The organism is Actinoallomurus sp. NPDC052308, assembly GCF_040679195.1.
In the GTDB taxonomy this organism is placed as follows: Bacteria; Actinomycetota; Actinomycetes; order Streptosporangiales; family Streptosporangiaceae; genus Actinoallomurus; species Actinoallomurus liliacearum.
Genome location: NZ_JBFAUM010000008.1, coordinates 171,090 through 227,505, shown reverse-complemented (window position 1 = coordinate 227,505; position 56,416 = coordinate 171,090). Strand labels below are relative to the sequence as shown.

Here is a 56,416-nt window from a genome sequence, read left to right as displayed (position 1 = left end):
AGGGGCGGCGCGCCGGATCGAGGCCGGTGAGAACCCCCACAAAAACGCCGTCTCACGCTTGCGTAAGGCGCCGTGCGGCGCACAGTGACTCTTTGACGTCGTACCGACGGGTGCGGCGTGACGAGAAGACAAGAACAGGAGCTTCGTCATGGGAGCGATTTCCGCCTCTGAAGCAGCGCCCCGTCCGAAGGTGTGCGATCACCGGTCGGTCGGCATCGACATCGTCGGCCCGAGCGGGGAGCGCCTGATGCTGCAGCGCGTCAAGCCTCCCGTGGGCAGGGCGCCCGGGGCCGGTCACGTCGACGACCACGGCTCCCCGGAGGACGCGGCGCGGGCCGAGACCTTCGAGGAACTGGGACTGACCGTCATCCGCCTGCGACGGCTGGCGGGCGGCTGGAAGCCCAACCGGTGCCGCCGCGAGGTCAGGTCCGGCTGCGCCGTCGGCCACCTGTGGATCATCTACCGCGCGGACGTCACCGGGGACATCAACCCCGGCGCCGACGAGGCCCGCAACGTCGCCTGGCACTCTCCGGACCAGGTGCGGGACCTCGCCCGCCGTACGATCCACCGCGCCCGCGGCTGGATCAAGGACGAGGAGTTCGCTCGTGATCCGGGCCTGGAACCGGTCTGGGTGGACTGGTACACCCAGCTGGGCGTCATCAACGGGGTCGCCGAGGCCGACCTGAACCGCGTCAGGGCCCTGTACGCCTGAGCCTGACGCAACCCTGGCAGGGCCCCGGCCGCACATGGTCGGGGCTCTCCTTTTCGTGCCGGCCGGTCACAGGTCGATGGTCTGCCCCGCTCTGAAGACCCTGATGTCGGCGCCGGACCGCTCGGCCTCGACCTCGAGCCACGAGGCCACGACCTCCATGCCGAGCTCCGAGACGTAGGCGTCGTGGATCGAGTACGCCCGGGCCGGGGCGACCTCCCGGAGGTAGGCGACCATCTCCGCCCCCTTGAGCCACGGCGCGTCGCACGGCGTCAGCAGGGTCGGCACGGGCTGCGCCGGAACGGTGAGCGAGTCGCCCGGGTGGAAGACCTCGCCGTCCACCAGGAAACCGCTGTTGGCGACCGGCGGGACGTCCGGGTGGCCCGCGGCGTGCAGATCCCCGTACACCTGGACGTCGAATCCGGCCACGGAGAACCGGTCCTCGTGCCCGACCTCCTGGATCTTGAGATCGGGGAACTGCTCGGCGACCGCTCGGTTGGCGAAGATCCGCAGCCCGGAGTGTTCCGCCTGCGCCCGGCGGAGGCGGTCGGCGTCGAGGTGGTCGGGGTGCTCGTGCGTGATGAGGATCGCGTCGGCGCCGTCGAGCGCGTCGGCCTCCGGGGTGTACACGCCGGGATCTATCACGATCGCCCGGTCGTCCTTCCGCAGGCGCACGCACGCGTGGCCCAGCTTCGTCAGCTTCACGGCGCCGATCCTTCCATGATCTTCCTGCTTGCCCGCAGCACGGCGACCTCGGTAGAGGTGAGGGGTGAACGACATCCAGAGCGGTCGGCGTACGGGCGCGGCGGAGCCCGAGGACGTGCTGACGCGGCGCTCCTCACCGCCGGACGCGACAGTGGCCTACGGAGAGCTGCCGGACCAGGTCGCCGACGTGCGGTTCCCCCGAGACGGCGCGGGGACGGCCGCGCCGCTCGTCGTCATCGTGCACGGCGGCTTCTGGCGCGCCCGGTACGACCGGGCGCACACCGGTCCGATGGCCGACGACCTGGCCGCGCGCGGCTTCGCCACCGCCTCGGTCGAGTACCGCCGCGTCGGGCAGGACGGCGGCGGCTGGCCGGGCACCTTCGACGACGTGGCCCGGGCCGTCGACGCCGTTCCCGCGCTCGCGGACCGGCTCGTTCCGGGCGGGATCGGGGACGTGGTGCTGCTCGGTCACTCGGCGGGCGGGCACCTCGCGCTGTGGGCCGCCTCCCGGACGCGCCTCCCCGCCTCCGCGCCCTGGCGGCTGGCGGCGCCGCCGCCGCTGCGCGGAGTGGTCGCGCTCGCGCCGGTGGCCGCGCTCGAACTCGCGTCGCGCCAGGGGCTCAGCGACGGCGCCGCCGACGACCTGCTGGGCGGGCCCGCCGGCGACCTGCCCGAGCGCACCGCGCTCGCCGACCCCCTGACACTGCTCCCCTCCTCGGTGCCGTCCGTGCTGGTACACGGGACGGCGGACGAGGACGTGCCGGTCGAGCAGTCGCGCCGGTACGCCCGGGCGGCCCGGGCGGCCGGAGACGACTGCACGCTGACCGAGCTGACCGGCACCGGCCATTTCCCGGTGATCGATCCCCTCTCCCGCGCCTGGCCCGCCGTCCTCGGCGCGCTGAAGGCCCTGCTCGAACGCTGACCTCCGGCGCGACCGGCGTCACGGACGAACCACACGTTCAAGGCCGTCACCGGTATGTTCCGGGCGCAGACGGGTAGGCGGTGTGCCATGCCTACCGTGGTGCCGAGAGTGGTCGGGGAATGTAGGAACTCCATCGGGTTCCATCGAGGGCGCCTCTTCGAGGTCGTGCCTTGTCCGAGGCCAGCGGGATTGTCCGACCGTTGAGATGGATTTCGTTGTTCCGTCGAGATTCCCGACGGAACGCTGATATCTATGTTTCATGGTCGCGATAGCTGATCTGGGTGATGCCGTTGGCGAGGGCCGGCAGTGACGCTCGCGGCGGTGCGGTCCTTGGCCTCGCCGCGTCGGCTGGTCGGTGCTCAGCAGGTCGAGGACTTTGAGCAGGAGCTCGTCGATCAGTATCTGCTCGCGAGCGTCGGTGCCGGCATGGCGGACTGCACTGTCGCCGATGACCGTGCAGTGATCTTCGAGTTCGTGCGGTTCCTCGGGCGGCCGGTCTGGACGACGCAGCCGGAGGACGCCGATCGGTTCCTGGCACACCTGCGTCGAGACCGCAAGCTGGCCGGTTCCACCGTCCAGAAGAAGGCATGGACGCTGGCCCAGTTCTTCGACTTCCTGATCGCCCGCTACCAGGGCGATATCCACGCGCTGACCGAGTACGTGGTCTGCCAGCCGATCGACGACTTCAACCGGCCCGCGAAGACCGAGTACGGCGCTCCTCGAGTCCCGCCGGCGGATGCCGAGATCGAGGCGTTGTTCGGCGCGTGGCGCGATTCGCTGCCGGACGCCCGCAAGTACCTCATCGCCGCCCGGGACTACTTCGCGGCGTCGCTGTGGCGCCGGGTGAGACTGCGGATCACCGAGTCGGTCCGGCTCGACATCCGGGACTGGCGGCCGGACCTGGGCGAGTACGGCAAGCTGCACATCCGCTTCGGCAAGGGCAGCCGCGGCCGCGGGCCCAAGACCCGGCTCGTGCCGGCCATCAACTCCGTGGACGCGTTGATCACCTGGTGGCTGACCGACGTGCGCCACCAGTTCGGCGACGACTGGTCCGACCCCGATGCGCCGCTGATGCCGAGCGAACGCCACGACCCGCAGGGCCGATGCCGGCGGGTCGGCGACAATGCGCTCCGGCGAGGCCTCGCCGGAGCGGTCGAGAAGTACCTTCCGACCTGGTCGGGCAGGCTCACCCCGCATGGCCTGCGGCACTACTGCGCCTCGTCGCTGTATGCCCGGGGCATGGACCTGAAGGCCATCCAAGAGGTCCTCGGGCACGATTGGCTTTCGACGACGACCCGGTACGTCCACGTTCACGCCGACCACATCGAGAACTCCTGGGCCGCGGCCAACCAGCGCGTTTCCGCCCGGCTCGGCCAAGCCAAGGGATGAGAGCATGCGCTGGAATCTGAGGTTGAAGGCCGCCGAGCGCGGTATCTGGAAGTCCACCGAGATGCGGCGGCGTCTTGCCGAGGCCGGGCTGGAGATCAGCGCGGGGAAGATGTCGGCGCTGTGGACCACCACCCCCACCACGATCCGGCTCGATGACCTGGACGTGATCTGCGCCGTACTCGAGTGCGAGCCGACCGACTTGTTGATCCGCGAACCGGACAAGGTCGAGGCACGCAAGCCCCGCCAGGCTGAGCAGGCGTCCGGTCCGGCTGTGACTCCGCGGTTGGGCCGCAACCGGACGCTCCCACCAGCGTGAAGAGCCCGCGGATATGCCCGGCGTGCCGCCGGAAGCCGGTGAGCACCTACTCGGCCAAGTACTGCTTCGACTGCCGCCCGGTCCATCGGCGTCCACCACCGCCCTGCCGCAAGTGCGGGTCCTTGGACTATTACTCCGCCGGGCTGTGTCAACGCTGCCATCCCGGCGCCCCGGAGCTGCCGGAGTCCTGCCCGGACTGCCACGCCTGGGGGCTGCTTCGCAGCTACGGCAGGATCTGCATCGCCTGCCGCCACTGGCGCAAGAACAAGCCGGTCGGAGCATGTGAGGTCTGCGGCCACCAGGCCCACCTTCGCGACGGCGCCTGCCGCCTGTGCTGGAAACAGGCCGGGATGGTCCGTCAAGCCCACAAGGGCGTCACGCTCACCGAGGCGAACCGGCACGGCCAGCAACTGTTCCTCGCCAACATGGAACAGCGGATCAGCCTGATCACCCCGAAACAATCCCGCCGCCGTCCACCGGCAGCCGCCCCGGCCCCACACTGGGCGCTGATCACCCCCGCCCAGCACCGGCAGCTGACGCTCATCGACCCGCCCCGTCACCTGACGCCGGGCTTCCGCTGGGCACGCGCCCTGCCCGACCCGGCACTGGCGGCCGCGCTGGAACAGGTCGCCCAGGATTACGCCGAACAGTACGGGTGGGGCGGGCCGAAGTTCCGCCGAGCCCGGTCGGGTCTGCGCGTCATGCTCGGCACCCAAGACACCATCGGCGCACCGATCAAGGCCAGCGACGTCGCGTTACTCCTCGACGCCGACCTCCCGGCCGGACCGGTGATGGAAATCCTCGCGGCAGCGGGCCTGCTGGAAGACGACCGCGTGCCCCGGGTCGTCGCCTGGATGAACCGCAAGGTCACAGAACTACCCCAGCAGATGGCCAGCGAGATCCTGGCCTGGTTCGATGTCATGCACTACGGGAGCACCACTGCGCCGCGACGCCGCCCTCGCCCCGAGGCCACGATCCGAGCCCACCTCAACGGGTGCTTGCCGGCGTTGAAGGCCCTCGCGCGAACGCATGAATCGCTGCGCGAGATCAGCCGGCAAGACGTCCTCGATGTCCTGCCCGTCAGCGGGACCCCTCGCGCCGCTTGCCTTCGCGGACTGCGGTCGATCTTCCAGACGCTCAAGGGCAAAAAGCTCGTCTTCACCGATCCCACCGCCCGGATCGTCTCCGGCGCGCCCGACACGAACGTACCCATGCCGGTCGACGTTGACCGGCTCCGGTCGGCGCTGGATGCCGATCACCCTGCCGCGGCCGCCATGTCCGCGCTGTTCATCTTCCACGCGCTCCGGGCCGGCGAGCTTCGCAGCCTGCAGCTCACCGACGTGCGGGACGGCCGCCTGCATGTCGACGACCGGATCGTGCCGCTGGCTGATGAGGTGCAGATCCGGATAGCCGTCTGGCTCGACCATCGGCGCGAGCGCTGGCCCAACACCGCCAACGCCCACCTGTTCATCAACCAGTACACCGCCACCCGCCTCGGGCCGGTCAGCCACTACTGGTTCGCCAGCCTGCTCGGCATCTCGCCCCAGAAGATCCGCGAGGACCGAATCCTTGATGAGGCACAGGCCACCGGCGGGGACGCCCGCCGGGTCTGCGACCTGTTCGGCCTCACCGTCGGCGGCGCCATCCGCTACACCGGCACCGTCGACCACCCCGGTGTCGTAGAGTGCCGACTGCGCACCGCCAAGAAGCCATCCGGTTCGTGAACCTGGAGTCCGGATCGGTGGTGCTGCCGATCCGGTTATCCGACCGCTGGCGCACCGCGTGTCGTGATCATCACCAGTGTTGTCGTCACGGTGCTGTACGGCGGTGACCGATAGAGCGAGCGTGTCTTCCGGCTGTTTCGGGCGGCTTGGTGATCGCTGCTGCGCTGGTGGTGGCCGGGTGAGGCCATGGGATGGCGATTTTTACGGTGGTCTTCTTCTGAGGCTGGTGGGGTGGCAGAACGAATGTGATCTGGGTCGAGTCTTGGGCGCTTCGACCCGGACCTGCGGTTTCGCGCCGAGGCGGAGAAGGCGGTGCGGTCTCTGCCTAGCCGTGGCCGGGTGCGGAACCGAGACGTAATGGGGCGTCCCCAATGGAAATGTGGTGTTCACCCTGTTCGTTTCGGTCTGACCTCACGTTTTGTGCTCATTGTGAGTGCTGTCGGTGATCTCTTAACGTCAGCGGCGTGGGCCCGCCAGGGCCCGGCGGGAGGCACAAAGATGGGGCGGTTCGTACGGGCGGAGGTCACGGGGTTCACGGCGATCATTCCGGCGCAGGTCGATCCGTGGGAAGCGTTGTTCCTGCGGGGTGACCGGGTTGCGAAGATCAACTTCGAGAGGCTGATCTCGGAGGGGCGGCTGCTGGAGGCCTACGACAAGCAGCTGGCCGGGATACCTGAGCCGTTCGCCAGCAAAAGCGACGCGGCGTTCGACGTCCGGGGTGCCGCAGGCGCTCGGCGGACGATATTCATCGCCGGGGATCAGTGTCTGGACTGGGAGTGGGGCGGCGTCGCGCCCAGGTATCAGGGGCCGATCATCGATCTGCCGGACTTCGGGCGCCATATCCCGGAGGGGTATCGCAGCGACCTCGATACCGTCATGGGGCTGCCGGACGGCAGCACCATGCTGTTCAAGGGGAACCAGTGCGCGATCATCGAGTGGGGGGCCGCGGGCGGCTGCTCCTACAACGGATCCCTGCTCGGCATGCCCAAATGGAAGCAGTGGCAGTATTCGCCCCCGGACATGAGCGGCGACTTCGACCATGCCGTGATGATCAAAGCACCGGACCTTTCGCAAGAAGAGACCCTGTTCATCAAGGGCGACAAGGCGATGATCTTCAACTGGATCCTGGGTTACCGGGTCATCGGCACCTACGCCGACGTGGCGGCCGGGCTCGGCGCCCTGCCCAGCGCCTACCGGGTACGTCAGGTTAATGGGCCAGGAGGAGGCACAGGCAGGCCGCCGTCGCAGTCGCCCCAAAAGGTGCCGCCGCCGTACATCAACACCACCACGCCCACCGTGGTCAAGGGCGCGCCCCTGACGGTGCGCTACGGCAGCGCGACGAGCGCCACTGTCAGCGACAAGAACTGGATCGGCCTCTACCCCGATGGCCCGTCCGTGCCGCCGCAGGAGTCCTTCGTCTGGACGTACACACCCGGCGGCAGCGGCAGCGCCACCTTGGACACCGGCAGGCTGCCCGGGCCGGGCCGTTACGCGGCCTGGTACTTCTACAACGACGGCTACACCACCCTGGCCGGCCCGCTCACCTTCACCGTGACCTGAGCCCGCGACCGCGCGGGGGCCCCGGCGACCGCTCACCGGGGCCCCTGCGCCGTGTGGGGGCCGCCGCCCGCAAGAGGGCCCTCCACTCGGGTCCGTGGCGCCGGGGGAAGGCCGAGAGATCGGCGGGCTTAGCCTCCGGGGTGGTGCAATGAATGCTCCCAGCAGGGCGGCACGGCCTGGTGGTCACGTGCGTCGTGGACGGTGACGTCGGCGGCACGCAGGCGGTACCACTCGGCGGCGCCGGCATAGCGGACATCGACGGTCACAACCCTGCCTGGGACGTGGCGGGTGCGCAGGCTCCAACTCGCCGGTGATGACGCCGACCTCGTCGGTCATCACCCCGCCCGGCCCGGCCGTGAAATCACCATGCGTTACATCTGTGGAGGGAGCACCACATCGACACATCGTCCTTGCCTGCGTCCGTCACGGAGGCGCGAGGAACGGCGGGTTGACGGTACCGGCCGGTGAGTACGCGGCCGTAGTACCACTGACGGTTTCGACGTCCCTCGACCAAAGATCGACTCATCAGTTCTGGACCCGAACCTGAGCCCTCACCAGACGCCATTTGGGCGACCACCCCTTGGGTTCCGCTCCGTGACCGCTTCGGAATTCACGAACCCGTAAGGCATCGTTATCGGTTGTGTGAGCTGCTGGCCGCCGGAGGCGTCGGAGAGGTCTGGCGGGCCGAGGACACCGAGCTCGACCGGACCGTGGCCGTCAAGCTGCTGCGGCCGGAGCACGCCGACAGCGAGGAGTACCGCGAGCGGCTCCGGCTCGAGGGCCGGCACCTGGCGGCCCTGTCCCATCCGCGCCTCGCGGAGGTCCACGACTACGGGGACGGCCGGGAGGACGAACGGCCGTACCTCGTCATGGAGCTCATCGACGGAGAGCCGCTGTCGGCCGTGCTCGCCCGGGAGCGCACGCTGCCGCCCCGTCGCGTCGTCGACATCGTGGCACAGGCCGCCGACGGTCTGGCGTGCGTGCACGCGGCGGCGCTGGTGCATCGCGACATGAAGCCGGCGAACCTGCTCGTCCGCCCGGACGGCAGCGTGAAGATCACCGATTTCGGCATCGCGCGCGGACCGGAGACCCTCCGGCTCACCCGCACCGGTCAGGTGATCGGCACGCCGCTCTACCTGGCGCCCGAGCAGGCGGCCGGGTACGCCGTGACGCCCGCCGGCGACCTTTACAGCCTGGGCGTGATCGCGTGGGAGTGCCTGGCCGGACGGCCGCCGTTCCAGGGCGACGACGTGCTGGCGGTCGCCATCGCGCACCGCGACCGCCCCGTCCCGCCGCTCCCCGACAGCGTCCCCGAGCCCGTACGGCTCCTCGTGCGGGCGCTCACCGCCAAGGACCCGGCGGTACGCCGGACGCCGTGACCGTGGCCGAGTGGGCCCGGCGGCTCCACGACGACCCGGCGGTGGCCGCCGCGCCGTCCGGGCCGGTCGTCGTGGCCGAGGAGGAGCGGCCGCCCACCGTGGCCACGTCCCCGGACGTGCCCGCCGCCCCGGCGCCGGGGAGCCGGCGGTCCCTCGTGCTCGGCGTCGGAGCGGTGGCCGTCGCGGCGCTCACCGGAGCGAGCGGGTGGGCGCTGGGCAGCCCGTCCGACGTACGGTCCGCGCGCGACCAGGCCACCAGCGTGTCGGCGGCCCCGGCCCGCCGGACGGTCGCCATCGATCCCACCGCCTACTACGGGCACCGCCTGACCTCCGTCGTCACGGCGCTGCGCCGGGAGGGCCTGCGCGTCGACGTCCGGCACCAGGTCGTTCCCGGGCGGACCGCCGGCACCGTCGTCGGGCTCACGCCGTCCGGACAGGTTTCGGTCGGCACGACGGTGACGGTCTACGCGGTCCGTCCCCCCGCGTCCCCGTCTTCGGCGCCGCGCCGTACCACGCGTCCCGTGGCCCGTACCGCCGGATCGGCCGACCGGGCGCGAGCCGGCGAGCGGCCCGATAGCGGTAAGGCGCCCGGCAAGGCGAAGGGAAAGGGCAAAGGCAAGGGCGAGAAGCACGGTGGCAAGCACTGACCGGCCCGCGCTCACCGCGAGTGGACGCGTCAGCGTACGGCGCGCGGCCTGCCGCGGCGGCGGCCGAGCAAGATCCCGCCGAGCACCATGTCGGCCAGGAAGACCACGATCCCGATGATCAACAGAAAGAAGAGGCCTTTCACCACCCATCCGGCGACGCCGAGGGCGATCGCCACGAGGATGATGGCCAGAAACAGCGACATGTCACGCCTCCTTCCGGAATTCCCTGCTCACGGCCATACCCGCCGAAAGACGTCCGTACGACCCAAACGCGTTACTCCGCCCCGGTGCCGGGTAGCGCTCGGGGAAAACACGTGAGGAGACGGCGAATGGCAGAGGACGAATCGGTGTCCGAGCTGCTGGAGGACGTTACGGCGCAGACGGTCCGCCTGGTCCGGGACGAGATGGCGGTCGTCCGTCAGGAGATGGTGGAGAACGCGGCGCGGGCCAGAAGCGGAATGGTGCTGCTCGGCGGCGCCGGCGCGCTGATGGCGTACGGCACCGGCGCAGTGGTGGCGGGTACGGTCGCGGGGCTGTCCCGAAGGCTTCCGACGTGGGCCGCCGCCCTGACGGTCGGCGGCGGATTGATCTCCGCCGGAGGCGCCCTGGCGGCGGTCGGCCGGCGTGAGCTGCGACAGGCGTTGCCGCTGGTGTCCAAGGAGTCGACCACGAGGATCAAGGAGGACGCCCTGGACATCGTCGACCGCGCCCTCCCCTAAGGGCGTGTCGCACTGTCCCGCCCGGCGAAGCACATGCGCGAGACCGAGCGGCCGCCCGTCGAGGAGGAGTTGCGCTCCGACCCCGGCGAGCGGCCTCGCCGGCGCCGCCCGCACGCGAGCGGCGTCAGCTCTTGACCTCCCGCAGCCGGCCGGTCTCGACCTCGTAGACGAACCCGCGGACCTGATCGGTGTACGGGATGAACGGGTCGGACCTGATCCGGCCGATGGACTGCCGGAGGTCTTCGTCCAGGTCGCCGAACGCCTCGGCCGACCAGTCGGGTTTGACGCCGGTCTCCGCCTGGATCGTGGCCTTGAAGTCATCGTCGGTGAAGGTCAGCATGCCGCAGTCGGTGTGGTGAATGAGAATGATCTCGCGCGTGCCCAGCAGCCGCTGGCTGATCGCGAGGCTGCGCCGCTCGTCCGCGGTGATCACGCCTCCGGCGTTGCGGATGACGTGCGCGTCTCCTTCGGACAGGCCCAGGAGCCCGTACGGGTTCAGCCGCGCGTCCATGCACGCGACCACGGCGACGCCCTTGGCGGGCGGCAGGGGCAGTCCCCCCTTGTCGAACGTCGCGGCGTAGCGCTCGGCGTTGGCGAGTAGTTCGTCCGTCACGCTCATGGCGTCTCCTGTCCCGTGCAGTGGCGGAACGACGCGGGAGGCCTCCGGTCGCGCCGCCCCGCGTCAGGGCATGTACGAACAGTGACGGAATGTTGGCCACTTAGTCAACCGGATAGGTAGGGAAATCTACTTTCGGCGTCAGGCGAGCCATGACGATCGCCGGACCTCGGGCACCCGGCGCCGGGAGCGGGGCCGCCGGATCGGCGTTCGGCCCCACTCCCGGGCCGGGCGGACGCGCCCTCAGCTCACCTGCAGGTCCACGCAGGAGTAGAAGGCGTTCGCGGTGTCGGCGATGTTCCAGATCGCCAGCACCTTCACGCGACCGGAGACGTTGCCGAGGTTGATGGTGTGCGACACGGTGGCGGGCGGCTGCGCGTTGTTGCCGCTGACCGTACCGACGAGCGTGTTGCCGATGTAGTACTCCCAGTCGGTCGTACGGTGGCGGGCCGTGAACGTCCAGTTGAAGGTGACCGTCCGGCCGACGCTGGTGGCACGCCAGCCCTTGCTGTCGTCGTCGAGGTCCGCGAACCGGGCGTTTCCGCCGCTGCAACTGCGCAGGCCCTTGGGCCCCTCGACGCTCTGCGGCTCGTACTTGATGTCGCCGCACTGGACGATGCCCTGGGCACACTGCGCCTGACGGCTGGGCGGGGAGTTGATGTACCCGTGGGCGCTCGCGGCGGTGGCGAGCCCCACGATGAGCGCGGGGGTGAGAGCGACGCCGCTGCCGGCGGCGACGAGCCTTCTGTTCATGTGAGCTCCTCATGGTCGACGGCCGCCCGGGCGCGGCCGTTGCGGGGACGTACCTGGGCTCGAAGCGGGCGGGGCGGGGCACGAGCCGCCATGACGGTCTCCAGCGTCGCCGACTATTAGGAAACTTTCCTGTTTGCCGCAGTCTGACTCCGTGATGACCGCCTGTCAATACCAGGGCGGGGCGGATACGGCCGGCGTGAGTGTCGGCCGGAGCAGGGCGTCAACCAGAGGTGTACGGCGGAATGTCACCGGCGGATGGATGAATCCGGGGTGCGGGCCACGTAGTTTTTCAAGCGAACGACGAAGACGACCACGACGGCCCACGCGGACCCCGCTGGATTGGGGGGTTCACCGGGGAGACACCGCGAGGGCCGGTTTTCCAGAAGCCTGGAGTCGCATCCGGGCCGATGATGGTGAACGTCCGCGAGCGTGCCTTTTGGGGGAAGGGGCAGGCCCGCGGACGTTCGCTTTCCGGCAAGGGGGCGGTCGGCCGGACGGGAACGGCGCCGGGAGACGACGCGAACCGCCTCAGGACGCCGGACGGAAGCTTCCGGCGAACACGTCGAAGTACCGGCGGCTGCGGGACCACTGGGAGGCCGGCGTCGACCAGTACAGCGCGTACGCCCGATGCCCGTTCACCAGGATGTTCCGGTTCAGCACGTGGGTCCTCTCGCCGCCCGAGGAATGCAGGAACTCCAGGTCGGCGGCCTTCTTGAAGTAGCCGGGCACGGATTCCAGCTTGATCCGGGTGTACCCGTCGTCGCTACCGCGACGGTAGGCGTCCTGCTGCCGCCAGTCGGCGAGCGGATCGCTCTTCGGGTGCGTCGTCTGGTCGATCAGCAGGTACCGGGACGAGCCGGGATCGCGCACGTAGACGTATCCGCCGCCGTGGCTGACCTTCCAGCCGCGCGGCACGCCGATGGAGAAGCCGGAGTCGTCCTCGTACCGGCGGAAGTCGGCGGGCAGCGCGATGCCGCCCGGGGACGTGGTGCCGCCGGAGGACGGGGCAGGGCTCGCCGTCTCCCGCCGCCCCGGTGGGCTCGCCGAGGCGCTGGACCGGGCCGACGGAGTCGTGGACGACGGGGTGCTCCGGCCCGCGTTCCCGCTCGCCCCGGACAGGCCCGCGCGGTGCTGGTCCCGGTTCAAGACGACGGCGAGGATCCCCGCCGCCCCGAGCAGGAGGACGATCGAGACGACGGCGACGGCCCATCCCCGCCGGTGCGCGGGACGCGTCCGCGCGGGCCGGTCCTCGCCGGGTGGCGCCGTGCCGAGCGTCCCGCCCTCGGACCGCTCCCGTACGGGCGCCGGATCGCGAGGGACCGGCCCGGTGTCGGTAGGGCGCCCGACCGGCATCTTGTAGAGGCCCGCCGGCGATTCCGTCGCGTGGGCGGCGGCGTCCGGGTGCGCTCGGGTCGCCGCGCTCGTCTCCCCCTGGGCCGCCACCTCGGTGAGCGCCTGGGCGAGGGCGACGGCGTCGACGCGGTCGGCCGGGTCCTTGCGGAGCAGGCTCTCGATCACGGGCCACAGCGGCCCGGCGAGCGTGGGCGGGTTGGGCGGATCGGTGATGATGGCGGTGAGGGTGGCCATCACGTTGTCGCGGTGGAACGGCGTCTCACCCTCCACGGCGGTGTAGAGCGTGGCGCCGAGCGACCACAGGTCGGAGGCGGGGGTGAGCGGCCTGCCCCGCGCCTGTTCCGGCGACAGGTAGGCGGGCGAGCCGATCAGCACGCCGGACCGGGTCAGCGTCGGCTCCCCCTCGGCGACCGCGATCCCGAAGTCGCCGAGCACGGTGCGGTGGTCCGGGGCGATCAGGATGTTGGACGGCTTGACGTCCCGGTGCAGGACGCCCGCGGCGTGCGCGACCGACAGCGCCGCCAGCACCTCCAGCCCGATCCGGGCCGCCTCCGCGGGGGCGATGGGGCCGTCCTCGTGGAGAATCTCGCTCAGCGAACGGGCCGACGGGATCAGTTCCATGACGATCCACGGCCGCTCTTCGGCCTCGACGACGTCGAAGATCCGAACGACTCCCGGATGGCTGAGCCGGGCCGCGGTGCGCGCCTCCCGCATCATGCGGCCACGCATGACCTCCTTGTCATGGGTGCTCAGGTTGGGCGGGAAGACCAGTTCCTTGACGGCGACGTCCCGGCCGAGCAATTCGTCGCGGGCCCGCCACACCGCACCCATGCCACCGTGTCCCAGGGATTCGGCGACCCGATATCTCTCGCCGAGAAGAGTGCCGCTCGCGGAGGACATGCCGCCGGAGATACCCGCACAAAAATCGAGTAATCACCCGGCAAAGGCGGCGTCGCGTGAACGCCATCCGGCCGCGGCGCCGCTTGAGCGACGGAACGCCGTCCTCGCCGATGAACGGGTCGGCGCCGCCTTCATACCCACTGTCCGGCGCGGCGGCCGGGTCCAGGTGCGCGGGTCAGCGGCCGGCGCAGGCGATGCAGGTCCGCGCGGCGGGACGCGCGACCAGGCGCTCGGGGGCGATCGGGCCGCCGCAGTTCTCACAGGTGCCGTAGGTCCCGTCACGGAGGCGTTCGACCGCCTGGTCGAGATCGGCGAGGCGGCGGCGCGCCTGGTCCAGCAGGGATTCGACCTGGGCCCGTTCGAAGGCGATCGTCGCGCCCTCCGGGTCGTGCTCGTCGTCGACGGCCCCCATCTGGGTGGAGGACTCGACGATCCCCTCCCAGTCGCGGGTCAGGGCCTCGATCTGCTCGAGCGTGCTCGCCCGCTCGGCGCGCAGCGCCTCGGCGGGTGAGGACGCGTCCGGAAACGACTCGGTCATCACTCACCACAACCTCGCGGCGTTCATCCGGATTCCCGGCCCTCTTACTTACTGCAAGGAATGCAAGTGATTTGCGGGACTTGCGGTATTCTTGCGGCATGTCACGACGACTTGCTGATGTCGCCCGGAAGGCCGGGGTGAGCGAGGCCACCGTCAGCCGGGTGCTCAACGGCAAACCCGGAGTCTCCGCCGCCACCCGCGACAACGTGCTGACCGCGCTGGACGTGCTCGGGTACGAGCGGCCGACCCAGTTGCGGGGCGACCGGGCGCGCCTGGTGGGCCTGGTGCTGCCGGAGTTGCAGAACCCGATCTTCCCCGCGCTGGCCGAGGTGGTCAGCGGAGCCCTGGTGCAGCTCGGTTTCACGCCGGTCCTGTGCAACCGTACGGCGGGCGGCCTGTCGGAGCCCGAGTACGTCAACCTCCTGCTCGATCAGCAGGCGTCCGGGGTGATCTTCGCGGGCGGGATGTGCGCGGAGGCGGACGCCTCGCACGACCACTACCGGCTGCTCCGCAAGCGCGGCATGCCCGTCGTGCTCGTCAACGCGGCGGTCGCCGACCTCGGCTTCCCCGCTGTGGCGACCGACGACGCCGTCGCGGTCGAGCAGGCGTACGGGCATCTGCGCTCGCTCGGCCACGAGCGGATCGGTTTGGTCGTCGGGCCGGCGGACCACATGCCGTCCCGCCGGAAGGTCGCGACCTTCGAGCGGCTCGCCGGCGCGGCCGCCGACGGCGAGTTCGTCGAGCGCACGCTGTTCTCCCTGGAAGGCGGGCAGGCGGCGACGTCGCGCCTGCTGCGCCGCGGGGTCACGGGCGTGATCTGCGGCAGCGACCCGCTCGCGCTGGGCGCGGTCAAGGCGGTCCGGCGGCAGGGCAAGCGCGTGCCCGAGGACGTCTCGGTGGTCGGCTTCGACGACTCGGCGTTCATGAGCTGCGCCGACCCGCCGCTGACCACTGTGCGGCAGCCCATCGACGCGATGGGGCGGGCGGTGGTGACCCTCCTCGCCGCCCAGATCGACGGCTCCCAGGCGGCCGACGACGAGCTGCTGTTCGAGCCGGAGCTCGTCGTCCGCGGCTCCACCGGCCCGGCCCGGTGACGCGGTAGGGAGAGCCCGCGCCGCCACGGGATGGCCACTTCCTGTCGATTTTTTTCGATCCTCAGTACATCTATTGCAGTGGCCTGTTGGTCTCTATATCGTGCTCGCACCGGATCCTGCAGCCCGGTCCTCGGTCCGCGGCCTCCCCCGAGGCCAGTCCAGGAGGGAGTCGACGATGAGACCCCGAAGGTTCGTGATCCTGCTGGCGGCAGGGCTCGCCCTGACCGGAACGGCGTGCGGGGGAGGTGACAAATCCAAGGACGCCGCGGGCGGCAAGGTGACCATCACGGTCGGCTGCATGCCCGCCAAGAGCCAGCCGATCGAGCGCCGGGAGTGGACGGAGGACGTCGCCGCGTTCGAGAAACTGCACCCGGACATCACCGTGGTCGGCAAGGACGCCTTCCCCTGCGCCGACCCGAAGACGTTCACGGCCAAGCTCGCGGGCGGCCAGATGGAGGACGTCTTCTACGCCTACTTCACCGACATCCAGAGCGTCATCAAGTCGGGGCAGGCCGCCGACATCAGCAAGTACCTCGGCGGCGTCAAGCAGTTCCCCGACATCCAGCCGTCCGTCAAGAAGGTCTTCACCGGCCCCGACGGCAAGGTCTACGGCCTGCCTCGGCAGAACTACTCGATGGGCCTGCTGTACAACCGCAACCTGTTCAAGCAGGCCGGGCTCGACCCCGACCGGCCGCCCGCGACGTGGGCGGAGCTGCGCGCGGACGCGAAGAAGATCGCGGGCCTGGGCAAGGGCGTCGTCGGCTACGCCGACTACAGCGCCGGCAACCAGGGCGGCTGGCACTTCACCACGGAGCTGTACGGCCAGGGCGGCGACGTCGTCACGCCCGACGGTAAGAAGGCCGCGTTCAACAGCCCGCAGGGCCGCGCCGTGCTGCAGAACCTCCAGCAGATGCGCTGGACGGACGACAGCATGGGCTCCAAGCAACTGCTGCAGCTCGCCGACGTGCAGCAGATGATGGCGGCCGGCCGGCTCGGCATGTACCTGTCGGCCCCGGACAACATCACCGCGCTGGTCGACCAGTTCCAGGGCAAGTACAAGGACTACGGCCTGGCTCCGATCCCCGAGGCGAAGGGCACCCTCCTCGGTGGCGACGGCTACCTGTTCAACGTGAAGGCGTCCCCGGCCAAGATCAGGGCCGGTCTCCTCTGGCTGGAGTACTACGTCCTCACGCCGGGCCAGGGCCAGCTGAACTACCAGCGGGCCGCGAAGTACGGACGCGCCGTCGGCCTCCCGCAGCCGAACTTCTACACCGGCCAGACCGCGACCACCGACCGCTCGCTGCGCACCGGCGCCGCCAACGTCCCGGTCGCGAACTACAAGCCGTACGAGGACGCGGTCGACCGCATCCCGGGCCGGCTCGAACCCGCGAACGCCCAGCAGATCTACGCCGTCCTCGACTCGGTGATGTCCGGGGTGCTGACCGACCGCAACATCAACATCGACCAGCTCCTCGCGACCGCCCAGAAGAAGGTCGACGGCATCCTCGCCCGATCCAACTGAGCGGGCCACGGCCGGGTGACGACGCGAGGGAGAGACCGGTGACCACGACGATCCTGAGGAAGGCCGCCCCGCGGCGTTCCTCGTCCCACCCGGCCGGGCCGCGCCGATCCGCGTCCCGGCGGTCCGTCCGGCGCGGCCTGTCCGCGTACGGGTTCCTCTGCGGGGCGCTGATCTGCTTCGCGGTGTTCTCCTGGTACCCGATCGTGCGGGAGGCGCTGCTCGGGTTCCAGAAGACGAACTTCGTCGGGCGGTCCGAGTGGGTCGGCCTCGACAACTTCCGCCGGGTGGCCGACGACCCGGCGTTCGGCAGTGCCTGGCTGAACACCCTGGAGTTCACCGGGCTGGCGCTGCTCTGCGGCTACGTCCTGCCGTTCGTCACCGCGATCGTGCTGAACGAACTGCGCCACGCGCGCGCCTACCTCAGGTTCGTGGTGTACCTGCCGGTCATGCTCCCGCCGGCGGTCGCGGTGCTGCTCTTCAAGTGGTTCTACGACCCCGGCCCCGGCCTGTTCAACCAGGTGCTGCACCTGGCCCATCTCCCGGGCCTCGACTGGCTGGACTCCACGAGCACCGCGCTGCTGTCCCTGGTCATCGTCTCCACGTGGATGAACATGGGCAGCGGCACGCTCATCTACCTCGCCGCCCTGCAGAGCGTGCGGAGCGAGCTGTACGAGGCGGCGGAGCTGGACGGTGCGGGGCTGTTCCGCCGGATCTGGCACGTCACGATCCCGCAGACCCGGCTGATCCTGCTCGTCATGCTCCTGCTCCAGGTGATCGCCACCATGCAGGTGTTCGTCGAGCCGTACCTGCTCACCGGCGGCGGACCGCAGGACGCCACGGTCAGCGTCGTCTACCTGATGTACCTGTACGCGTTCCGCTTCAACAGCTACGGCGGGGGCAGCGCCCTCGGGCTGATGCTGATGCTCGTCCTGATGGTGTTCTCCGCGGTGTACCTGCGCGTCACCCGGGACGGCGGGCGATGAGACGAGGAGGCCGGAGTTGACCGAGCCCGCGATCAGGGCGGCCGTCACGGCCGCCCCGCGCCCGCGGCGACGCCGCAAGCGCGCGGCGGACCAGGTGTCCGCCCCGCGGACCCTGATCTCGGCCCGCGCGCTGAACACGCCGCGCGGCCGGGTGATCTATTGGACCGTTCTCATCGCCGTGATCGTGCTGTTCACCGCGGTGTTCCTGTTCCCGCTGTACTGGATGGCGACCGGGGCGATGAAGTCCTCCGGCGAGCTGGCCCGGACTCCCCCGACGCTGTTCCCACGGCACCCGCACCCCGGCGTGTACCGGGACGCGTGGCGGCGGCTCTACCTGGGCAGGTTCCTCCTGAACACGCTCGAGTACGCGGCGGGGGCCTGGCTGCTGCGGCTGGCGGTGTGCGTCCCGGCGGCGTACGCGCTGTCCAAGCTGCGGCCTCTGCTCGGCAGAGCGGTCCTCGGACTGATGCTGGCCACGCTGATGATCCCGTCCACCGTCCTCTTGGTCCCGCTCTACCTCACCGTGCGGGACGTGCCGCTCCTGCACGTCAACCTGCTGAACACGCCTTTCGCGATCTGGTTCCCGGCCGCGGCCAACGCGTTCTGCATCTTCCTGCTCAAGCGGTTCTTCGACTCCATCCCCGGCGAGCTGCTGGAGGCCGCAGCGATCGACGGCGCGTCGTCCTCACGCATCCTCTGGTCGATCGTCCTGCCGATCTCGCGGCCGATCATCGCGGTGGTGTCGATCTTCGCGGTGGTGGACGTCTGGAAGGACTTCGTGTGGCCGCTGCTCGTGCTGCCCGACAGCAACAAGATGACGGTGAGCGTGGCGATCTCCTCACTGTCGGAGCAGACGCCGCAGAACATCCTCATCGCCGCCCTCGTGATCGCCAGTGTCCCGGCCGTGGCGGTCTTCCTGGTGTTCCAGCGCCACATCATGGCCGGTCTGACCGCCGGCGGGCTGAAGGGGTGAGACGGCGCGGATCGAGTTCCACGGCCGGGCCGGCCACCGCACGGTCCGCGGCGAGAGCCACGCCTCCCCGTACCCGCGCCGACCACGAACGTCTGAGGAGAAGATGACCGGCATGGCCGAACAAGTTCCCCCTGGAATCGCTCCGGGCTCCACCGGCTGGTGGCGGGGAGCCGCGATCTACCAGGTCTACCTGCGCAGTTTCGCGGACGGCAACGGGGACGGCATCGGTGACCTGGCGGGCCTGCGGGGGCGGCTCCGCCATCTCGCCGACCTGGGCGTGGACGCCCTGTGGCTGAACCCGTGGTACCCGTCGCCGATGGTCGACGGCGGTTACGACGTCGCCGACTACCGGGACATCGACCCGGCCTTCGGCACGCTCGCCGAGGCGGAGAAGCTCATCGAGGAGGCGCACGGGCTGGGGATCCGGGTCATCGTCGACATCGTCCCGAACCACTGCTCCGACCGGCACGCCTGGTTCCAGGAGGCGCTGCGGTCCGAGCCGGGTTCCGCGGCGCGGGCGCGGTTCTGGTTCCGGCCCGGGCGCGGCGACGCGCCGCCGAACGACTGGAACTCCATCTTCGGCGGTCCGGCGTGGACCCGGGTGCCGGACGGCGAGTGGTACCTCCACCTGTTCGCGCCCGAGCAGCCGGACTTCAACTGGACCGATCCCGAGGTGCGCGCGGAGTTCCTCGACGTCCTGCGGTTCTGGTTCGACCGGGGCGTGGACGGCATCCGCATCGACTCCGCCGCCGTGCTGGTCAAGGACCCCGACGCGGAGCCGGACGGGCTCGACCCGTACACCGACCGGGACGGCGTGCACGACATCTACCGCGCCTGGCGCCGGACGTCCGACGGGTACGGCGACCGCGCGTTGATCGGCGAGCTGTGGCTGCCCGACCAGAACCGCTTCGCGGCGTACCTGGCCCCCGACGAGCTGCACACGGCCTTCAACTTCGACTTCCTGGGCTGTCCGTGGGACGCCGCGGCCCTGCGCCGGGTGATCGACACGACGCTGGAGACGCACACGCCGCTCGGCGCCCCGCCGACCTGGGTGCTGTCCAACCACGACGTGACCCGGCCGGTCACGCGGTTCGGCCGGGAGGACACGTCCTTCGACCTGAACGACCGGCGGCACGGCGCGCCGACGGACCTGCGCCTGGGACTCCGCCGCGCCCGGGCCGCCGCGCTGCTCGCGATGGCGCTCCCCGGCAGCGTCTACGTCTACCAGGGCGAGGAGCTCGGTCTCTGGGAGGTCGAGGACCTGCCCGAGGACCGGCTGCAGGACCCCATCTGGTTCCGCTCCGGCCGTACCGACCGCGGCCGGGACGGCTGCCGCGTGCCGATCCCGTGGTCCGGTGACGCGCCCGGCTTCGGCTTCGGCGGCGACCCGTGGCTGCCGCAGCCCCCGGCCTGGCGCGACCTGACGGTGGAGGCCCAGTCGGCCGACGCGTCCTCGACGCTCGGCCTCTACCGGAGGGGACTGCGATTGCGTCGTGAGCTGCTCGGTTTCGGCTCGATGACCTGGCGGGCGATGGGCGAGGACGTCCTGGCCTTCGACCGGGAGAGCGGGATCACCTGCGTCGTCAACCTCGGGGCCCGTCCCGTACGCCTGCCGGAGGGCCGGGAGCCGCTGCTGGCCAGCGACCCCCTGAACCAGGACGAGCTGCCTCCGGACACCGCCGTCTGGCTGCGCTGATCCGGCGCGGCGGGGGGCTCCCCCGCCGCGCCCCTTCGCGGCGCTGGGCCGTTCACCGACCGGTCACTTGATCTGTTCCGCCAGCTCGATGATGACCCCCTCGGGGCCACGGACGTAGCAGAGCCGGTAGCTGTCCTCGTACTGCGCCAGCTCGCCGACGAGTTCGGCGCCGTGCGCCCGCAAGCGCTCGAGGACATCGTCGATGCCCTCCACCGCGAACGCGACATGACGGATGCCCAGCGCGTTGGCGGGAGCGCGCGGGTCCCCGCCGGGGCCCGACGGCGTGTGGTACTTGGCCAGCTCGAGCCGCCCGTGGCCGTCCGGGGTCCGCATCATCGCGATGTCCGAACGGACTCCCTCCAGCCCGTTGACGCGGTCCACCACGCGGCCCTCCACCGTCGCCTCGCCCTCCAGTTCCAGTCCGAGCTCGACGAAGAACGCCGTGGCGGCCGCGAGGTCGTCGACGACGACGCTGACATGGTCCATCCGCTGGATCGTCGCCCGCCCGGGGTAGGGGCGCCGTCGGTTGGTGTCGTCCATGATGATCTCCTCTCAGATTCGGCTGCGCGTGTTCAGGCGCGCCGGCGTTCCTTCTGTTGCCGGGACGGAGCCGTGCACGGCGCTTCGACACGGTCGGCTGTGACGTACGACACAAGCCGGGAGCCGGGTGAACAAGATCGGCGCTGTCCCCGCCTCCACCCACGCGGGCCGGGCGGCAACCGCGTCGAGCTGTGCAACCCGTGCGCGCGGCTGGTGCTCGCGCCCGGCTGGAGGACCATCACCTGGACCGAGGCCGAGCGCGCCAAGGGCCAGGCGTGGGGGCTGAAGACGATCGAGTCCTTCCACACCCACGGCACCTCGCCGGTCGACCTGCCGTAGCCACGGTCCCGCGGGCTCAGGTCGGGAACTCTCCGCACCACGCCCGGGTGACCAGGTGCTTCGGCAGGTACGGCGACGCGGTGTCGACGGGGAACTCCCAGTCCTCGGCGAGACACGCCATCGCGAGGGGGCCCAGGGCCACGCGGCCGCGGGGCTCGTTCCTCCTCGGGCCGTCCCAGTAGCGTTCGTGGTTCGCGAGGGCCTCGGTCAGGGCATCGGCGAAGGCGGCCTTGTCGCCGGTGATGAGCCGATGGAAGAGGGCGACGGGCTGGTAGTCGACCAGGTCGAGGAAGTCCCTGGGAGTGCGGGTCGCCACGTGCGGGTGGGACGTCTCCATGGTGGCGATCAGCTTGGGCACGATGTCGTCCATGGTCCGGCGCAGCCAGTGGCTCTGCAGGGTGTCGATCCAGTGGAAGACGTAGTCGTCCTCGGCGCCGGCTCGGCGCAGGTCGTCCAGCGGGACCTGGCTCAGCGTCACCAGCCGGTCCCGCTCCCGGCAGACGAGGGCGAGCCAGCAGGTGTCGAGCCAGGCGCGGGCGTCGGCGTACGGCGCGGGACCGGTGGCGGGCAGGTTCAGCACACGGTCGCCGACCCGGCACTGCACGGTGCCCTCCCGCGCGAGGGTGGTGGCGAACATCGCCGAGCCGATCTGCATGGCGGTGACCCAGGCCTCCCAGGTCTCCAGCCTCCCGGCATCGGGGTCGGTCGCGCAGCGCGTGTGGGCAAGGGTCAGGGCCGCCGCGAAGGCCTCCCCGAAACCGCCCGGATCCTGCTCCAGCCGCCCGGTGAGCTCGCCCACCGCACGCGCCAGGTCCTCGACGGCGGCCGGCGAGCCTCCCACGGAGGTCTCCTGCTCCCCGCGCAGCCTCTTCATCAGGTCCAGCAGTTCCTGCGGTGGCCGCACGGACGCGGAGCGGCTCTGGTGGTCGAAGACCGTGAGGCAGACCAGGCGTCCCCGATGCCACCAGTACAGCAGCGGGTTGAGCGAACCGGGCCCGTCCTCGTACGCGCGGAAGGCGTAGCCGCCCAGGTCGTTGACCGCGTCCACCACGGTGCCGTCGAGGATCGGATGAAACGCCAGCAGGTGCCTGGTCGGAACGACCACGAGCGCTCCGGCCTCCGGTAGCTCCCGGCCGGTGACGGCCCGGGCCAGTTCGGGCAGTACGAGCGCCTTGCTCGCAACGAAATGGGAGTCGCCGCTGACCGAGTGCAGCAGCGCCCCCGAGGGCCCGCGCACCTCTTCGTGCTTCACCGGCTCGTTCAGGAGGTTCGCGCGGCCCGCCGCCCACAGGTCGTCGAGGCCGGCACGGGCCACGTCCGCATCGGTCAGCATCCGTACGGAGGTGGGCGTGTCCAGAGCCAGGACGGCCAGCAGGTCCTCGGCCACCGGCCGGGCATAGCGGAACCGGTCGGCGGCCGGTCCGGCGAAGGCGTCGCCGGATACCAGCCGCAGACACGTCCGCCGCAGCAGTTCCGCTCTATCCTCGCCGCCCTGGGAGGCGCTTTCCAGCCGGGTGAAGTGCTCGGCGACCAGCTCCGGCCAGTGCTCCTCCGGAACGGTGCGACACCGCTGCGCCAGGTTCGTCAACGGGTGGAGGTGCCCGTCATGCGCGACGGCCCCTCCCTCGACCACGGGACGCACACCCCACCGGGTGCGGAAGTGGTCGGCCACCAGCCCGCGCAGGCGTTCGGCCTGGGGCACGGTGAGCACGGGCAAATGGGCATCGGGCGTGTGGTCCTGGATCACCCGCCAACCCTATGAGGTCGCTTACCGCGCTGTTTCCAAGGTTCCGGAGTGCCGCACCGAACGGCCGCGCGTATGCGCATTCGTGACAATCGCTCGATCGCCGCACCCTTGACATGCTTATCTCAGCTCTTAAATCATGTCGTGAAATTAGCCACATGTGAGGAAGTGGACTATGAGCGTGCGGGCCCGTACCGCCATTGGCGCCGTCGTCGGCGCAACCGTCCTCGCCGTTCTTCCCGGTTGCGGGGGCGGGACCTCGACCGACTCCGGTGGCAACAGCCATCCGAAGACCCTCACCTACTGGGCGAGCAACCAGGGCGCCAGCCTGGAGGACGACAAGGCGAAGCTCACCCCCGAGCTGCAGGCGTTCGAGAAACAGACCGGGATCAAGGTGAAGCTCGAGGTCGTCCCGTGGTCCGACCTGCTCAACCGCATCCTCGCCGCCACCACCTCCGGGCAGGGCCCCGACGTGATGAACATCGGCAACACCTGGTCGGCCTCACTACAGGCGACCGGTGCCCTCCTGCCCTTCGACGACAAGAACTTCGCCAAGATCGGCGGTAAGGACCGCTTCCAGGAGTCGGCGCTCGGCTCGACCGGCACGGCCGGCAAGCCGCCGACGGCGGTCCCGCTCTACTCCCTCGCCTACGCGCTCTACTACAACAAGAAGCTCTTCGGCGACGCCGGGATCAGCAAGCCGCCGGCCACCTGGAACGAGCTCGTCCAGGACGGCAAGAAGCTGACCACCGGCGGCCACACCGGCCTGGCCATCGAGGGTGCCAGCATCCCGGAGAACACGCACCACGCCTACATCTTCGCCAAGCAGCACGGCGGTGACTTCTTCGACGCGCAGGGCAACCCGACGTTCACCGCGCCGGGGGTCGCGGAGGGCGTCAAGCAGTACGTCGACTTCGTGGCCGGTGACAAGATCGCCTCGCCGAGCGACGCGGAGTACGCCCAGAACGAGTCCGTCCGCGACTTCGCCTCCGGAAAGGCCGCGATGATCCTGTGGCAGGCCGGCGGCAAGAACTTCCAGAGCCACGGCATGAAGCCCGACGACTACGGCGTCGCGCCGGTTCCCGTGCAGTCCGGTGCGCCCGGACAGGGGCAGAACGTCAACTCCATGGTCGCCGGGATCAACATCGCCGTCTTCAAGAACACCGGCAACCTCGACGGCGCGCTCAAGTTCGTGCAGTTCATGACCAGTGACGCCGAGCAGAAGAAGCTCAACTCCGAGTACGGCTCGATCCCCTCGGTCAAGACCGCCGCGCAGGACCCGGCGTTCGCCACCCCGGAGCAGAACATCCTGCGCACCACCATCGCCACCAGCGCGACGCCGCTGCCGCAGGTGCCCAAGGAGTCGCAGTTCGAGCAGGTCATCGGCGGAGCGCTGAAGGACCTGCTGGCGGACGCGGCGGCCGGACACCCGGTGACGCTGGAGTCGGTACGCAGCCGGCTCGCCAAGGCCCAGCAGCAGATGTAGCGCGGGCCCGCCACTGATGACAACGACCGCGCATCGTCAGGCGCCCCCCGGAGCCCGGGAGACCGGCCCGGGGGCGTCGCGCCGGCGCCCGTTCCGCCTGCCCGACCGGGTGCGGCGCGGGGGCCTGCCGTACCTCCTCCTGCTGCCCGCGATCCTCCTCGAGCTCATCGTCCACATCATCCCGATGGTGCTGGGCCTGGCGATGAGCTTCAAGGAGCTCACCCAGTTCTTCATCCGCGAATGGTGGAAGGCCCCCTGGACCGGGTGGGACAACTACCGGGTCGTGGTGAAGGTGAACGGGCCGATCGGGCACGCCCTGCTGAACTCCTTCCTCGTCACCTGCGCCTTCACCGTGCTCGCGGTCGGCCTGTCCTGGCTGCTCGGCACGGCGGCGGCCATCCTCATGCAGGACGAGTTCCGTGGCCGGGGGGTGCTGCGGGCGCTGTTCCTCACCCCGTACGCCCTGCCGCTGTACGCCTCGGTCATCGTCTGGGCCTTCATGTTCCAGCACGACAACGGCATCGTGAACCACGTCCTGCACGACCAGCTGCACCTCACCGGCAAGCCGACCTTCTGGCTGCTGGGCGACAACAGCTTCATCTCGCTCGTCGTCGTCTCCGTCTGGCGCAACTGGCCGTTCGCCTTCCTCGTCGTCGTCGCCGGCCTGCAGAACATCCCGCGCGAGCTGTACGAGGCGTCCGCGATCGACGGCGCGGGGATCTGGCAGCAGATCCGCCGGGTCACGATGCCGTCCCTGCGCCCGGTCAACCAGGTCCTCGTCCTGGTCCTGTTCCTGTGGACGTTCAACGACTTCTCCACGCCGTACGTGCTGTTCGGACAGGCCCCACCGGCGGGCGGGGACCTGGTCTCGCTGCACATCTACCAGTCCTCGTTCATCACCTGGAACTTCGGCGAGGGATCGGCGATGTCGGTGCTCATGCTCCTGTTCCTCGGCCTGGTCACGGCCGTCTACCTGCTGGTCACGTCACGAAGGAGGGGCGCCCGTGCCTAGCCGATCACCGATGGCGCCGCCGCGCTCCTTCGTGTGGACCCGGCGTGTCGTCCTGACCCTGCTCACGGTGTTCTCGGCACTGCCCGTGTACGTCATGCTGAGCAGCTCGCTCAAGCCGCTGCAGGACGTCGCGGGGACGTTCCGCTGGATCCCGGAGCGGATCACCATCCGCCCGTACATCGACATGTGGCGGACCGTTCCACTCGCCCACTACTTCGTCAACTCGATCATCGTCTCCGTCGGCGCGACGGCCTGCTCGGTGGTCGTGGCGATCTTTGCGGCGTACGCGGTCAGCCGCTACCGGTTCAAGGGCCGCCGGCTGTTCACCGTCACGGTGCTGTCCACCCAGATGTTCCCCGGCATCCTGTTCCTCCTGCCGCTGTTCCTCATCTACGTCGGCGTCGGCAACGCCACCGGCCTCGCGCTGAGCGGCTCGCGCGGCGGCCTGATCCTCACTTTCCTCACCTTCTCGCTGCCCTTCTCGATCTGGATGCTGGTCGGCTACTTCGACTCCATCCCGGAAGGGCTGGACGAGGCGGCAATGGTGGACGGCTGCGGGCCGCTCGGCGCGCTCTTCCGCGTCGTCATCCCCGCCTCGCTCCCGGGCATCGTCGCGGTGGCGATCTACGCCTTCATGACGGCCTGGAGCGAGGTCCTGTTCGCCTCCGTGATGACCAACGACGCGACCCGCACGCTGGCCGTGGGGCTGCGCGCCTACTCGACCGAGACCGACGTCTACTGGAACCAGGTGATGGCCGCCTCGCTGGTCGTCAGCGTGCCCGTGGTCGCCGGGTTCCTCCTCCTGCAGCGTTACCTCGTCGCCGGTCTCACCGCCGGAGCCGTCAAGTGAACGCCGCCATCAGTACAGAAAGGCACTCCGTGGATCACCTCAGCCTGCTCCCCGTGGACTTCGCATGGGGCGTGGCGACCTCCTCCTACCAGATCGAAGGCGCGGTCGACGAGGACGGCCGGTCCCCGTCGATCTGGGACACCTTCAGCCACACCCCGGGGAAGGTGGACGGCGGTGACCACGGCGATGTGGCGTGCGACCACTACCACCGCTGGCCCGAGGACATCGAGCTCATGAAGCGGCTCGGCCTGACCGCCTACCGGTTCTCGATCGCCTGGCCCCGTGTCTTCCCCGGCGGGACCGGTCCCGTGAACGCCCCGGGACTGGCCTTCTACGACCGTCTCGTCGACACCCTGCTCGAGGCGGGCATCACGCCGTTCCCCACGCTCTACCACTGGGACCTGCCGCAGGTGCTCCAGGACGCCGGTGGCTGGGCCAACCGCGACACCGCCCGGCACTTCGCCGACTACGCCGCCTGCGTCGCCGAAGGACTCGGCGACCGCGTCAAGGGCTGGGCCACCATGAACGAGCCGATGTGCGCCGCCTGGATCGGCCATCTCGAAGGCCGGCACGCGCCCGGCCTCACCGACGTGAAGGCGGCCGTGCCCGCGTCGTACCACATGCTGCTCGGCCACGGTCTGGCGGCGCAGGCCCTGCGGGCCACCGTTCCCGACGTCCAGGTCGGCATCGTGAACCTGCTGAACCCGGTGGAGCCCGCGAGCGGCTCGGCCGCCGACGCCGCCGCCGCGGAACGCTTCGACGGGCACACCAACCGCTGGTGGCTCGACCCGGTCTTCGGGCGGGGCTTCCCCGCCGACATGCTCGAGGTGTACGGCGTCGACCTCCCCGAACAGCCCGGTGACCTGGAGAGCATCGGCGCGCCGCTGGACTGGCTGGGCGTCAACTACTACCGCCCGGCCGTCGTCGCCGACGACCCGGACGGCGCCCCGCCGTACGTCCGGGAGACCACGCCGACCGGCCGCCCGCTCACCGGGATGGACTGGGTGATCGAGCCGGAGGGCCTTGAGGACATCCTGACCCGTGTCGCCGAGGAGTACCGGCCGCCCCGGATGTACGTCACCGAGAACGGCTCGGCGTGGACGGACACGGTCGAGGGCGGGCGGGTGCACGACTCCGACCGCGCCGGCTATCTGGAGGGACACCTCGCGGCGTGCGCGTCGGCGATCCGCCGCGGGGCGCCGCTGGCCGGGTACTTCGCCTGGTCGCTGATGGACAACTTCGAATGGGCGGCCGGCTACGCCCCCCGCTTCGGTCTGGTCCACGTCGACTTCGCCACGCAGCAGCGCACCGTCAAGGACAGCGGCCTCCGCTACGCCGAACTGATCCGCGACCACCGGCAGCGGACCGGCGCCTGACCCCGTCGGGCCCTCCCGGGCCCGCCCGCAGACCGCGGCCCTCGCCGGTGTCCGTCTCCCGGCGAGGGCCGCGCCATTCCCCGTGTCGCGCGACGGATTCGTGTTCACTCGCGTGGCCCGCCGTGGAGGCGCCGTCGACGCTTTGTCGGAGCCGGCCGCCATAGTGCCTCCCATGGACTGGAGACCATGGTTGACCCGGTGGAGCGAGGAGTGGATCGGCTGCACCGCTCCGGACGAGTTGGATCCGGATGTGGTCCGCGACGGCTGGCTCGGGTTCGCCCCGGCGAGCCCCGAGGCCGTCGCGGCCGCCGAGGAACGGCTCGGGACGGGATTGCCCCCGTCCTACCGGGAGTTCCTCCTCACTACCGACGGCTGGCGCGACGCCGGATGCTTCGTGTCGCGTATGAGCGACACCTCCACTCTGGACTGGGTGCGCGACCTTGAGCCGTACTGGCAGGACTGGGAGGAGCCCGACGACGAAGAGGGCGATGCCGAGGGTGGTCCGATCAGCCGAGGACTGCTGATCTCACTGGAGGCCGACGCGGGCATCCTGTTCCTCGATCCCGGCGACGTGGATGAGAGCGGGGAGTGGGCCGCCTACAGCCTGTTCTCGTGGCTCGCCGAGCCGCCCACCCGCTTTCCGTCGTTCATCGCGCTCATGGAGAGCCTGTACGCCGAGTTCCATGAGATGCGCCGGCCCGAGGGAGCGACCCGCGACTCTTGGGAGGCCCAAGTCGAAGAGGCGCGCCGCCACGCCCTCGCCGGCGACATCGACGCCGCCGAACCCGTCCTGGCCAAGGCCGAGGACTTCGGCCTGAGCCGCGCCACCGTCCTGCGCGCCCAGATCCTTCTCCTTATCGGACGCACCTACGAGGCCGAGCAGCTCCTGGGACGACTACTGCATCCCTCGTTCACCCCGGACGGGTTCTTCGCCGACCCGCTGTTCGCCGAGGAGTTCCTGCCGCTGCTGTTCGCCGAGCACGCCAGAAGCTCCTCACCGGGCCACAACTCGATTCTGCAGTCCGCGCTCATCGGGGATCCCCCCGAACTGCAGCTCATCATCGCCGAGCACCAGGCGCGGCTCCGGCGGGGTGCGGCCCGCGCGACCTACGGCAACCCCGAATTCGACGACCTCGTCCACGCGGCCCTGGAGCGGCACGCGACCGATCCGGACGCGCTGTGGCGGGCCGTCGGCGAGGCGCTGCCCCGCTGGCGGCCCAGATCCACCGACCACATCGCCCCGGTCGCCCTGCTCACCCATCCCGTCCTGGCCGACACGCTCACCCCTGAACGCGGTCGCGCCCTGCTGTCCCAGCCGCGAGGTGACCACCGATGATGCCGTTTCCCAGCCGGGACGACGTCGCCATGGAAATGATCATCCGAGCCTGCGGCGGTGCCCACGACTTCCCCGACAACGACCTGCGGCAACCGACCGGTGCCGAGACCGACGCGGCAGGCCGCACCGTCAACGTCCGCCGGGACCCCTGCCGCCGCTGCGGAACGGTCCGTCTCACCCGCTGGCAACCACCCGACCCCGGCGCCACCTCCCAGCTCGTCGCCGCGATCAGCACGTACGAACGTCCCGAGCCGGGCGACGTGCCCGGCATCACCGAACGCGCCCTCAAGGTGACCGACGAGGAGTACGCCGCCGTCATCGCCGAACGCGGCTTCTCCGCAGGCATCCCGTCCGACTTCGCCCCGGACCGCCGCGCCACGGTGACCGTCGAAAGTCTCGACGTCACCCTGCGCGTCCGAGCAGGCCAGTTCGCTCTGCTCGACCGTGGCCGCTCGCTCGGCGAAATCCTCCCCGTTCCCCCGCATGCGGAGTCCGCAGGCGAGCTGATCGACGCCGTTCCCGGCGCGGCGCTGCTCTGGGCACCCATCCACGACGGCGACCTCCCCCTCACCGTCCTGATCTGTCCGGCCGATCCAGGACCGGACCGCTCCTACCCCCGGATCGCGGAACTGAGCTGCCGCTACCACAGCGGCCACGTCACTCTCCGCGAGATCGCCGGACGCGCCCAGGACCTTCCGCCGCTGCCCGCCGGTCACGGTGACTACCGCCTGCGCTTCCACACCACCGATACCCGCGGCCTGCTGCAGATCTGGAATCAGCCCCGCACCAGACCGCACGCACTCTCTTCTGCGGAGCGGTGAATGAGATCCTGGGGGACGCTGGCGTTGCCCTGGCCGAACACAAGTCCGAGCATCTGGCGGAGTTCCGACGAACGCCCGGCCGCCTGCTCGATATCCTCGCCGACTGGGAAACGACGGTCAGGCCGCAGCCTGATAAGAACTCGCGAAGATAGGTCGCAAGCCGAGCGTGAGCCAGGCGCCGACAACGCAGCCTGGGACGTCCTGAGCGCCGAACCGGCATCGGCCCCGACTTAGCGCTTCACGCGGGATCGCGCCGAAATTCGGCCACGATGCGCCCAGTCCGCGTTACGTTCGGTGCGTGGGGTGGGCAAACAGGTTCAGAACGTTGGCGGCGTTGGCTGTGGGGCCGGTACTGATCGCGGGGGGCGTGGCGCTGGGGGCCGGCCCCTTTGCCGACTTCGAGGCGTTCGAGCGGGCGCCGTTCTGCGCGTCGCCGCCGCCGGCCGACACGCGCCACTGCGTCACGCGGCTGCCGATGACCGTCATCAAGCAGTCCACGTACACGACCGAGGACCCGGACCCACCGGACCCGCCGCAGTTGCCGCCACAACCGCCGCCGCAGCCGCCCCCGATGGGACCGTTCCGGGTGGCTCCCCCGACCGTGGCGAGGCTGCGGGTCGTCGCCGCCTCGCGGACCACCCACTACAAGATCACCGTGCGCACCGCGGACGGGCGGTACCGCGATTTCGAGGTCGAGCACGGCTTCTACAAGGTGGCCAAGGCCGGTACCACCGGCACCGCCGAAATCTGGCACGGCCGCGTCGTACGGCTGCGGATCGGCGCGCACATCAACGATGAGTGGCCGGACTGGAAACTGGCCCTCCCGGTCTTCATCGTGCTGGCCGGGGTGATCCTGTCCATCGTCGTGGTGACCCGCCTCATCAAGCGGCGCGTCCGCGAGCGAAGGCGCAAGCGCCGCCTCTCCGGCATTCAGCGTTCCCCATGGCCGTTGTGAAGGCCTGCCGCGTAGGCCGGCTCCGCGGTGACTTCACCGTCGCCGTGGTCTCGTTGCCGTCGCCGTCCGAGCGCTGCGCCCGCCTCTACGCCGACTCCGTAAGGCCTGTCGACACGACCGCCGTCGGAAGCGTTGGTGTGGACCCAGATCAAGTCTCCACCGAACCCGAGGCGTCGGTGACCTGCGTCTCGGGCGGGTGGGTGATGCGTGCGGCGTCGGCGTAGCGGGCGGCGAGGCGTGCGAACGCGTTGGTCAGCTCCGGCGGGCCGATGACCTCGATGTCGGTGTCGGAACGGCCGATCGCGGCGGCCAGACCGGTCCATGACCAGGAGCCGAGGGTGAGCCGGCAGCGGTCGGGGCCGAGTTCTTCGACGATTCCGTCCCGGGCGAAGGGGGCTACGGCGGTGGCAGGAAGGTTCAGGACGACCTCGCCGTGGCAGGGCCAGTCGGTGGTGGTACCGTCGGTGCCCCGGAAACGGCCGGTGATGAAGGCGGATACGCCGCCTCCGGGGAGCTCGCGCGGGGTGAAGCGCGGGCCGGTGGGGGTGCGCGGGCGTATGCGGTCGACGCGGAAGGTGCGCCAGTCGTCGCGGTCGAGGTCCCAGGCGATGAGGTACCAGCGGCCTCGCCAGGTGACCAGATGGTGGGGCTCCGTTCTGCGGGGTCGTTCAGCGGGACCGGTCTGGTCTTGGTCATAGTCGAAGCGAAGCTCCGCATGGGCGTGGATGGCGTTGCTCAGGTCCATGAGGAGCTGCGGGTCACCGGGTGAGGTGCTGTCGTTCTCGGAGGGCTGGACGGCGGTGATCCGGAGCATGTCGACGCGCTGGCGCAGACGGGACGGCAGGACCTGGCGGATGGTGGACAGGGCACGTGTGGCGTCTTCGCCGATCGTGGTGTCGGTGGCCGCGACCTGGAGCGCGACGGCCATGGCGACGGCTTGGCCGTCGTCGAACAGCAGTGGGGGCAACTGCGAGCCGGCCTCCAGGCGGTAGCCGCCGGAGGGCCCCTTGAAAGCCGTGATCGGATATCCGAGCTCCCGTAGCCGGTCCACGTCACGGCGCACCGTGCGCGAGGTGACGTCGAGCCGCTCGGCGAGGTCGTCGCCGGACCAGTCACGGTGCGTCTGAAGCAGCGAGAGCAACGCGAGCAACCGCGACGAGGTTTTCTGCATGGCCCCATTCTGCGCGGAGTACAGGACACAACCTGTCCGCTACCCCTGAAATGGTGGCTACCAGAGTCGCCGAGGGGGTGTTGCCCCTGGCCACGGGGTTGCAGCGCCCGTGGGCCCTGTCGTTGCAGCGGCGCACCTCCGTTCGAACCGAAGGCAAAAGGAGCAAGGACATGTCCGTTACCACCACCACCCACCTGAACTTCCGGGGCAGCGCGCGGGAGGCGCTCGACTTCTACCAGTCCGTGTTCGGCGGGCGCACCGTCGCCGTCACGTACAAGGACGCCGGCGCTGTGCGGAACGAGAACGAGGCGGACTGGGTGATGTGGGGCGAGGTCGTCGGCGACAACGGTTTCCACGTCATGGCTTACGACGTGCCCTCCCAGCTGCCCTGGAGCCAGGGCGAGAACCCGTTCTTCGTCTCCGTACGCGGCGATGACGCCGACGAGATCAGCGCCTTGTGGCAGAAGCTGGCGGAGGGCTCGACGGTGGTGCAGCCCCTGGAGGCGGCGCAGTGGGCGCCGCTGTACGGCATGCTCACCGACCGCTTCGGCGTGACCTGGGTCCTCGACGTCGCCGCTCCGTACAACGGCTGAGCCGGTCCGGCCAGGCACAGAAGATCGCCCGGGCCGCCGCGCCCCTGCGGCGGCCCGGGAGAGCGAACCGGAAGGGAACGGGGCACCGTGCGAATGCGACAGCTGGGACGTACCGGCATCGAGGTCAGCGCCTACTGCCTGGGCACCATGATGTTCGGCAAGCTGGGCAATCCCGACCACGACGACTGCGTGCGCATGATTCACCGGGCGATGGACGCGGGCATCAACTTCGTCGACACCGCCGACGTGTACGGCTACAGCGAGACCGAGGAGATCCTCGGTAAGGCCCTGAAGGGGCGCCGCGACGAGGTGGTGCTGGCCACCAAGTTCAACGGCCCGATGGGCGAGGGCCCCAACCGCAGCGGCAGCTCACGCCGCTGGATCATGGCCGCGGTCGAGGGTTCACTGCGACGGTTGCAGACCGACCACATCGATCTCTATCAGATCCACCACCCGGACCCGCAGACGGATATCGAGGAGACCCTCTCCGCGCTCACCGACCTGGTACGCGCCGGGAAGGTCCGCGCGATCGGTTCCTCCGACCTGCCGCCGCTACGGCATGGGCGTCCTCGTGTGGAGCCCGCTGGCCATGGGCCTGCTGACCGGCCGCTACCGTAAGGGCACCGCGCCGCAGGACAACGCCCGCATGCGGTGGGTCCCCCGGCACCTCACCGACGAGGGCAAGCTCGACGCCGTCGAACGACTCCTGCCCGTCGCCGACGAGGCCGGCATGTCCCTCACCCACCTGGCCATGGCCTTTGCCATCAGCCACCCGGACGTCACCTCCGCGATCATCGGCCCGCGCACCAGGGAACAGCTGGACGACCTGATCGCGGGTGCGGCCACCACACTCGACGACGGCATCCTCGACCGGATCGACGCGATCGTCCCGCCCGGCACCGACCTCGGCCCCCTGGACGTCTCCTACACGCCGCCCTCCGTTACCCGGCCTGCCCTGCACCGCCGCCCTGTCGACGAGCGGTCCGCGGTCTGAGCACCCATGACCGTCCTCAGCGCACGCGCCCTGAACCGCGCGACCCTCGCCCGCCAGTACCTGCTCGAACGCGCGGACACACCCGTCCGTGACGCCGTGGCACACCTGTGCGGCATGCAGGCGCAAGAACCACCGGAGCCGTTCATCGGTCTGTGGTCCAGGCTGCGCGCCTTCAAACCGGAGGAACTGGACGAGGCGCTGACGGCGCGTGCGGTCGTCCGTACGCACCTGATGCGCCGCACCGTCCACCTGGTCACCGCCGACGACGCACTGGCCTGGCGGGCCCGCCACGACGCCATGCTGCGTCAAAGGGTGACGGCCACCTACCGACGCGAACTCGCGGGCATCGACCCGGACGAGGTCGCCGCGGCCGGCCGGGCGGTCATGGCCGATGGCCGGCCCCGCACCATGGCCGACCTCGTCCGCGCACTCGAAGACCGCTGGCCCGGCCCGCCACGCCGGGTCCTGGGCGAGCTCCTCGTCGCGGCCCTCATCCCGATGGTCCAGCTCCCGCCGCGCGGCCTGTGGCACACGACCGCCGGGGTCCGGAATCTGTCCCTGGCCGCCTGGATCGGACGTGACATCGCCCCGCTGTCCGCCGACCCGAGCGATCCGGTCGGGCAGCGGCTGGTATGGCGCTACCTCGCCGCCTACGGGCCCGCCGCCACCGCGGACATCCGCGCCTGGTGCGGTCTCGCCGGTCTTCCCGCCGCCGTCAAGGCCCTCCGCGAGCAGCTCGTCGTCTTCCGCGACGAACGCGGCCGCGAACTCCTCGACCTGCCCGACGCACCGCGCCCGTCCCCGGACACGCCCGCCGCCGTCCGGTTCCTCCCGGCGTTCGACAACGCGATCCTCGGCTACCACGACCGCAGCCGCATCATCGACGACGCCCACCGCGGTCTGTCCGTCGCGGGCCGACGCGCCGTGCTCGTCGACGGAGGCGTCGCCGCCACCTGGACAGCAGGCGACCAGCGGCTCCGCGTGACGCCGCTGCGGCCCCTTGCCGTCCCGGAGCGGGAGGCCATCGAGAAAGAGGCCCACGACCTCGCCACCTTCCTGGACGAGGGCATCGAACACGTGGAGATCACCGCCGCTCACGCCGACCGCTGAGCGCGTGTATCGGCCGACGGCCGCTGCGCTCGCGGGCCGGGGGCGCGAGCGTGGGAGGGCCCGCGCGGCGGGGTGCCGCGCGGGCCCGGGGTGGCAGGGGTCAGGGGATCACGGGTAGCTGACCACGTCGACCGGGGTGGTGGCGGTGCCCTGGGCGGCGCCGCCGGTGTTGTTGATGACGTGGTCGATCGTGCCGTTGCCGCCGAGGGACACCGTCAGCAGGTCGTGGAACTTCACGCCGGAGGCGTTCGGCGCCTCGAAGGCGTGCGCCGCGTGGATCGAGGGATCGACGTTGAAGTAGCAGTAACTGCCGAGGCCCCACCCTTCGTGCGTCGTGACGTTCGCCCCCACCTTGTAGGCGGCGTAGCCGTTGGTGGAGCCGTTCATCCAGGCGGCCTGGTTCGGCGGGTCGTACGGCATCTCGTTCTGGAAGAAGTACGTACGGCCGCGCTCGCCGTTCCACACGACTTCGTACTTCTGGTAGTGCTCGACGAACAGGCCGTACGCCGTCACGTCGTTGCCGTTCACGGTCAGGCCGGTGTCGGCGGTGTTGCTCGTCCAGCCGACGCCGGAGCCGTGGTCGGCGCGCCAGGCCCAGATGTGGTCGATGATCGCGTTGTTGCTGTTGACGACCAGGCTGTTGGTGGCCTTGCCGACGCCGGCGCCGCCGATCCGGAAGAACACGTCCTGGATCGAGGTCGGGTCGGTGGAGTGGTCGGCCGTGGATCCGCTCGGCCCGACTTGGAGCAGGTTCGGCGAGTTGGTAGAGCCGGCGTCGAACAGCAGCCCGGCGATCTTCACGCCGTTCACGTCGGCGACGGACATCGGCGTGACGCCGTTCTGGGGTACGAGCGTGGCGTAGCCGAGGCCGAGGACGACCGTGTCGGCGCGGGTCACGTTGAGCGTCTGGTCGATCTTGTAGACGCCCGGGGTGAACAGCAGGTTGAGGCCCTGCGCCAGCGCCTGGTTCAGCGTCGCCGCGCTGTCGGACGGCTTGGCGACGTAGAACTGGCTCAGCGGGATGGACGAGCCGGGCGTGCTCCCGCCGCTCCAGGTCGTGCCCTGGGTGTTCTGCCGCAGCGCCGGCACGAACACCCGGTACGCACCGGAGGAGTCGACGTATAGGAACGGCTTCTCCCGCGTCACGGGCGCGTTGGCCACGGTCGTGTACGGCGGGTTCGGGAAGCTCTGCGCCGGTGCGCCCGCCACGCCGGTGAACACCATGTTCCACACGCCGTTCAGCCAGCCGCCGATCTGGCTGTTACGGGTGAACCACTGCTGCTGGGAGTACGGCTGCACCTGGCCGTCGACCTTGCTGTCGGCGATGTAGCCGCCGCTGGCCCAGCCGTAACCGGTGGGCGCGAGGTTGAGGTCGCCCTTGATGTGCATACGGCGGAACGGCGCGGCCTGGGACACCGCCCAGCGGTCGGACCCGCCGGAGGGCTGCACCGCCATGTTCTCAGCGGAGCGCCAGAAGTTCTGGGTGGCGTTCCCGTTCATCCAGCCGGCGTCGACGTTGACCGAGCCGTTGATGGTGACGTCATCGGGGTTCGCGCCGAGCCCGGCGATGGAGGTGTAGAAGCCGATGTTCGCGTTGACGTTGTAGCTGCCCGGCTTGAACAGCAGCGCGTACCGCTCGCTGCCGAACTGGTTGCTCTCCTGCTGCTGGAAGACGGTGTCCAGCCGGCTCTGGATGGTGGCCGAGGACATCGACGGGTCGAAGACGTACACGTTGGGCCCGAGGTCGCCGCCGCCGGGGAGCGTGCCGCCGCCCCCGCTCGCGGTGTGGACGACGAACTCCCACAGCGAGTAGCCGTAACCGGTGGTGCGAGCGGTGCCGTACATGCGAACGTAGCGGCCGGTGCCGCTGACGTTCAGCGTCTCGGTGCCGCCCTGACCGGTCGTGGTGGAGTAGATGGTGGTCCAGGTGTTCCCGTCGGACGAGGTCTGGATCTGGTACGCCTTGCCGGCGGCGGTCTCCCACTGCAGCACCACCTGGCAGACGGACTGCGAGGAGCCGAGGTCGACCTGGAGCCACTGCGGGTCGCTGAAGGCACTGGACCAGCGGGTGCCGCTGTCGCCGTCGACCGCGTTCGAGGCGGGGGTGCCGGAGTTCTCGGTCGACGACGCGGTGGCGGGCCGGCCCTGGGCCGCGTTCGCGGTGCCGCAGGTGGCGGCGCCGGATGCCGGGGCGAGGGCGACGAAGAGGCCGGTGAGCAGGGCGATGACCGCGGCGATCGCCACCGGCAGGTGGCGTTGGGGCCGCGGTCTGGTACGGGTGCCTGGGACGAAGGCGGGTCTCATGAGCTTCTCCCGGTTTCGGGGGCGGGGAGGAGGCGACGCGTGCGGCGCCTTCGGTGCACGCGTCGAGGCGGGGGCCCGTTGATACAGGGCTTAATTAATGACGTGATTTAACCTCGGGGGTGTCGCATCGTCAAGGCCGTGTAACACCCGGCAGCGCGGCTTTTCGATCGCTTGTTATAAGATCTGAACTAATCGGGGAGGTCGGTATGCGGGAGCACGTCAGTTCGGAACGACGGCGAGGCACGGTGCGGGACCTCCGCCGTGACAATCGGTCGGTCCTGCTCTGGTCGCTGTACTTCGACCAGCCCTGCACGCGCCAGGAGCTCAGCCAGGCGACCGGCCTGTCTCCCGCGTCGGTCAGCAACGTCGTCCGGGAGCTGATCGAGGAGGGCGTCGTCGCCGAGGCCGGGGCCGTCGACTCCGACGGCGGGCGGCCGCGCGTCCTGCTGCGGATGAACCGCGACTACGGCTACGTCATCGGCGTCGACGTCGGCGAGACCCGCGTCCGGGTCGAGCTGTTCGACCTGGCGATGAACGAGCGGGCCAGGGCCGACTATCCGCTCGACCCCCGGGAGCACGGCGTCACGACGATCGTCGAGCGGATCCTGGAGGGCCTGTCCGCCGTGCTCGCCGACGCGGACGTCGACGCCTCGGCGGTGCTCGGGGTGGGCATCGGGGTCCCCGGCGTGGTCGAGCAGGGCGACGAGGTGCTCGTGCACGGCCAGACGTACGGCTGGGACGCCGTCCCCCTCGAGCGCCTGCTGCGGTCCGGGACCGACCTGCCGCTGCACATCGACAACGGCGCCAACACGATGGGCCGCGCCGAGATGTGGTTCGGCGCCGGGCGGGGCGCCCAGCACGCGGTGGTCTGCCTGATCGGCTCGGGGGTCGGCGCGAGCATCATCGCGCACGGCAGGACGCACCGTGGATCTACGTCCAGCGCCGGCGAGTGGGGCCACACCACCATCGTGGTCGGCGGCCGCAGTTGCCGGTGCGGCGCCGCGGGATGCCTGGAGGCGTACGTCGGCGCCGAGGCCGTCCTCGACCGCTTCGGCAGGACGCCCGGCCAGGACGAGGAGTCGGCGCTGGCCGCCCTGCTCGACGCGGCCGCTCGCGGCGAGGACGACGCGACGCACGTCCTCGACGAGACCGCGCTCTACCTCGGAGTCGGCCTGGCCGACCTGATCAACCTCTTCAACCCCGAGCAGATCATCCTCGGCGGCTGGGCCGGCCTGCTGCTCGGCGAGCGGCTGCTGCCGGCCATCCGCGACGCGGCGCAGCAGAACTCGCTCAAGCACGCCTTCTCCTCGACGTCGATCGAGCTGGGCAGGCTGGGGCCCGAGGCCGTGGCACTCGGCGCGGCCACCCTCCCCATCGAGCTGTTCCTCAACGGCGCCCCCCTCTCCCTGGCAGACCGCCGCCGCTCCGCCGGCTGACCACGGTTCAGAACCTGGCAGCTCTTACCGATCAACGCGACGACGGCAGGGACTCGCGGTCCGTGCGGAGCGCACTCGGAAAACATGCGTCAATTACAGGTTGACGATTCCGGGATCGTCAACCTACGGTTGACGCATGAGCCCACTCGACATCAGCCTCGCTGACCTGATCACCCATCTCGACGAGGACCTCCCCGACGCCAACGACCTGGCGCGCATCAGCGAGGCGCACCTACGTGCCCAGACCCTGTCCGACCTCGCCGACCAGCTCGTCGGCCACTACGTCGGCAAGGCCAAGCAGGCCGGCGCGTCGTGGAGCGAGATCGGCGACGCCATCGGGGTGTCCAAGCAGGCCGCCCAGCAACGCCACGCGCCCGCCGCGTTCGAGCGGTTCACCGATCTGAACCGGCACAGCATCGTGCTGGCGCAGGAGGCCGCCCGAACGCACAAGCACGACTTCATCGGCACCGAACACATCCTTCTCGGCCTGCTCGGCGAACCGCGGGGCCTGGCATACGAGGTGCTGATGGCGAAGACCGAGTCGGAGCAACGCATCCGCGACGCGATCGAGGAGTCGATGCCGCCGGCCGGAGAGAAGGCGCTGCGAGGTCACATCGCGTTCCGGCCGGAGAGCAAGGAGGCCATCGAGCAGGCACGCCGCGCGTCGGACGACCTCGGCCACGACTGGGTCGGCACGGAACACACACTGCTGGGCCTGATCCGCGCCGAGGAGAGCCCGGCCGCGCAGATCCTGCGCAACCTCGGCTTCACATCGGACGAGCTGCACACGACGGTCAAGACCGAGATCACCAAACGGCTCGCCGCCCGCGACGAGCAGTAACGAAACGATCAGTCGCCCCGGCGAACCGGGTCGGCTGGGGGGCTCGTCATGATCCCCGGCTTTCGCTGCCTCCTAGAGGCACTGGATGCCAGGGATCATGGCATCCTGTACCGCGCCGCGCCGCATCATCGCAGTCGATGATGTTCGTAGGCGGCAGAGGCATATGAGGCTGCAGGCCAGTTCGAGCAGGCCCTGGTGGAGGTGGGCGCCTCCTTCGGAGCGCGCACCGCTTTCGGTCCTCGAAGCCTGGCAACTCCTGCGGTCCGCAGACCAGAACTGCTTGCGGCCCGGGATTAGGTCAGATGCAGGAGGGAGCCTCGGTCCCTGGACCGATGATCGCAAGTCGGAGCGTGGTTAACGTCAAGTCCCATGAACATCGATGGCGCGCTGGATGAGGCCTACGAACGGTTGCATCGGACCGGACCGGAGTTCGAAGGCTGGCTGAGCAATCACGGCCCCATGGCGGTGGAATCCATGATCAGGCGCGGACACGCGCGCCAGGTTCATCGTTGGCTGGACGGCTACATGCGTCGGCTGGACGAACTGCCCCGCGGCACCTCGCCCATCACCGTCCACGACTGGCGCACGGCGCTGGGGGACCCCCACCGGCTCGGTGATTGGCTGGCATTCTTCGACCGGGAGATGACCGAACAACCCTGGCGGGTGGTGCTGGAAACGTGGTGGCCACGGCTGCTGCCGGGCATCGCGGCCGGCGCCACCCACGGAGTGATCCGCACCGGCCACGCCGTTCACGCCCTGCTGGACCATGAGGACGGGCCGCGTCTGGCCGAGCTCGGCCAAGCCCTCGGATACTGGGCCGCACGCTGGCAGCAGGTCCCGTTCACCGCGCCCTCCGGAACCGCCGACCCGGCGTCGGCTCTCGCCGCCGTCCCCCGCGTTCCCGACCAGAGTGCGGGCATCAACCATCGGCTCGACCAGCTCGCCGGCCTCACCGGCTGGCCGACCGCGCTCACCGCGTTGAGACCCGCTGCCGACGCCGTACGGGCCCGGGACCTGCTGGCCGATCTGACGGCCGCCGCCACGGCGCATTATCTGCCGAACGCGCGCGGCTCTGCCGTCATGCTGGTGCACGCAGCGACCGCACCGATGGCCGTCCTGCGCACCCTGCCCGCGCTGCCGCGTGACCGATGGGTCGTGAGCCTGCACGCGGCATGGGCGGCCAGCGCGGCCGTGACCGCGGCCTATACCCCCGCCACGCCCGAACCCAGGCACACTCTGCCCACCGCCCCCGGCTCACCGGACGAGGTGTTCGCCCGCGCCGTCCGCCACGGGGACGAACACGTCATCAAGCTCGCCGACACCTGCCTCGACGTGCACCAACGCACGGGCGACCCCGACGCGCTCGCCGCGGTGATCCGGGCGACCGACCTGATCGACGAACTTTGACGGCAGGACCGCCTACGGCCGTTACCGAGGAGGAGCAGCGAAGCGGCCCCTCTGGGAAGAGGGGCCGCCCTATTTTCTACCTGGGCTTTGTTCCTTCTGGCGCCGCCACTGGGGCAGTGCAGCGAGACAGCTCAGCCGACGGCAGTGGTCGCTGTCAGCCGTTCTGCTTCTTGTTCCTGGCTGTGGCCCCCGCCACACCACCGGCCGCAGCACCCGCGACGGTGATCCCGGGGTTACCACCGCTGGCCTTGGCGCCGGCAACAGCGCCGGCAGCCGCGCCACCGATCGGGCCCGTCTGTCTGCTCTCTAGAGGCACTGAATGCCAGGGATCAATGCTTACGGCCGCTTCACCGCGCGGAACAAGCGGAAGCCGGAGGAATGACCATCGGACCTGACGCGCGCCGCGCCGCATCGTCGCGCCGGAGACGCGACAGACCGCAGCGGACGCGTCAGCGCTTTCGTCGTTCCAGGAAGGCCGTCATCCGGGCCTGCTTGTCCTCACCCTCGAACAGGAGGGCCTGGGCGGCCAAGTCGAAGGTCGTGGTGGCGGGGCGGGTGCTGCGCAGGGCGAGCTTGGTCAGTTCCAGGGCCCGCCACGAACGCTCGGCGATGGTGGCCGCGAGCGCCCGGCCGCGTTCGGGCAGCTCCTCGCCGTTCTCGGCGACCTCGTCGACCAGGCCCTCGGCGAGAGCCTGGTGGGCGTCGAGCCGCGCTCCGGCGTAGAGCATGCGGCGGGCGGTGGCCAGGCCGACCAGTTGCGGTAGCCGCCAGTTCGCGCCGGCGCCGGCGATGATGCCCAGCGCCAGCTCCGGCTGGGCGAACCGCGCGTTGGGCGAGGCGATGCGGAAGTCGCAGGCCAGCGCCAGCTCGCAGCCGCCGCCGAACGCGGGGCCGTCGACGAGCGCGATCGTCGGCCAGCGGTGCGCCTCCAGCCGCTCGAACAGCCCGGCGTTGATGGCCAGCAGCGCCGCGTCGGCGTCGCGCTCGCGCAGCTCGGCGATGTCGGCCCCGGCGGCGAACATGCCAGGCGTGGTGGAGTGCACGATCAGGACGCACGGCTCACGGCGGGCCTCGTCCAGTACCGCCGTCAGCTCGGTGACCATCGCCTGGTCGAGCGCGTTGTGCTTGGCCGGCCGGTCGAGGCCGACCCACCACAGGTGGTCCTCGCGGCGGACCTGGACCAGTGTCATGACGTCACTCCGCTCCCGTCAGGGTCGCTCCGGTCAGTGCCCGGCGGCGCAGCAGTGGGGCGCGCCGGTACCGCGGTTCCCCGTAGGACTCCTGGAGGGCGGCCAGGATCTCGTCCACGGTCTCGGCGCCCCACCGGTCGCCCCAGGCGATCGGGCCGAGCGGGTGGCCGGCGCCCAGCCGCATGGCCGTGTCGATGTCGGCGGCGGTGGCGACCCCCTGCTGGAGGGCGTCGGCGGCCAGGTTGACCAGCATGGCGACGGTCCGGGTGACGATGAGGCCGGGCGTGTCGTCGACGACGTGCACGGCCAGTCCGGCCGCCTGAAGCAGGCCGATCGCCTCGTCCAGGGCCTCCTCGGGACAGCCGTCGCAAGGTGCGATGGCGACTGCGCTGGCGGTGGCGTCGTCCAGCGTACGGTCGACGACGATCAGGGCCCGGCCGTGCTCCTCGACCAGTTCGGTGGCCGTGGCGCCGGTGCTGCGGACGAGCAGCGCGCCGCTCGGCAGGACGACCGTGTCGTTCGACAGCGCGCCGACGCGGAAGTCGACCTCGGCGCGGGTCAGCAGCGGGTGCAGGTCGGCCGCGCCGTTGAAGGTCACCTCTCCGACCGGCACCGGGCGCGGCGCGGCGGCGGTCGCCTCCGGCGGCGGCGCGTCCGGGCCGTACCCGTAGACGCCCCGCCCGCTCTTGCGGCCGAGCCGCCCGGCCTCCACCAGGGCACGCTGCGCCGGGGCCGGCGCGAAGCGCGGGTCCTGGCCGAACGCCGTCCACACCGAGCGGGTGACGGCCTCGTTGACGTCGTGGCCGATCAGGTCCATCAGCGCGAACGGCCCCATCGGAAAGCCACCGGCGCCGGTCAGCACGGCGTCGATCACCTCGGGAGCGGCGGCGCGCTCCTCGTACAGCCGCCAGGCCTCGGCGTAGTACGGCCGGGCGATCCGATTGACGATGAACCCCGGCGTCGCGGCGGCGCGGACGACCGTCTTGCCCCACCGCTCGACCAGGGCGGCCGTCCAGTCGGCGAGCTCTGCCGCGGTGTCGGCACCGGCGATCAGCTCGACGAGACGCATGCGCGGCACCGGGTTGAAGAAGTGCAGGCCGAGGACCCGGTCGGGACGCTCCAGACCGGCCGCGATCGCCGTGGGCGACAGGGACGAGGTGTTGCTCGCCAGCACGCACTCCGGGCCGACCGCGCGCTCCAGGTCGGCGAACAGCCGCCGCTTGACCGCCAGGTCCTCGACGATCGCCTCGATCACCAGCCCGGCGGACGCCAGCGCATCGAGGGAGTCGACGGCGGTCAGGTCCAGGGCGTCGGGGTCCGCGTCGATCTTGCCGCGGGTCACCAGGGTCTTCACCCGCTCCCGGATGCCGGACACGGCGCGGTCGGCGGCGCCGGGGGCCGTGTCCAGCAGCAGGACCTGGTGTCCGGCCAGGGCGGCGACCTGGGCGATCCCGGTGCCCATGGTCCCCGCGCCCACCACCGCGACGACGTCGTTCATCGTGTTCCTTTCACCCGATCCGGCGGAGGTCCGTACGGTAGCGTGCCGCGTTGTCCTGGTAGAGGTCGACGGCCTCGGCGATCCACTTGTCCAGGCCCGGTGCGGGCCGCTGCCGGGCCGGCACCCCGACGGCGATGTGCCCGGCGGAGACGTGGGCGTCCTCGGTCACCAGCGCGGCGGCGCCGACCGCGGCCCCCGGCTCGAGGACGGCGCGGTTCAGGACGATCGACCCGGACCCGATGAGACAGCCGTCGCCGACCGTGCAGCCTTCCAGGTGGACGTTGTGGCCGACGACGCAGCGGTCGCCGATGAGCGTCGGCCACTCCTCGGTGGTGTGCAGCACGGTGCCGTCCTGGATGGACGTCGCCGCCCCGACCTCGATGCGCCCGTAGTCGCCGCGCAGCACCGCGGCCGGCCAGATCGAGGCGCGAGGCCCGATCGTCACCGCGCCGATGACGGTCGCGTCCGGGTGCACGAACGCCTCGGGGTGGATGTCGGGGGTCAGCTCGCCGAGGGCGTAGATCGCCATCAGGTCTCCAGCTTCAGGTTGTAGACGCGGGCCGCGTTGCCGGCCAGCACCAGCGCGGCGGTCTCCTCGTCGGGGCACAGCGCGGCGACCGCCCGGGCGTTCGCGGCGATCCCCGGGACTCCGGGCCAGTCCGTACCGAAGATCATGCGTCGGGTGAGGCGCTTCCAGTTGTGCCTGGCGTAGTAGTCGCGCAGCCGGGACGGGGGCAGCCCGGACAGCTCGATCCACACGCGCTCGTTCGACAGGGCCATGAAGGCGGCCGCGTCGTACCACCATCCCCGCCCGCCGTGCGCGAGCGCGACGTTCAGCCGCCGGAAGTCCCGCAGCACGTCGTCCAGCAGGACCGGGTCGGCGAAGCGGTTGGTCGAGCCGGGGAACGTGCTGGTGCCGCAGTGCACGACCAGCGGGATCCCGGCCGCCTGGCACACCTCGTACGCCGGGTACAGGGCGCGGTCGTTGGCCGCGACGCCCGCGTGGACGGGATGCAGCTTGCACGCGACCGCGCCGAGGTCGAGCTGGCGCTGCAGCTCCTCGTCGATCGGGTAGTGCAGGTGCGGGTTGATGTTGGCGACCAGCTTGATCCGCGCCGGGTCGTACCCGGTCAGCGGGAGCATGTCCTCGACCGGCTGGTACCCGGTCGCCTTCGGGCTGTACTCCGCGAACACGAGCGCCACGTCGACGCCCTCAGCGGCCAGGTACGCGGCGAACCGGGCGGGGTCGAGCGTCCCGGAGGCGTCGTAGACCCGGTCGAGGAGCTCCCGGTCGCCGAAGTCGTGCGCCCACTGCCGCCACGCGGGCTTGAGCGTGGGCAGCCGGGCGGCGTGCAGGTGGACGTCGATCAGCGGCATGCCGTCGAGCATCAGACCGCCTCGTACGCGGCGATGAGGTGAACGCGGTTCGGACGCACCCTTCCATCCTGGCGGATCGCCATCCGCGTGACGAACCGGGCGGCGTTGTGAATCACGACAACGCGACCTCTTCCTGCGGGCCGGACAGCACGCCGGTGGCGTGCGCGCGCAGCTCCACCCGCCGTACCTTGCCGGTCGGCGTGGTCGGCAGCGCGTCGACGAACAGCACCCGGCGGGGGCGCTTGAACGACGGCAGCCCCGCCCGGCAGAACTCGATGAGGTCCGCCTCCGTCGCCTCGACGCCGGTCCCGGTCACGACGTAGGCGACCGGCTTCTCGAGGCCGTCGGTGTCGATGCCCGCCACCACCACGGCCTGGGCGACCGCCGGATGCGCCAGCAGCCGCGTCTCGACCTCGGCCGGTGACACCCACATGCCGCTGGCCTTCAGCATGTCACTGGTACGGCCCCGGCAGGTGTAGTAGCCGTCGGCGTCCCGCACGTACGTGTCGCCGGTGCACAGCCACTCCCCCTGGAACACCTGGCGGGACGCCGCGTACCGGGACCAGTACCCGGTCGCCGTCGACTCGCCGCGGACGTACAGGGTGCCGGGCGTTCCCGGGGCGGCCTCGCGCCCCTCCTCGTCGAGGATGCGCAGGTCGTAGCCGGGCACCGCGCGGCCGGTCGTGCCGGGCCGTACGGCGCCCTCCGTGTTGGACAGGAAGATGTGCAGCATCTCGGTCATGCCGATGCCGTCGAGGATGTCGACGCCGAAGTGCTCGGTCCACCGGTGGTACAGCGCGGCGGGCAGCGGTTCGCCCGCCGAGGCCGACAGGCGTACTCCCCCGAGCGCCGCGCGCGGCAGTTCGGCGCGGAGCATGTTGGCGAAGAACGTCGGCCCGGCGAAGAACAGCGTCGCGCCGAACGTACGGGCGCGTTCGGCCAGCAGGTCCGGCCGGGACGGCGTGGGTTCCAGGATCGCGGCGGCGCCGGCCCACAGGGGGAACAGCAGCGAGTTGCCCAGGCCGTAGGCGAAGAACGCCTTGGCCGCCGACAGGCAGCGGTCGCCGGGGCGGATGCCGAGGACCTGGGCGCCGTACGTCTCGCAGACGACCCGGACCGAGGCGTGGCGGTGCATCGCGGCCTTGGGCGTGCCGGTGGTGCCCGACGTGTAGAGCCAGAACGCCGGGGAGTCGGCGGTCGTGGCGGGCCGCTCGCCGTCCGGCTCCGCGCCGGCCAGGTCCGCCAGCGCGTGCACCGGCACCGGGGCGGTGATCGTGGCACCGTCCGAGGCGACGACGCCGGCCAGTTCGGGCGCCGCGGCGGCGGCCTCGGCCGCGACCGCGGTGAACTCCGGCGTCACCGCGAGCAGGCGCGCCCGCGAGTCGCGCAGCAGCTCGGCCAGCCCGTCGGCGTGCAGCATCGTCGAGACCGGGACCGGGATGGCGCCGATCCGCAGGGCCGCGAGGAAGACCGTGACGAAGTCCGGCGAGTCGGCCATGAACATCAGCACCCGCTGCTCGGGCAGCAGGCCGATCGCGCGCAGTCCGGCGGCGGTGCGCCGGACGCGCTCGTGCAGCCGGGCGTAGGTGAGGTCCCCGCCGGCGCCGGTCAGCGCCAGACGGTCGCCGTCGCCCCGTTCCAGGTGGCGGTCGAGCAGGTAGAGGCAGGCGTTGAAGGGTTCGCTCATGAGCCGCCGTCCGGTCAGGCGAGGTGGACGTAGTCGTAGTCGAAGGGCTTGCCGTTGATCCCCTGGCGGGGCGGAGCGATCCAGGCGGCGATCTTGCCGCGCTCGTGGACCGGCCGCATGAGCGACCGGACGTAGGCCTTGTCGACGTCGGTGGGCAGCCACTCGCCCTGGCGCCGGTCCCACTCCTCCTGGGAGATGACCTCGCCGTCCGGGGTGACCTGGATGCCGGCGAACGCGCCGACCTGCCGGTTGAAGGCGACGCTCGGCAGGCGCAGCCGCTGCGGCAGGCCGGCCTCCTCCAGGATGCGGTTCCACCGGTTGACGCCGCTCTGGCAGTCGGCGATGTACTCCCGCCGCAGGTCGGTGTTGAGGCCCACCAGCGCGGCGACCTCAATCTGCCCGACCCGGCCGTCGACGACCGCGTCGACCATGATCGAGTCGTCGGTGAGCCGGTGGTCGTCCTTGCGGCGCTCCTCCGACCAGCGGCCCTTGATCCCGGCGGTGAAGTAGTTCGCGACGTTGGTGGAGGTCTCGGAGCCGAACAGGTCCAGCGACACGGAGTAGTGGAAGTTGAGGTACTTCTGGATCACGCGCAGCGGGATGCCGCCGTGCCCGACGACGTCGTCGGTGTCGTGCTCCCGCATCAGCTCCACGGTCCGCAGCACCACCCGGTCGATGCCGGTGGTGCCCACGAACATGTGGTGCGCCTCCTCCTTCAGCATGAACTCGCACGTCCGCGACAGCGGGTCGAACCCGCTCTCCTTGAGCGTGCCGAGCTGGTACTTGCCGTCCCGGTCGGTGAAGTAGGTGAACATGAAGAAGGACAGCCAGTCCGGCGTCTCCTCGTTGAACGCCCCCAGGATGCGCGGGGAGTCCTCGCTACCGGAGTTGCGGTGCAGCAGCTCCTCGGCCTCCTCCCGGCCCTCCCGGCCGAAGTAGGCGTGCAGGAGGTACACCATCGCCCACAGGTGGCGGCCCTCCTCGACGTTCACCTGGAACAGGTTCCGCAGGTCGTACAGGCTCGGCGCGGTCGCCCCCAGATTGCGCTGCTGTTCGACGGAGGCGGGCTCGGTGTCGCCCTGGATGACGATGAGGCGCTGCAGTTCCGCGCGGTACTCGCCGGGGACCTTCTGCCAGGCCGGCTCGCCCTTGTGCTCGCCGAACGCGATGCGCCGGTCCTTGCGCGGCTCGGCCAGGAAGATGCCCCAGCGGTAGTCGCGCATCGCGACGTGGCCGAAGTGCGCCCACCCTTCGCGGCCCACGTTGACCGCGGTGCGCAGGTAGACGTCCTCGGTGGGCAGTGTCGGGCCCATCGACTCCCACCAGGACAGGAAGTTCGGCTGCCAGGACTCCAGGGCCCGCTGCAGACGGCGATCATCGCGCAGGTCGACGTTGTTGGGGATCTTCTCGCCGTAGTCGGCGGTCGTCGTCATGTCAGACTCGCTTCTGGTCGAAGTGGGCGCGCCGTCCGGTGCCGAACCTGCGCAGCGCGCCGTCCGGCCCGGAGGCGTTGGGGCGGCAGAAGATCCAGTTCTGCCAGGCGGACAGCCTGCCGAAGATCTTGGTCTCCATCGTCTCAGGACCGGCGAAGCGGTAGTTCGCCTCCAGCCCGGTCAGCGCGTCCGGGCTGAACCCGGCCCGCTCCTCGACCGCGATACGGACCTCCTCGTCCCAGTCGATGTCGTCGGGGATGAAAGTGACCAGGCCGAGCCGCTCGGCGTCCTCGGCCGGCAACGCCTTGCCCTCGGCGGCCTCGGCGGCGGCGAGCGCGTCCGCGTCGCCGTGGAAGCGGGTCGCCAGGCGGCTGAGGCCGTTGCCCATCGGCAGCGGGCCAAGGTTCATCCGGCCGACGGTGATGGTGGCCGGCTCGGCGTCGGGGTCGACGTCCTCGAACACGCCCGCGAGCTGGAAGGACCGGTCCGCGGCCAGCGCGAGCTCCAGCAGCGAGCCGGCGAAGCAGCTTCCCGGCTCGATGAGCGCGATGAGACTGCGGCTGGTGACGTCGAGGCGCTTCAGCGTGCGCTTCAGGTAAAGGACGATCTCGCGGACCAGCCAGTCGCCGGAGCGCTCCAACAGCAGCGCGTCGTACGCCAGTACCCGGGCCGCGTCGCCCTTCGTGCGGAACACCCAGGTGCCCAGCTCGATCTCGTTCGTGCGCAGGTCCAGGATCAGGTCGTCCAGCTCGCGGGTGAGGGCGAGCGGCCAGAAGTCCGCGCCCTGGGCGTGAACGCCGGCGGCGTCGGCCGGCGGGTCGCCGTCCGGGCCGAGGACGGTGACCTCCACGACGCCGCGGTCCCGGTCGAGGGCGGCGCCGACGTATCGGTAGCCGATGTGGTCGTCGGTACGGGTCTTGGCAAGGGCGGTCAGCTCGATCCCGCCGGTGTCGGCGGGCCGGTCCGAGCGCGTCGCGAGGGCTGCGGCGCGCTCGGCGACCGTACGGTCCCAGGCGGTGCGCGGCACGGCCTCGTCGACGAGGCGCCACTGCACCGCCTTCCGGCCGCCGATGCCCTCGGTCTTGGTGGAGAAGTAGTCGGCGAGGTCGCGCCGCACGTGCCGCTTGTCGACCACGCGGGTGAGCCCGCCGGTGCCGGGCAGGACGCCGAGCAGCGGCAGTTCGGGCAGCGACACCGTCGAGGAGCGGTCGTCGACCAGCATGATGTGGTCGCAGGCCAGGGCGATCTCGTAGCCGCCGCCGGAGGCGGTGCCGTTCAGCGCCGCGAGGTAGGTCTGGCCGGAGTTGGCGCTCGCGTCCTCGATGCCGTTGCGGGTCTCGTTGGTGAACTTACAGAAGTTGACCTTCCAGGAGTGGGAGGAGGAGGCCAGCATGCGGATGTTGGCCCCCGCGCAGAACACCTTCTCCTTGCCGCCCGTGACGACGACGGTACGGACCTCGGGGTGCTCGAACCGCAGCCGCTGCACCGCGTCGTACAGCTCGATGTCCACGCCCAGGTCGTAGGAGTTGAGCTTCAGCTCGTAGCCCGGCGCCAGGCCGCCCTGCTCGTCCACGTCCATCGTCAGCGTGGCGACGGGCCCGTCGAGGCTCAGCCGCCAATGTCGATAGTGCGGCGGGGCGGTCCGGAAGTCGACTCTCCCGGGCCGAACGGGTTCCTCGGCCGCCGTGTTCGGCTGGGCGGTGGGCTCGCCGGCCAAGCTGCTCATCAGGAGATCCTCCCGTCGATCCAGATGAGGCAACACTCTACGGATTCATCGATGGCCGTCAAGAGTTCGTAGAATATTGCCCCCGCCGCTCCCCGATGGCCGGCCTGTCCGGGTGGACGCGCTCAGCGACGAAGGTGGGGCAGGACCTCGCGGCCGTAGAAGTCGATCACACGCGGCTGGTCCGCCTGGCCGGAATGGACGAACGGCGTGACGCCCGCGTCCAGGAGCCGCTGCAGCGCCGTGATGTGCACCTGCGGGTCGGTGCCGCGCGGCCAGGCGGCGTACACCTTCTCCAGCGGCCAGCGCTGTTCGGCGATGCGCTGGATGGTCACCGGATTCGGCTGGTACAACAGGTCGCCGAACCCGTGGACGGTGAACCGCCACTTCTCCGCGGCCTCGTCGGCCTCCGCCCGGCCGCCCACCACGACCCACGTCTCGGCGAACTTCGGCATGCCGTCGGGATCCCTGCCCGCGGCACGGGCCCCGCGGGCGAAGGCGTCGCGCAGCCGCGGGTCGGTCAGATCCTTGACACCGCCGATCCAGCCGTCGCCGTGCCGCCCCGCAAGGTAGGCGCTCTTCGGCCCGCTGGCCGCGACGTAGATCGGGACCGGCCGCGCCGGCACGTCGTACAGCCTGGCCTGATCGGTCCGGTAGAACCGGCCGTGGAACGTCACCCGCTCCCCCGTCCAGAGCCGGCGGATCAGCTCGATGGCCTCGATCAACCGATCGTGCCGTTCGGGATACCGGTCGAAGCGCCCGGTGGCGGCCAGCTCGTTGAGCGCCTCACCGGTGCCGACGCCCAGGAAGACCCGGCCCGGATACAGCACTCCCAGCGAGGCGAACGCCTGCGCCACCACGGACGGGTGGTACCGGTAGAGCGGGCAGGTGACGCCGGTGCCGTACGTCAGGTGCGACGTGTGCTCGCCGATCAGCGCCAACGACAGCCACGGGAACATCGCGTGGCCCTCATTGTCCTGCCACGGCTGGAAGTGGTCGCTCGTCCAGGCGTAACCGAACCCGGCCCGGTCCGCCAGCTCGGCGAACCGGACGATGTCCGGCGTCCGGAACTGCTCATGCCCGAGCGCGATCCCGACCGGGGCCACCGGCCGCCCGCCGGGCCCCGTCGGCACCGGCCCGGCCGCGCGCCGCACGCCCGCGGCGCACAGTGCCGCGGCCCCGAGCATCGAGAACCGCCGTCTCGACAGGCCGTCACCGGGCTCGTCCTCCCGCCACCGGCCGTACTCGTGTCCGCCCATCGCCAGATCCCCCCACGCCTAACGACAGATAACCCCTTATCCGGCGAATACCCACAAAAGTGGTCACGGTCCGCCCGCAGGCGGTCAGATCGCCCGCGGAGTGAGACCACACGCCTACATCCCGAGGATGACGTCCGGCGATGTCAGCCAGACGCGGTACGAAGATCACGACTGTGGATCGACGTCAGGGACCGGTCCGCGCCCTTAGCGTCGCACCAGCCACGGCGCCGCGTGCGGAGCAGGCCGGGCGGCCCGGGAGATCACGGCTCACGTTCGGCCGGCTCCGCAGGCGGTCGCGGCCTCGCACGCGGTCACTCCGCTCCCCCGACGCCGAAGGATCGAACGCGCCCATGGGTTCCACCCTCATCGTCACCAACGACTTCCCGCCTCGGCAGGGCGGGATCGAGACCTTCGTGCACGCGATGGCCACACGCCTGCCGGACGACGTCGTCGTCTACACCTCCCACGAGGACGGCGACACCGCCTTCGACGCGTCCCTTCCGTTCCCGGTCATCCGCGACCGGAGCCGCACGCTGCTGCCGACCCGCAGGGTCGCCCGGAAGGCGGTCGAGCTCGCCCGGGCCCACGGCTGTGACCGGGTGTGGTTCGGGGCCGCGGCGCCGCTCGCCCTGATGGCCCCGGCGCTGCGCCGCGGCGGTGTGGAGCGCATCGTGGCCACCACGCACGGCCACGAGATCTGGTGGGCCAAGGTGCCCGGCACCCGCTGGCTGATGCGGCGGATCGGCGACGGCGTCGACGTCGTCACCTACCTCGGCCCGTACACGCGCAGCCGGATCGTGCCGGCCCTGGGCCCGAGCCCGCGGCTCAGCCGGCTCGTCCCCGGCGTCGACGCCGACGCGTTCCGGCCCGATGCGGCCGCCGCCGAGCGGGTACGCGCCGACCTGCGCCTGTACGGCAGGCCGGTGATCCTCTGCGTCGCCCGGCTGGTGTCGCGCAAGGGGGTGGACATGCTGATACGCGCGCTTCCGCTGGTCCGGCGCCAGGTCCCGGAGGCGGTACTGCTCGTCGTCGGCGACGGGCCGGACCAGGATCGGCTGCGCAGCCTGGCGCGACGGCACGCCGACGGGTCGGTGTACTTCGCCGGTGGCACGCCGCACGCCGCGACACCGCCCTACTACGCCGCCGCGGACGTCTTCGCGATGCCGTGCCGCACCCGTCTGGGCGGCCTGGAGGCCGAGGGGCTCGGGATCGTCTTCCTCGAGGCGGCCGCGAGCGGCCTGCCGGTGATCGCCGGTGACTCGGGCGGCGCGCCGGACGCGGTGCTCGACGGCCGGACCGGCAGGCTGGTGGACCCGACCGACACGGCCGCGATCGCCGAGGCCCTGACGACCACGCTGCTCGACCCCGAGCGCGCCGCCATGGGCGCCGCGGGCCGCGAATGGGTCCGGCAGGCGTGGTCGTGGGACACCTCGGCCCGCCACCTGGCCGAACTCCTGGCCCCCGGCCACGACCGGGCCGCCGAGGTTCCCGACGGCGCCTGACGCCCTCGCGGAGCCGTGGCCCGGCAGGCCCGGTCACGGCCATCGGCTCGCACGGCCCGTCATAGTCGGCGGGCCCGGCTCAGGTAGGTCTGCGCCACCACCACGACGGCGAGGAACGCGCCGCTGACGACCTGTTGGTAGGACGAGGACAGGTCACCGATCTGGTTGATCAGGTTCTGGATGACGCCGAGGAGGAGGACGCCGGCGATCGTGCCGCTGACCGAGCCCGCGCCGCCGGTCAGCAGCGTGCCGCCGATGACGACCGCCGCGATGACGTCGAGTTCCAAGCCGGTGCCGAGGATGGTCACGCCCGACGACAGGCGCGCGGCGTTCAGCGCGCCGGACAGGCCGGCCAGCGCGCCGGACAGCACGTAGACAGTGATCTTCGTCCGGATGACGGGCACGCCCATGAGCGCGGCGGCGTCCTCCGCGCCGCCGATGGCGTACACCGCCTGGCCGAACCCGGTCCGCTGCAGCAGCACGCCGCCGATGACGAACAGCGCGAGCGTCAGGTAGATGGGGTAGCCCAGGCCGAACAGGTGTCCCTGGCCGAGCCGGGCGAGCACCGAGCCGTGCGGGATCAGGTACGTCGTCGCGCCCTCATGCGAGATCGACAGCAGCAGGCCCCGGGCGCCGAGCAGGCCGGCGAGGGTGACGATGAACGGCGCCAGCCGGACCCGGGCGATCAGCAGGCCCTGGACGAGACCGATCGCGCCGCACACCACCAGCGGCACCAGGAGCCCGGCCGGGGTTCCCCACCGCACGGCGTACGCGGCCAGCACCCCGCCGAGCGCGAACACCGAGCCGACCGACAGGTCGATGCCGCCGGTGATGATGACGAAGGTCATGCCGAGCGCCACCATCGCGGGGAACGACGACGTGATGGCGATGTCGCCGAGGTTCTCCCTCGTAGGAAAGTGGCTGAAGGAGAGCGAGCCGACCAGGAGCAGGAGGACCAGCACCGCGGTCGCGCCGTGCCGCTGGACCAGGCCGAAGGCGCGGTCGCGCCGGCTCAGCGCGTAGGCGTCCTGGGTGACGGGCGTGTCGGCCGTCGCTTGCTCGGTGGTCATCGACCGGCCCCTCCCCTCGCCGCGTACACGGCGCCAAGGATGATCACTGCCTGCACCATCTGGGCGACCGAGTCCGGCAGATCGTGTTTGATCAGCGTCGCCCGTACGAGCTGGATGAGCAGCGCGCCGGCGACGGTGCCCAGCACCCGCACCCGGCCGCCGGTGAGCGGCGTGCCGCCGACGACGACCGCGGTGATCGCCGAGAGCTCCATCAGCAGGCCGAGGGACGAGGGATCGCTGGCCTGGAGGCGGGCGGTGGCCAGCACGCCCGCGACCGCGGCCAGCAGGCCGGACAGGACGTACACCAGCAGGAGGACCCGCCGGACCGGCAGCCCGGACAGGACGCTGGCCGTACGGTTGCCGCCGATCGCGACGAGCTGCCGGCCGAAGGTCGTACGCCGGACGACGCCGGTGACCACGAGGGTCAGGACGCCCGCGACGACCACCGGCAGCGGGACCCCGACGAGGCTCGACGAGCCGAGGTCGAGCAGGGTCGCGTCGTGCACGTCCTTGAGCCGGCCGCCGGCCAGCACGAGGGCCAGGCCGCGCCCGCCGACGAACAGGCACAGCGTGGCGACGATCGGCTGGACGTTGACGAACGCCACCAGCGAGCCGTTCACCAGCCCGACCGCGATGCCGCCCACCAGGGCGACCAGGATCGCCGGGCCGACGCCGTACCCGAGGTAGAGCGGGATCAGCGCGGTGGCCAGCGCCATCACCGAGCCGACCGACAGGTCCACGCCCTCCGTGCCGATCACCAGGGCCATGCCGAGGGAGACGATGACGACCGGTGCGACCTGGACGAGCTGGGTGCGCAGGTTCTCCGTGCTGAGGAAGTGCGGGGTGATCGCGATGTTGACGACGACGAGCGCGACGATCGCCGCGTACACGCCGTAGTTCTGCAGCCAGGCCAGCACCCGCGCGCCGGTCGGCCGGGGCAGCGCGACAGCGGTGTCGCTCATCCCACTTCCTCCCGCGCGTGGGCGGCGATCGTGGTCATCACGGCCTCCTCGGTGAGTTCGTCCCCGGTCAGCTCACCGACCACGGCGCCGTTGCGCAAGACCATGACGCGGTCCGAGCCCTCGACCAGCTCCTCCAGGTCCGAGGAGATCAGCAGGACGGCGAGGCCCGCCTCGGCGAGTTCGTCGACGAGCGCCTGGACCTCCGCCTTCGCGCCGACGTCGATGCCGCGTGTCGGCTCGTCCAGCAGCAGCACCTTGGGCTCGGTGGCCAGCCAGCGGGCCAGCAGGACCTTCTGCTGGTTGCCGCCGGACAGCTCGGCGACCGGCTGGTGCGGCCCGGTCGCCTTGATGCGCAGTCGCGCCATGAAGGTGTCCACGATCCGGTCGATGCGCGCGTCGGAGACGACGCCGGCGCGGGCCAGCCGCGGGAGGGCGGCCAGCGCGATGTTGTCGCGGACCGACAGCGTCGGCACGATGCCCTCCGCCTTGCGGTCCTCGGGCAGCAGCGCGATGCCCGCCCGTACGGCGGCCGTGGCCGAGCCCCGGCGGACCGGGAACCCGGCGACGGTGACCCCGCCCGCGTCGAGCGGCAGGACCCCCGCGATGGCCTTCGCCGTCTCGGTGCGCCCCGCGCCGAGCAGGCCGCCCAGCCCGACCACCTCGCCGGGCCGGATGGCCAGCGACACGTCGTCGAGCAGGTGCCGGCTGGACAGCCCGTTCGCCTCGAGGACCGGGCCGCCGGACGCCTCGTGCGCTCCGGAGAACCGGGTGACGCCTTCGGCGCGGACCTGCGCGACGTCGCGGCCGAGCATCAGCGAGACGAGGCGCAGCCGGTCCAGGTCGGCGAGGGCGCCCTGGTGGACGACACGGCCGTCGCGCAGGACGGTGACGCCGTCGCAGACGCGGTACAGCTCGTCCAGCCGGTGGCTGACGTAGATGACCGCGATCCCCCGCTCGCGGAGCCGGTCGATGACGCCGAACAGCGTGTCGACCTCGCGCGGTTCGAGAGAGGAGGTCGGCTCGTCCATGATGACCACGCGGGCGTCGACCGAGACGGCGCGCGCCAGCGCGACCATCTGCTGCGCGCCGACGCCGAGGGAGCGCAGCGGCAGCCGGACGTCCACCCGCACGCCGTACGACTCCAGGGTCCGGGCGGCCAGCTGATGCATGCGGCGCGTGTCGATGAGCCCCAGGGCGCGGCGCGGCTCGCGGCCGAGCAGCAGGTTGCGGGCCACGCTGAGGTCCGGGACCAGCCCGATCTCCTGGTGCACCGCCTGCACGCCGGCCCGTTGCGCCTCCAGCGGACCGGTGAACCCGGCGGGCCGGCCCGCGAGGAGCACCTCACCCGCGTCCGGCCGGTGCACGCCCGTGATCACTTTGATGAGGGTCGACTTGCCCGCGCCGTTCTCTCCGACCAGCGCGTGGACCTCGCCGGGCCGCAGGCTCAGGGACACCCGGTCGAGGGCGAGCACGCCGGTGAAGCGCTTGACGATGTCGCGCGCCTGCAGCACCGGCGTGTCTCCCGGATCGCGCTGTTCGGGGACGGGATCGGTCATGGGACCTCCTTCGTCGGCCTCATGACCAAGGTGCTGTGCTTACCGATTCCCTCGCTCCGCTCGGTCATGGGACCTCCTTCGTCGGCCTCATGACCAAGGTGCTGTGCTTACTGATTCCCTCGCTCCGCTCGGTCATGGGCACCCCCGGTCGTGTCGGAGCATCGATCAGTACGCGGACGCGAGCGACTGCTTGGCGTTGGAGGAGTCGTACTCGCGGTCGGAGATGATGACCTTGTCGGGGATCGGCTCGCCGTTCACGAACTTGCTCAGCGTCTGGAACGCCAGCGGGCCGAAGCGGGGGTTGGACTCCACGACCGCGTAGATCCAGCCGCTGACGATCTGGGAC

General features: G+C 70.9%; 51 protein-coding genes and 1 pseudogene (1 of these 52 running past the window's edge). 29 read left to right on the top strand and 23 right to left on the bottom strand.

Features of this window, described 5'->3' with window-relative positions; genetic code table 11:
- Nucleotides 1–148 precede the first annotated feature (148 nt).
- Nucleotides 149–712: an NUDIX hydrolase gene (locus AB0L00_RS22415; protein ID WP_364437267.1), complete on the top strand. Its 564-nt coding sequence runs from the start codon at nucleotides 149–151 to the stop codon at nucleotides 710–712.
- A 66-nt stretch (nucleotides 713–778) separates the two neighbouring features.
- Here AB0L00_RS22415 and AB0L00_RS22410 read toward each other — a convergent pair whose 3' ends face one another.
- Nucleotides 779–1,414, bottom strand: a complete 636-nt coding sequence (locus tag AB0L00_RS22410) for an MBL fold metallo-hydrolase (RefSeq protein WP_364437264.1) — start codon at nucleotides 1,412–1,414, stop codon at nucleotides 779–781.
- Nucleotides 1,415–1,478: 64 nt separating this feature from the next.
- On the opposite strand from AB0L00_RS22410, the gene AB0L00_RS22405 reads away from it, so the two are divergent.
- The 5 genes from AB0L00_RS22405 to AB0L00_RS22385 all read left to right on the top strand — a co-directional run bounded on the left by AB0L00_RS22405 (nucleotide 1,479) and on the right by AB0L00_RS22385 (nucleotide 7,325).
- Nucleotides 1,479–2,336 (top strand): alpha/beta hydrolase, encoded by an 858-nt coding sequence (locus AB0L00_RS22405; RefSeq protein WP_364437261.1) that lies wholly within the window; start codon nucleotides 1,479–1,481, stop codon nucleotides 2,334–2,336.
- A 330-nt stretch (nucleotides 2,337–2,666) separates the two neighbouring features.
- On the top strand, nucleotides 2,667–3,725 hold the full coding sequence (locus AB0L00_RS22400) for a tyrosine-type recombinase/integrase (protein ID WP_364437258.1): 1,059 nt from the start codon (nucleotides 2,667–2,669) through the stop codon (nucleotides 3,723–3,725).
- A 4-nt stretch (nucleotides 3,726–3,729) separates the two neighbouring features.
- Nucleotides 3,730–4,041, top strand: coding sequence for a helix-turn-helix transcriptional regulator (locus AB0L00_RS22395; protein ID WP_364437255.1), 312 nt, complete (start codon nucleotides 3,730–3,732; stop codon nucleotides 4,039–4,041).
- Nucleotides 4,042–4,079: 38 nt separating this feature from the next.
- The gene (locus AB0L00_RS22390; RefSeq protein ID WP_364437252.1) at nucleotides 4,080–5,765 is read left to right on the top strand and encodes a hypothetical protein; all 1,686 of its coding nucleotides are present in this window, start codon (nucleotides 4,080–4,082) and stop codon (nucleotides 5,763–5,765) included.
- A gap of 498 nt (nucleotides 5,766–6,263) precedes the next feature.
- The gene (locus AB0L00_RS22385) at nucleotides 6,264–7,325 is read left to right on the top strand and encodes a hypothetical protein (RefSeq protein WP_364437250.1); all 1,062 of its coding nucleotides are present in this window, start codon (nucleotides 6,264–6,266) and stop codon (nucleotides 7,323–7,325) included.
- Nucleotides 7,326–7,453: 128 nt separating this feature from the next.
- Here AB0L00_RS22385 and AB0L00_RS22380 read toward each other — a convergent pair whose 3' ends face one another.
- Nucleotides 7,454–7,591 (bottom strand): hypothetical protein, encoded by a 138-nt coding sequence (locus AB0L00_RS22380; RefSeq protein WP_364437247.1) that lies wholly within the window; start codon nucleotides 7,589–7,591, stop codon nucleotides 7,454–7,456.
- A 372-nt stretch (nucleotides 7,592–7,963) separates the two neighbouring features.
- Here AB0L00_RS22380 and AB0L00_RS22375 point away from each other — a divergent pair, with 372 nt between their 5' ends.
- Together AB0L00_RS22375 and AB0L00_RS22370 are read left to right on the top strand one after the other, a co-directional pair.
- Entirely contained in the window at nucleotides 7,964–8,704 is a 741-nt protein-coding gene (locus tag AB0L00_RS22375; RefSeq protein WP_364437244.1) for a serine/threonine-protein kinase, read from the top strand.
- Nucleotides 8,701–9,351 (top strand): hypothetical protein, encoded by a 651-nt coding sequence (locus AB0L00_RS22370; RefSeq protein ID WP_364437241.1) that lies wholly within the window; start codon nucleotides 8,701–8,703, stop codon nucleotides 9,349–9,351. Before AB0L00_RS22375 ends, AB0L00_RS22370 begins: the two co-directional genes overlap by 4 nt.
- Nucleotides 9,352–9,380: 29 nt before the next feature.
- Here AB0L00_RS22370 and AB0L00_RS22365 read toward each other — a convergent pair whose 3' ends face one another.
- On the bottom strand, nucleotides 9,381–9,554 hold the full coding sequence (locus AB0L00_RS22365; RefSeq protein ID WP_345349073.1) for a hypothetical protein: 174 nt from the start codon (nucleotides 9,552–9,554) through the stop codon (nucleotides 9,381–9,383).
- A gap of 126 nt (nucleotides 9,555–9,680) precedes the next feature.
- On the opposite strand from AB0L00_RS22365, the gene AB0L00_RS22360 reads away from it, so the two are divergent.
- Nucleotides 9,681–10,070, top strand: coding sequence for a phage holin family protein (locus tag AB0L00_RS22360; RefSeq protein ID WP_345349076.1), 390 nt, complete (start codon nucleotides 9,681–9,683; stop codon nucleotides 10,068–10,070).
- 124 nt (nucleotides 10,071–10,194) lie between these two features.
- Here AB0L00_RS22360 and AB0L00_RS22355 read toward each other — a convergent pair whose 3' ends face one another.
- From AB0L00_RS22355 to AB0L00_RS22340, 4 genes are all read right to left on the bottom strand, one after another.
- Nucleotides 10,195–10,689 (bottom strand): carbonic anhydrase, encoded by a 495-nt coding sequence (locus tag AB0L00_RS22355; RefSeq protein ID WP_364437239.1) that lies wholly within the window; start codon nucleotides 10,687–10,689, stop codon nucleotides 10,195–10,197.
- Between the two features lie 240 nt (nucleotides 10,690–10,929).
- On the bottom strand, nucleotides 10,930–11,439 hold the full coding sequence (locus AB0L00_RS22350) for a lytic polysaccharide monooxygenase auxiliary activity family 9 protein (protein ID WP_364437237.1): 510 nt from the start codon (nucleotides 11,437–11,439) through the stop codon (nucleotides 10,930–10,932).
- A gap of 528 nt (nucleotides 11,440–11,967) precedes the next feature.
- Nucleotides 11,968–13,692: a serine/threonine-protein kinase gene (locus AB0L00_RS22345; protein WP_364437235.1), complete on the bottom strand. Its 1,725-nt coding sequence runs from the start codon at nucleotides 13,690–13,692 to the stop codon at nucleotides 11,968–11,970.
- A gap of 175 nt (nucleotides 13,693–13,867) precedes the next feature.
- A complete protein-coding gene (locus tag AB0L00_RS22340; protein WP_364437232.1) occupies nucleotides 13,868–14,230 on the bottom strand; it encodes a TraR/DksA C4-type zinc finger protein in 363 nt (120 codons plus the stop codon).
- An 80-nt stretch (nucleotides 14,231–14,310) separates the two neighbouring features.
- Between AB0L00_RS22340 and AB0L00_RS22335 the strand changes: the two genes are divergently transcribed.
- From AB0L00_RS22335 to AB0L00_RS22315, 5 genes are all read left to right on the top strand, one after another.
- Nucleotides 14,311–15,324, top strand: a complete 1,014-nt coding sequence (locus AB0L00_RS22335) for a LacI family DNA-binding transcriptional regulator (RefSeq protein WP_345349091.1) — start codon at nucleotides 14,311–14,313, stop codon at nucleotides 15,322–15,324.
- Between the two features lie 175 nt (nucleotides 15,325–15,499).
- Nucleotides 15,500–16,846, top strand: coding sequence for an extracellular solute-binding protein (locus tag AB0L00_RS22330; RefSeq protein WP_345349094.1), 1,347 nt, complete (start codon nucleotides 15,500–15,502; stop codon nucleotides 16,844–16,846).
- Nucleotides 16,847–16,884: 38 nt separating this feature from the next.
- Nucleotides 16,885–17,829 (top strand): sugar ABC transporter permease, encoded by a 945-nt coding sequence (locus AB0L00_RS22325; protein ID WP_364437229.1) that lies wholly within the window; start codon nucleotides 16,885–16,887, stop codon nucleotides 17,827–17,829.
- A gap of 16 nt (nucleotides 17,830–17,845) precedes the next feature.
- A complete protein-coding gene (locus AB0L00_RS22320; protein ID WP_364437226.1) occupies nucleotides 17,846–18,802 on the top strand; it encodes a carbohydrate ABC transporter permease in 957 nt (318 codons plus the stop codon).
- Nucleotides 18,803–18,914: 112 nt separating this feature from the next.
- Nucleotides 18,915–20,498 carry an alpha-amylase family glycosyl hydrolase gene (locus AB0L00_RS22315; RefSeq protein WP_364437223.1) on the top strand — a complete coding sequence of 528 codons (1,584 nt, stop codon included), beginning with the start codon at nucleotides 18,915–18,917 and terminating at the stop codon, nucleotides 20,496–20,498.
- A 63-nt stretch (nucleotides 20,499–20,561) separates the two neighbouring features.
- Here AB0L00_RS22315 and AB0L00_RS22310 read toward each other — a convergent pair whose 3' ends face one another.
- Nucleotides 20,562–20,984 carry a VOC family protein gene (locus AB0L00_RS22310; RefSeq protein ID WP_364437342.1) on the bottom strand — a complete coding sequence of 141 codons (423 nt, stop codon included), beginning with the start codon at nucleotides 20,982–20,984 and terminating at the stop codon, nucleotides 20,562–20,564.
- A gap of 153 nt (nucleotides 20,985–21,137) precedes the next feature.
- Between AB0L00_RS22310 and AB0L00_RS22305 the strand changes: the two genes are divergently transcribed.
- On the top strand, nucleotides 21,138–21,377 hold the full coding sequence (locus AB0L00_RS22305; RefSeq protein WP_364437221.1) for a hypothetical protein: 240 nt from the start codon (nucleotides 21,138–21,140) through the stop codon (nucleotides 21,375–21,377).
- A gap of 16 nt (nucleotides 21,378–21,393) precedes the next feature.
- On the opposite strand, the gene AB0L00_RS22300 is transcribed toward AB0L00_RS22305, so the two are convergent.
- A complete protein-coding gene (locus AB0L00_RS22300; protein ID WP_364437219.1) occupies nucleotides 21,394–23,124 on the bottom strand; it encodes an immunity 49 family protein in 1,731 nt (576 codons plus the stop codon).
- 172 nt (nucleotides 23,125–23,296) lie between these two features.
- Here AB0L00_RS22300 and AB0L00_RS22295 point away from each other — a divergent pair, with 172 nt between their 5' ends.
- The 7 genes from AB0L00_RS22295 (at nucleotide 23,297) to AB0L00_RS22265 (ending at nucleotide 30,957) form a co-directional block, all read left to right on the top strand.
- A complete protein-coding gene (locus tag AB0L00_RS22295) occupies nucleotides 23,297–24,607 on the top strand; it encodes a sugar ABC transporter substrate-binding protein (RefSeq protein WP_364437216.1) in 1,311 nt (436 codons plus the stop codon).
- Between the two features lie 16 nt (nucleotides 24,608–24,623).
- Entirely contained in the window at nucleotides 24,624–25,619 is a 996-nt protein-coding gene (locus AB0L00_RS22290) for a sugar ABC transporter permease (protein ID WP_364437214.1), read from the top strand.
- On the top strand, nucleotides 25,612–26,469 hold the full coding sequence (locus AB0L00_RS22285) for a carbohydrate ABC transporter permease (protein WP_364437211.1): 858 nt from the start codon (nucleotides 25,612–25,614) through the stop codon (nucleotides 26,467–26,469). Before AB0L00_RS22290 ends, AB0L00_RS22285 begins: the two co-directional genes overlap by 8 nt.
- 53 nt (nucleotides 26,470–26,522) lie before the next feature.
- Nucleotides 26,523–27,845 (top strand): GH1 family beta-glucosidase, encoded by a 1,323-nt coding sequence (locus AB0L00_RS22280; RefSeq protein WP_364437208.1) that lies wholly within the window; start codon nucleotides 26,523–26,525, stop codon nucleotides 27,843–27,845.
- 172 nt (nucleotides 27,846–28,017) lie between these two features.
- Nucleotides 28,018–29,181: an SMI1/KNR4 family protein gene (locus AB0L00_RS22275; RefSeq protein ID WP_364437205.1), complete on the top strand. Its 1,164-nt coding sequence runs from the start codon at nucleotides 28,018–28,020 to the stop codon at nucleotides 29,179–29,181.
- On the top strand, nucleotides 29,178–30,002 hold the full coding sequence (locus AB0L00_RS22270) for a hypothetical protein (protein ID WP_364437203.1): 825 nt from the start codon (nucleotides 29,178–29,180) through the stop codon (nucleotides 30,000–30,002). The genes AB0L00_RS22275 and AB0L00_RS22270 overlap by 4 nt, the downstream gene beginning before the upstream one ends.
- 325 nt (nucleotides 30,003–30,327) lie before the next feature.
- Nucleotides 30,328–30,957, top strand: a complete 630-nt coding sequence (locus AB0L00_RS22265) for a hypothetical protein (RefSeq protein ID WP_364437200.1) — start codon at nucleotides 30,328–30,330, stop codon at nucleotides 30,955–30,957.
- 148 nt (nucleotides 30,958–31,105) lie between these two features.
- On the opposite strand, the gene AB0L00_RS22260 is transcribed toward AB0L00_RS22265, so the two are convergent.
- On the bottom strand, nucleotides 31,106–32,128 hold the full coding sequence (locus tag AB0L00_RS22260) for a WYL domain-containing protein (RefSeq protein WP_364437199.1): 1,023 nt from the start codon (nucleotides 32,126–32,128) through the stop codon (nucleotides 31,106–31,108).
- 170 nt (nucleotides 32,129–32,298) lie between these two features.
- On the opposite strand from AB0L00_RS22260, the gene AB0L00_RS22255 reads away from it, so the two are divergent.
- The 3 genes and pseudogenes from AB0L00_RS22255 to AB0L00_RS22245 all read left to right on the top strand — a co-directional run bounded on the left by AB0L00_RS22255 (nucleotide 32,299) and on the right by AB0L00_RS22245 (nucleotide 34,825).
- The gene (locus AB0L00_RS22255; protein WP_364437196.1) at nucleotides 32,299–32,721 is read left to right on the top strand and encodes a VOC family protein; all 423 of its coding nucleotides are present in this window, start codon (nucleotides 32,299–32,301) and stop codon (nucleotides 32,719–32,721) included.
- Between the two features lie 93 nt (nucleotides 32,722–32,814).
- Nucleotides 32,815–33,715: pseudogene (locus tag AB0L00_RS22250) on the top strand (aldo/keto reductase).
- Between the two features lie 6 nt (nucleotides 33,716–33,721).
- Nucleotides 33,722–34,825 (top strand): winged helix DNA-binding domain-containing protein, encoded by a 1,104-nt coding sequence (locus AB0L00_RS22245; RefSeq protein ID WP_364437194.1) that lies wholly within the window; start codon nucleotides 33,722–33,724, stop codon nucleotides 34,823–34,825.
- 108 nt (nucleotides 34,826–34,933) lie between these two features.
- Here AB0L00_RS22245 and AB0L00_RS22240 read toward each other — a convergent pair whose 3' ends face one another.
- Nucleotides 34,934–37,129, bottom strand: coding sequence for a discoidin domain-containing protein (locus AB0L00_RS22240; RefSeq protein WP_364437192.1), 2,196 nt, complete (start codon nucleotides 37,127–37,129; stop codon nucleotides 34,934–34,936).
- 206 nt (nucleotides 37,130–37,335) lie between these two features.
- On the opposite strand from AB0L00_RS22240, the gene AB0L00_RS22235 reads away from it, so the two are divergent.
- The 3 genes from AB0L00_RS22235 to AB0L00_RS22225 all read left to right on the top strand — a co-directional run bounded on the left by AB0L00_RS22235 (nucleotide 37,336) and on the right by AB0L00_RS22225 (nucleotide 40,813).
- Complete coding sequence (locus AB0L00_RS22235) at nucleotides 37,336–38,565, top strand: ROK family transcriptional regulator (protein ID WP_364437189.1); 1,230 nt, start codon at nucleotides 37,336–37,338, stop codon at nucleotides 38,563–38,565.
- A 136-nt stretch (nucleotides 38,566–38,701) separates the two neighbouring features.
- Nucleotides 38,702–39,406: a Clp protease N-terminal domain-containing protein gene (locus tag AB0L00_RS22230; protein WP_364437186.1), complete on the top strand. Its 705-nt coding sequence runs from the start codon at nucleotides 38,702–38,704 to the stop codon at nucleotides 39,404–39,406.
- A gap of 369 nt (nucleotides 39,407–39,775) precedes the next feature.
- On the top strand, nucleotides 39,776–40,813 hold the full coding sequence (locus AB0L00_RS22225) for a questin oxidase family protein (protein WP_364437183.1): 1,038 nt from the start codon (nucleotides 39,776–39,778) through the stop codon (nucleotides 40,811–40,813).
- Nucleotides 40,814–41,262: 449 nt separating this feature from the next.
- Here the strand turns inward: AB0L00_RS22225 and AB0L00_RS22220 are convergent, their stop codons facing one another.
- From AB0L00_RS22220 to AB0L00_RS22185, 8 genes are all read right to left on the bottom strand, one after another.
- Nucleotides 41,263–42,003, bottom strand: a complete 741-nt coding sequence (locus AB0L00_RS22220; RefSeq protein WP_364437180.1) for an enoyl-CoA hydratase/isomerase family protein — start codon at nucleotides 42,001–42,003, stop codon at nucleotides 41,263–41,265.
- 4 nt (nucleotides 42,004–42,007) lie between these two features.
- A complete protein-coding gene (locus AB0L00_RS22215; RefSeq protein ID WP_364437177.1) occupies nucleotides 42,008–43,501 on the bottom strand; it encodes a 3-hydroxyacyl-CoA dehydrogenase in 1,494 nt (497 codons plus the stop codon).
- Between the two features lie 10 nt (nucleotides 43,502–43,511).
- Nucleotides 43,512–44,030 (bottom strand): gamma carbonic anhydrase family protein, encoded by a 519-nt coding sequence (locus AB0L00_RS22210; RefSeq protein ID WP_364437174.1) that lies wholly within the window; start codon nucleotides 44,028–44,030, stop codon nucleotides 43,512–43,514.
- A complete protein-coding gene (locus AB0L00_RS22205; RefSeq protein WP_364437171.1) occupies nucleotides 44,030–44,890 on the bottom strand; it encodes an amidohydrolase family protein in 861 nt (286 codons plus the stop codon). Before AB0L00_RS22205 ends, AB0L00_RS22210 begins: the two co-directional genes overlap by 1 nt.
- 100 nt (nucleotides 44,891–44,990) lie before the next feature.
- Nucleotides 44,991–46,565, bottom strand: coding sequence for a benzoate-CoA ligase family protein (locus AB0L00_RS22200; protein ID WP_364437169.1), 1,575 nt, complete (start codon nucleotides 46,563–46,565; stop codon nucleotides 44,991–44,993).
- A gap of 14 nt (nucleotides 46,566–46,579) precedes the next feature.
- Entirely contained in the window at nucleotides 46,580–47,998 is a 1,419-nt protein-coding gene (gene boxB / locus AB0L00_RS22195; RefSeq protein WP_364437166.1) for a benzoyl-CoA 2,3-epoxidase subunit BoxB, read from the bottom strand.
- Between the two features lies 1 nt (nucleotide 47,999).
- On the bottom strand, nucleotides 48,000–49,724 hold the full coding sequence (boxC, locus tag AB0L00_RS22190; protein ID WP_364437160.1) for a 2,3-epoxybenzoyl-CoA dihydrolase: 1,725 nt from the start codon (nucleotides 49,722–49,724) through the stop codon (nucleotides 48,000–48,002).
- 122 nt (nucleotides 49,725–49,846) lie between these two features.
- On the bottom strand, nucleotides 49,847–50,980 hold the full coding sequence (locus AB0L00_RS22185) for a F420-dependent hydroxymycolic acid dehydrogenase (RefSeq protein ID WP_364437157.1): 1,134 nt from the start codon (nucleotides 50,978–50,980) through the stop codon (nucleotides 49,847–49,849).
- 350 nt (nucleotides 50,981–51,330) lie between these two features.
- On the opposite strand from AB0L00_RS22185, the gene AB0L00_RS22180 reads away from it, so the two are divergent.
- The gene (locus tag AB0L00_RS22180) at nucleotides 51,331–52,482 is read left to right on the top strand and encodes a glycosyltransferase family 4 protein (RefSeq protein ID WP_364437154.1); all 1,152 of its coding nucleotides are present in this window, start codon (nucleotides 51,331–51,333) and stop codon (nucleotides 52,480–52,482) included.
- A gap of 59 nt (nucleotides 52,483–52,541) precedes the next feature.
- Here the strand turns inward: AB0L00_RS22180 and AB0L00_RS22175 are convergent, their stop codons facing one another.
- The 4 genes from AB0L00_RS22175 to AB0L00_RS22160 all read right to left on the bottom strand — a co-directional run.
- Nucleotides 52,542–53,552 (bottom strand): ABC transporter permease, encoded by a 1,011-nt coding sequence (locus AB0L00_RS22175; protein WP_364437151.1) that lies wholly within the window; start codon nucleotides 53,550–53,552, stop codon nucleotides 52,542–52,544.
- Complete coding sequence (locus tag AB0L00_RS22170; protein WP_364437149.1) at nucleotides 53,549–54,514, bottom strand: ABC transporter permease; 966 nt, start codon at nucleotides 54,512–54,514, stop codon at nucleotides 53,549–53,551. Before AB0L00_RS22170 ends, AB0L00_RS22175 begins: the two co-directional genes overlap by 4 nt.
- Nucleotides 54,511–56,070: a sugar ABC transporter ATP-binding protein gene (locus tag AB0L00_RS22165; protein WP_364437147.1), complete on the bottom strand. Its 1,560-nt coding sequence runs from the start codon at nucleotides 56,068–56,070 to the stop codon at nucleotides 54,511–54,513. The genes AB0L00_RS22170 and AB0L00_RS22165 overlap by 4 nt, the downstream gene beginning before the upstream one ends.
- Before the next feature lie 165 nt (nucleotides 56,071–56,235).
- Nucleotides 56,236–56,416, bottom strand: partial view of an ABC transporter substrate-binding protein gene (locus AB0L00_RS22160; RefSeq protein ID WP_364437144.1) — the 3' end only. The gene runs 902 nt beyond the window's last position; only the last 181 of its 1,083 coding nucleotides appear in the window; its start codon lies off the right edge, out of view; the stop codon is at nucleotides 56,236–56,238.

Coding starts and splice junctions, on each gene's coding strand:
- AB0L00_RS22175 (WP_364437151.1), bottom strand. CDS start 53,552: ATGACCACCGAGCAAGCGACGGCCGACACGCCCGTCACCCAGGACGCC.
- AB0L00_RS22330 (WP_345349094.1), top strand. CDS start 15,500: ATGAGACCCCGAAGGTTCGTGATCCTGCTGGCGGCAGGGCTCGCCCTG.
- AB0L00_RS22290 (WP_364437214.1), top strand. CDS start 24,624: ATGACAACGACCGCGCATCGTCAGGCGCCCCCCGGAGCCCGGGAGACC.
- AB0L00_RS22165 (WP_364437147.1), bottom strand. CDS start 56,070: ATGACCGATCCCGTCCCCGAACAGCGCGATCCGGGAGACACGCCGGTG.
- AB0L00_RS22365 (WP_345349073.1), bottom strand. CDS start 9,554: ATGTCGCTGTTTCTGGCCATCATCCTCGTGGCGATCGCCCTCGGCGTC.
- AB0L00_RS22185 (WP_364437157.1), bottom strand. CDS start 50,980: ATGGGCGGACACGAGTACGGCCGGTGGCGGGAGGACGAGCCCGGTGAC.
- AB0L00_RS22275 (WP_364437205.1), top strand. CDS start 28,018: ATGGACTGGAGACCATGGTTGACCCGGTGGAGCGAGGAGTGGATCGGC.
- AB0L00_RS22220 (WP_364437180.1), bottom strand. CDS start 42,003: ATGACACTGGTCCAGGTCCGCCGCGAGGACCACCTGTGGTGGGTCGGC.
- AB0L00_RS22170 (WP_364437149.1), bottom strand. CDS start 54,514: ATGAGCGACACCGCTGTCGCGCTGCCCCGGCCGACCGGCGCGCGGGTG.
- boxC (WP_364437160.1), bottom strand. CDS start 49,724: ATGAGCAGCTTGGCCGGCGAGCCCACCGCCCAGCCGAACACGGCGGCC.
- AB0L00_RS22240 (WP_364437192.1), bottom strand. CDS start 37,129: ATGAGACCCGCCTTCGTCCCAGGCACCCGTACCAGACCGCGGCCCCAA.
- AB0L00_RS22350 (WP_364437237.1), bottom strand. CDS start 11,439: ATGAACAGAAGGCTCGTCGCCGCCGGCAGCGGCGTCGCTCTCACCCCC.
- AB0L00_RS22255 (WP_364437196.1), top strand. CDS start 32,299: ATGTCCGTTACCACCACCACCCACCTGAACTTCCGGGGCAGCGCGCGG.
- AB0L00_RS22260 (WP_364437199.1), bottom strand. CDS start 32,128: ATGCAGAAAACCTCGTCGCGGTTGCTCGCGTTGCTCTCGCTGCTTCAG.
- AB0L00_RS22180 (WP_364437154.1), top strand. CDS start 51,331: ATGGGTTCCACCCTCATCGTCACCAACGACTTCCCGCCTCGGCAGGGC.
- AB0L00_RS22415 (WP_364437267.1), top strand. CDS start 149: ATGGGAGCGATTTCCGCCTCTGAAGCAGCGCCCCGTCCGAAGGTGTGC.
- AB0L00_RS22270 (WP_364437203.1), top strand. CDS start 29,178: ATGATGCCGTTTCCCAGCCGGGACGACGTCGCCATGGAAATGATCATC.
- AB0L00_RS22310 (WP_364437342.1), bottom strand. CDS start 20,984: ATGGACCATGTCAGCGTCGTCGTCGACGACCTCGCGGCCGCCACGGCG.
- AB0L00_RS22315 (WP_364437223.1), top strand. CDS start 18,915: ATGGCCGAACAAGTTCCCCCTGGAATCGCTCCGGGCTCCACCGGCTGG.
- AB0L00_RS22355 (WP_364437239.1), bottom strand. CDS start 10,689: ATGAGCGTGACGGACGAACTACTCGCCAACGCCGAGCGCTACGCCGCG.
- AB0L00_RS22205 (WP_364437171.1), bottom strand. CDS start 44,890: ATGCTCGACGGCATGCCGCTGATCGACGTCCACCTGCACGCCGCCCGG.
- AB0L00_RS22215 (WP_364437177.1), bottom strand. CDS start 43,501: ATGAACGACGTCGTCGCGGTGGTGGGCGCGGGGACCATGGGCACCGGG.
- boxB (WP_364437166.1), bottom strand. CDS start 47,998: ATGACGACGACCGCCGACTACGGCGAGAAGATCCCCAACAACGTCGAC.
- AB0L00_RS22200 (WP_364437169.1), bottom strand. CDS start 46,565: ATGAGCGAACCCTTCAACGCCTGCCTCTACCTGCTCGACCGCCACCTG.
- AB0L00_RS22395 (WP_364437255.1), top strand. CDS start 3,730: ATGCGCTGGAATCTGAGGTTGAAGGCCGCCGAGCGCGGTATCTGGAAG.
- AB0L00_RS22295 (WP_364437216.1), top strand. CDS start 23,297: ATGAGCGTGCGGGCCCGTACCGCCATTGGCGCCGTCGTCGGCGCAACC.
- AB0L00_RS22345 (WP_364437235.1), bottom strand. CDS start 13,692: ATGTCCTCCGCGAGCGGCACTCTTCTCGGCGAGAGATATCGGGTCGCC.
- AB0L00_RS22235 (WP_364437189.1), top strand. CDS start 37,336: ATGCGGGAGCACGTCAGTTCGGAACGACGGCGAGGCACGGTGCGGGAC.
- AB0L00_RS22210 (WP_364437174.1), bottom strand. CDS start 44,030: ATGGCGATCTACGCCCTCGGCGAGCTGACCCCCGACATCCACCCCGAG.
- AB0L00_RS22360 (WP_345349076.1), top strand. CDS start 9,681: ATGGCAGAGGACGAATCGGTGTCCGAGCTGCTGGAGGACGTTACGGCG.
- AB0L00_RS22245 (WP_364437194.1), top strand. CDS start 33,722: ATGACCGTCCTCAGCGCACGCGCCCTGAACCGCGCGACCCTCGCCCGC.
- AB0L00_RS22340 (WP_364437232.1), bottom strand. CDS start 14,230: ATGACCGAGTCGTTTCCGGACGCGTCCTCACCCGCCGAGGCGCTGCGC.
- AB0L00_RS22225 (WP_364437183.1), top strand. CDS start 39,776: ATGAACATCGATGGCGCGCTGGATGAGGCCTACGAACGGTTGCATCGG.
- AB0L00_RS22385 (WP_364437250.1), top strand. CDS start 6,264: ATGGGGCGGTTCGTACGGGCGGAGGTCACGGGGTTCACGGCGATCATT.
- AB0L00_RS22230 (WP_364437186.1), top strand. CDS start 38,702: ATGAGCCCACTCGACATCAGCCTCGCTGACCTGATCACCCATCTCGAC.